51 protein-coding genes (2 of these 51 cut by a window edge) are annotated in these 57,039 nt (G+C 62.3%); 24 read left to right on the top strand and 27 right to left on the bottom strand.

The window, feature by feature from the left end:
* A protein-coding gene (locus AACY42_RS09410; RefSeq protein ID WP_339478827.1) for a 2-hydroxyacid dehydrogenase crosses the window boundary here: on the top strand, window positions 1-119 show its 3' end. The gene continues 835 nt to the left of window position 1, outside the view; 119 of the gene's 954 nt are visible here — the last part of the coding sequence; its start codon lies off the left edge, out of view; its stop codon occupies window positions 117-119.
* Here the strand turns inward: AACY42_RS09410 and tssA are convergent.
* The 5 genes from tssA to AACY42_RS09385 form a co-directional block, all read right to left on the bottom strand.
* Window positions 116-1,198: a type VI secretion system protein TssA gene (gene tssA / locus AACY42_RS09405; RefSeq protein WP_339478825.1), complete on the bottom strand. Its 1,083-nt coding sequence runs from the start codon at window positions 1,196-1,198 to the stop codon at window positions 116-118. The two genes, AACY42_RS09410 and tssA, sit on opposite strands and share 4 nt — an antisense overlap.
* Window positions 1,195-5,019: a type VI secretion system protein gene (locus tag AACY42_RS09400; RefSeq protein ID WP_339478823.1), complete on the bottom strand. Its 3,825-nt coding sequence runs from the start codon at window positions 5,017-5,019 to the stop codon at window positions 1,195-1,197. Before AACY42_RS09400 ends, tssA begins: the two co-directional genes overlap by 4 nt.
* Complete coding sequence (locus AACY42_RS09395; protein ID WP_339478821.1) at window positions 5,016-5,780, bottom strand: DotU family type IV/VI secretion system protein; 765 nt, start codon at window positions 5,778-5,780, stop codon at window positions 5,016-5,018. The genes AACY42_RS09400 and AACY42_RS09395 overlap by 4 nt, the downstream gene beginning before the upstream one ends.
* An 18-nt stretch (window positions 5,781-5,798) precedes the next feature.
* Window positions 5,799-7,130: a type VI secretion system baseplate subunit TssK gene (tssK, locus tag AACY42_RS09390; protein WP_339478819.1), complete on the bottom strand. Its 1,332-nt coding sequence runs from the start codon at window positions 7,128-7,130 to the stop codon at window positions 5,799-5,801.
* Window positions 7,131-7,194: 64 nt separating this feature from the next.
* Window positions 7,195-7,644 carry a type VI secretion protein gene (locus AACY42_RS09385; RefSeq protein ID WP_339478817.1) on the bottom strand — a complete coding sequence of 150 codons (450 nt, stop codon included), beginning with the start codon at window positions 7,642-7,644 and terminating at the stop codon, window positions 7,195-7,197.
* Between the two features lie 224 nt (window positions 7,645-7,868).
* Here AACY42_RS09385 and tssB point away from each other — a divergent pair, with 224 nt between their 5' ends.
* The 10 genes from tssB (at window position 7,869) to AACY42_RS09335 (ending at window position 19,730) form a co-directional block, all read left to right on the top strand.
* Window positions 7,869-8,429 (top strand): type VI secretion system contractile sheath small subunit, encoded by a 561-nt coding sequence (gene tssB / locus AACY42_RS09380; protein WP_339478816.1) that lies wholly within the window; start codon window positions 7,869-7,871, stop codon window positions 8,427-8,429.
* Between the two features lie 29 nt (window positions 8,430-8,458).
* A complete protein-coding gene (tssC, locus tag AACY42_RS09375) occupies window positions 8,459-9,940 on the top strand; it encodes a type VI secretion system contractile sheath large subunit (protein WP_339478815.1) in 1,482 nt (493 codons plus the stop codon).
* A gap of 237 nt (window positions 9,941-10,177) precedes the next feature.
* Window positions 10,178-10,675 (top strand): Hcp family type VI secretion system effector, encoded by a 498-nt coding sequence (locus AACY42_RS09370; RefSeq protein WP_109756006.1) that lies wholly within the window; start codon window positions 10,178-10,180, stop codon window positions 10,673-10,675.
* 13 nt (window positions 10,676-10,688) lie between these two features.
* Complete coding sequence (gene tssE / locus AACY42_RS09365; RefSeq protein WP_014337904.1) at window positions 10,689-11,132, top strand: type VI secretion system baseplate subunit TssE; 444 nt, start codon at window positions 10,689-10,691, stop codon at window positions 11,130-11,132.
* On the top strand, window positions 11,116-12,906 hold the full coding sequence (gene tssF, locus AACY42_RS09360; RefSeq protein WP_339478811.1) for a type VI secretion system baseplate subunit TssF: 1,791 nt from the start codon (window positions 11,116-11,118) through the stop codon (window positions 12,904-12,906). Before tssE ends, tssF begins: the two co-directional genes overlap by 17 nt.
* Window positions 12,870-13,895 (top strand): type VI secretion system baseplate subunit TssG, encoded by a 1,026-nt coding sequence (gene tssG, locus AACY42_RS09355; protein WP_339478809.1) that lies wholly within the window; start codon window positions 12,870-12,872, stop codon window positions 13,893-13,895. Before tssF ends, tssG begins: the two co-directional genes overlap by 37 nt.
* A 1-nt stretch (window position 13,896) precedes the next feature.
* Window positions 13,897-16,440, top strand: coding sequence for a type VI secretion system ATPase TssH (gene tssH, locus AACY42_RS09350; RefSeq protein WP_339478808.1), 2,544 nt, complete (start codon window positions 13,897-13,899; stop codon window positions 16,438-16,440).
* A gap of 55 nt (window positions 16,441-16,495) precedes the next feature.
* On the top strand, window positions 16,496-17,068 hold the full coding sequence (locus AACY42_RS09345; protein WP_339478806.1) for a hypothetical protein: 573 nt from the start codon (window positions 16,496-16,498) through the stop codon (window positions 17,066-17,068).
* Between the two features lie 95 nt (window positions 17,069-17,163).
* Window positions 17,164-19,173, top strand: coding sequence for a type VI secretion system tip protein VgrG (gene tssI, locus AACY42_RS09340; protein WP_339478804.1), 2,010 nt, complete (start codon window positions 17,164-17,166; stop codon window positions 19,171-19,173).
* A 14-nt stretch (window positions 19,174-19,187) separates the two neighbouring features.
* Window positions 19,188-19,730: a toxin-antitoxin system YwqK family antitoxin gene (locus tag AACY42_RS09335; RefSeq protein ID WP_339478802.1), complete on the top strand. Its 543-nt coding sequence runs from the start codon at window positions 19,188-19,190 to the stop codon at window positions 19,728-19,730.
* 58 nt (window positions 19,731-19,788) lie between these two features.
* Here AACY42_RS09335 and AACY42_RS09330 read toward each other — a convergent pair whose 3' ends face one another.
* Entirely contained in the window at window positions 19,789-20,184 is a 396-nt protein-coding gene (locus tag AACY42_RS09330; protein ID WP_003202818.1) for a DUF4280 domain-containing protein, read from the bottom strand.
* Between the two features lie 180 nt (window positions 20,185-20,364).
* On the opposite strand from AACY42_RS09330, the gene AACY42_RS09325 reads away from it, so the two are divergent.
* The 3 genes from AACY42_RS09325 to AACY42_RS09315 all read left to right on the top strand — a co-directional run bounded on the left by AACY42_RS09325 (window position 20,365) and on the right by AACY42_RS09315 (window position 23,571).
* On the top strand, window positions 20,365-21,432 hold the full coding sequence (locus tag AACY42_RS09325; RefSeq protein ID WP_339478800.1) for a phosphotransferase family protein: 1,068 nt from the start codon (window positions 20,365-20,367) through the stop codon (window positions 21,430-21,432).
* Between the two features lie 24 nt (window positions 21,433-21,456).
* The gene (locus AACY42_RS09320; RefSeq protein ID WP_003180553.1) at window positions 21,457-22,224 is read left to right on the top strand and encodes an SDR family oxidoreductase; all 768 of its coding nucleotides are present in this window, start codon (window positions 21,457-21,459) and stop codon (window positions 22,222-22,224) included.
* A 231-nt stretch (window positions 22,225-22,455) separates the two neighbouring features.
* Complete coding sequence (locus tag AACY42_RS09315) at window positions 22,456-23,571, top strand: Gfo/Idh/MocA family protein (RefSeq protein WP_339478798.1); 1,116 nt, start codon at window positions 22,456-22,458, stop codon at window positions 23,569-23,571.
* A gap of 183 nt (window positions 23,572-23,754) precedes the next feature.
* On the opposite strand, the gene AACY42_RS09310 is transcribed toward AACY42_RS09315, so the two are convergent.
* Both AACY42_RS09310 and AACY42_RS09305 read right to left on the bottom strand, forming a co-directional pair.
* Complete coding sequence (locus AACY42_RS09310; protein ID WP_339478796.1) at window positions 23,755-25,197, bottom strand: FAD/NAD(P)-binding protein; 1,443 nt, start codon at window positions 25,195-25,197, stop codon at window positions 23,755-23,757.
* Window positions 25,198-25,214: 17 nt separating this feature from the next.
* The gene (locus AACY42_RS09305) at window positions 25,215-25,778 is read right to left on the bottom strand and encodes a helix-turn-helix domain-containing protein (RefSeq protein ID WP_339478794.1); all 564 of its coding nucleotides are present in this window, start codon (window positions 25,776-25,778) and stop codon (window positions 25,215-25,217) included.
* A gap of 12 nt (window positions 25,779-25,790) precedes the next feature.
* On the opposite strand from AACY42_RS09305, the gene AACY42_RS09300 reads away from it, so the two are divergent.
* Complete coding sequence (locus tag AACY42_RS09300; protein ID WP_339478901.1) at window positions 25,791-26,795, top strand: DMT family transporter; 1,005 nt, start codon at window positions 25,791-25,793, stop codon at window positions 26,793-26,795.
* Between the two features lie 222 nt (window positions 26,796-27,017).
* Here AACY42_RS09300 and AACY42_RS09295 read toward each other — a convergent pair whose 3' ends face one another.
* From AACY42_RS09295 to AACY42_RS09285, 3 genes are all read right to left on the bottom strand, one after another.
* Window positions 27,018-28,517: a bacteriocin immunity protein gene (locus AACY42_RS09295; RefSeq protein ID WP_339478791.1), complete on the bottom strand. Its 1,500-nt coding sequence runs from the start codon at window positions 28,515-28,517 to the stop codon at window positions 27,018-27,020.
* Between the two features lie 81 nt (window positions 28,518-28,598).
* A complete protein-coding gene (locus tag AACY42_RS09290) occupies window positions 28,599-28,877 on the bottom strand; it encodes a bacteriocin immunity protein (RefSeq protein ID WP_339478789.1) in 279 nt (92 codons plus the stop codon).
* Window positions 28,874-31,447, bottom strand: coding sequence for an S-type pyocin domain-containing protein (locus AACY42_RS09285; RefSeq protein ID WP_339478788.1), 2,574 nt, complete (start codon window positions 31,445-31,447; stop codon window positions 28,874-28,876). The genes AACY42_RS09290 and AACY42_RS09285 overlap by 4 nt, the downstream gene beginning before the upstream one ends.
* 256 nt (window positions 31,448-31,703) lie before the next feature.
* Between AACY42_RS09285 and AACY42_RS09280 the strand changes: the two genes are divergently transcribed.
* The 6 genes from AACY42_RS09280 to AACY42_RS09255 are packed head-to-tail and all read left to right on the top strand — an operon-like array spanning window position 31,704 to window position 37,764.
* Window positions 31,704-34,628 carry a monovalent cation/H+ antiporter subunit A gene (locus AACY42_RS09280; protein ID WP_339478787.1) on the top strand — a complete coding sequence of 975 codons (2,925 nt, stop codon included), beginning with the start codon at window positions 31,704-31,706 and terminating at the stop codon, window positions 34,626-34,628.
* Window positions 34,628-34,972, top strand: coding sequence for a Na+/H+ antiporter subunit C (locus AACY42_RS09275; RefSeq protein ID WP_003202835.1), 345 nt, complete (start codon window positions 34,628-34,630; stop codon window positions 34,970-34,972). Before AACY42_RS09280 ends, AACY42_RS09275 begins: the two co-directional genes overlap by 1 nt.
* Window positions 34,969-36,654 (top strand): monovalent cation/H+ antiporter subunit D, encoded by a 1,686-nt coding sequence (locus tag AACY42_RS09270; protein WP_339478786.1) that lies wholly within the window; start codon window positions 34,969-34,971, stop codon window positions 36,652-36,654. The genes AACY42_RS09275 and AACY42_RS09270 overlap by 4 nt, the downstream gene beginning before the upstream one ends.
* Complete coding sequence (locus AACY42_RS09265) at window positions 36,651-37,139, top strand: Na+/H+ antiporter subunit E (protein ID WP_339478785.1); 489 nt, start codon at window positions 36,651-36,653, stop codon at window positions 37,137-37,139. The genes AACY42_RS09270 and AACY42_RS09265 overlap by 4 nt, the downstream gene beginning before the upstream one ends.
* Window positions 37,136-37,414: a K+/H+ antiporter subunit F gene (locus AACY42_RS09260; RefSeq protein WP_339478783.1), complete on the top strand. Its 279-nt coding sequence runs from the start codon at window positions 37,136-37,138 to the stop codon at window positions 37,412-37,414. The genes AACY42_RS09265 and AACY42_RS09260 overlap by 4 nt, the downstream gene beginning before the upstream one ends.
* Window positions 37,411-37,764 carry a Na+/H+ antiporter subunit G gene (locus AACY42_RS09255; RefSeq protein ID WP_339478781.1) on the top strand — a complete coding sequence of 118 codons (354 nt, stop codon included), beginning with the start codon at window positions 37,411-37,413 and terminating at the stop codon, window positions 37,762-37,764. Before AACY42_RS09260 ends, AACY42_RS09255 begins: the two co-directional genes overlap by 4 nt.
* A 231-nt stretch (window positions 37,765-37,995) precedes the next feature.
* Here the strand turns inward: AACY42_RS09255 and AACY42_RS09250 are convergent, their stop codons facing one another.
* The 3 genes from AACY42_RS09250 to AACY42_RS09240 all read right to left on the bottom strand — a co-directional run bounded on the left by AACY42_RS09250 (window position 37,996) and on the right by AACY42_RS09240 (window position 40,217).
* The gene (locus tag AACY42_RS09250; protein WP_339478779.1) at window positions 37,996-38,433 is read right to left on the bottom strand and encodes a DUF3995 domain-containing protein; all 438 of its coding nucleotides are present in this window, start codon (window positions 38,431-38,433) and stop codon (window positions 37,996-37,998) included.
* Between the two features lie 138 nt (window positions 38,434-38,571).
* Entirely contained in the window at window positions 38,572-39,582 is a 1,011-nt protein-coding gene (locus tag AACY42_RS09245) for an ABC transporter substrate-binding protein (RefSeq protein WP_339478778.1), read from the bottom strand.
* A 185-nt stretch (window positions 39,583-39,767) separates the two neighbouring features.
* Window positions 39,768-40,217: a hypothetical protein gene (locus AACY42_RS09240; RefSeq protein ID WP_445261566.1), complete on the bottom strand. Its 450-nt coding sequence runs from the start codon at window positions 40,215-40,217 to the stop codon at window positions 39,768-39,770.
* A gap of 427 nt (window positions 40,218-40,644) precedes the next feature.
* Between AACY42_RS09240 and AACY42_RS28585 the strand changes: the two genes are divergently transcribed.
* From AACY42_RS28585 to AACY42_RS09230, 3 genes are all read left to right on the top strand, one after another.
* Window positions 40,645-40,881, top strand: coding sequence for a hypothetical protein (locus AACY42_RS28585; protein WP_445261564.1), 237 nt, complete (start codon window positions 40,645-40,647; stop codon window positions 40,879-40,881).
* A 131-nt stretch (window positions 40,882-41,012) separates the two neighbouring features.
* Window positions 41,013-41,243 carry a hypothetical protein gene (locus tag AACY42_RS09235; protein WP_339478774.1) on the top strand — a complete coding sequence of 77 codons (231 nt, stop codon included), beginning with the start codon at window positions 41,013-41,015 and terminating at the stop codon, window positions 41,241-41,243.
* 87 nt (window positions 41,244-41,330) lie between these two features.
* A complete protein-coding gene (locus AACY42_RS09230; RefSeq protein WP_339478773.1) occupies window positions 41,331-41,567 on the top strand; it encodes a DUF2789 family protein in 237 nt (78 codons plus the stop codon).
* A gap of 101 nt (window positions 41,568-41,668) precedes the next feature.
* Here the strand turns inward: AACY42_RS09230 and AACY42_RS09225 are convergent, their stop codons facing one another.
* The 13 genes from AACY42_RS09225 to AACY42_RS09165 form a co-directional block, all read right to left on the bottom strand.
* Entirely contained in the window at window positions 41,669-43,273 is a 1,605-nt protein-coding gene (locus tag AACY42_RS09225) for a methyl-accepting chemotaxis protein (RefSeq protein ID WP_339478771.1), read from the bottom strand.
* 178 nt (window positions 43,274-43,451) lie between these two features.
* Window positions 43,452-43,856 (bottom strand): TraR/DksA family transcriptional regulator, encoded by a 405-nt coding sequence (locus AACY42_RS09220; protein ID WP_003202859.1) that lies wholly within the window; start codon window positions 43,854-43,856, stop codon window positions 43,452-43,454.
* 328 nt (window positions 43,857-44,184) lie between these two features.
* Complete coding sequence (locus tag AACY42_RS09215; RefSeq protein WP_339478769.1) at window positions 44,185-45,207, bottom strand: ABC transporter permease; 1,023 nt, start codon at window positions 45,205-45,207, stop codon at window positions 44,185-44,187.
* Window positions 45,208-45,241: 34 nt separating this feature from the next.
* Window positions 45,242-46,795 (bottom strand): sugar ABC transporter ATP-binding protein, encoded by a 1,554-nt coding sequence (locus AACY42_RS09210; RefSeq protein WP_339478767.1) that lies wholly within the window; start codon window positions 46,793-46,795, stop codon window positions 45,242-45,244.
* Window positions 46,796-46,872: 77 nt separating this feature from the next.
* The gene (locus AACY42_RS09205; protein ID WP_339478765.1) at window positions 46,873-47,799 is read right to left on the bottom strand and encodes a sugar ABC transporter substrate-binding protein; all 927 of its coding nucleotides are present in this window, start codon (window positions 47,797-47,799) and stop codon (window positions 46,873-46,875) included.
* 347 nt (window positions 47,800-48,146) lie between these two features.
* Window positions 48,147-49,199 (bottom strand): Gfo/Idh/MocA family protein, encoded by a 1,053-nt coding sequence (locus AACY42_RS09200; protein WP_339478763.1) that lies wholly within the window; start codon window positions 49,197-49,199, stop codon window positions 48,147-48,149.
* Window positions 49,200-49,359: 160 nt separating this feature from the next.
* Window positions 49,360-50,370, bottom strand: coding sequence for a Gfo/Idh/MocA family protein (locus AACY42_RS09195; protein ID WP_339478762.1), 1,011 nt, complete (start codon window positions 50,368-50,370; stop codon window positions 49,360-49,362).
* Between the two features lie 31 nt (window positions 50,371-50,401).
* On the bottom strand, window positions 50,402-52,333 hold the full coding sequence (gene iolD / locus AACY42_RS09190; RefSeq protein WP_339478761.1) for a 3D-(3,5/4)-trihydroxycyclohexane-1,2-dione acylhydrolase (decyclizing): 1,932 nt from the start codon (window positions 52,331-52,333) through the stop codon (window positions 50,402-50,404).
* Window positions 52,334-52,496: 163 nt separating this feature from the next.
* Complete coding sequence (locus AACY42_RS09185; protein WP_339478760.1) at window positions 52,497-53,318, bottom strand: TIM barrel protein; 822 nt, start codon at window positions 53,316-53,318, stop codon at window positions 52,497-52,499.
* Window positions 53,319-53,350: 32 nt separating this feature from the next.
* A complete protein-coding gene (locus AACY42_RS09180; RefSeq protein WP_339478758.1) occupies window positions 53,351-54,853 on the bottom strand; it encodes a CoA-acylating methylmalonate-semialdehyde dehydrogenase in 1,503 nt (500 codons plus the stop codon).
* A 30-nt stretch (window positions 54,854-54,883) separates the two neighbouring features.
* On the bottom strand, window positions 54,884-55,693 hold the full coding sequence (iolB, locus tag AACY42_RS09175; RefSeq protein ID WP_339478757.1) for a 5-deoxy-glucuronate isomerase: 810 nt from the start codon (window positions 55,691-55,693) through the stop codon (window positions 54,884-54,886).
* Window positions 55,690-56,583 (bottom strand): myo-inosose-2 dehydratase, encoded by an 894-nt coding sequence (gene iolE / locus AACY42_RS09170; RefSeq protein ID WP_339478756.1) that lies wholly within the window; start codon window positions 56,581-56,583, stop codon window positions 55,690-55,692. The genes iolB and iolE overlap by 4 nt, the downstream gene beginning before the upstream one ends.
* Before the next feature lie 223 nt (window positions 56,584-56,806).
* On the bottom strand, window positions 56,807-57,039 hold the 3' end of the coding sequence (locus AACY42_RS09165; protein WP_339478754.1) for a bifunctional 5-dehydro-2-deoxygluconokinase/5-dehydro-2-deoxyphosphogluconate aldolase. It continues 1,705 nt past the right edge of the window; 233 of the gene's 1,938 nt are visible here — the last part of the coding sequence; its start codon lies off the right edge, out of view — the gene reads right to left on this strand; the stop codon is at window positions 56,807-56,809.

Here is a 57,039-nt window from a genome sequence, read left to right as displayed (position 1 = left end):
CCGGCCTGTCGCCGGAAGCGACTCGCGCAATGGTAGAGCTGGTGGGCCAGAACCTGACCGCGTTCTTTTCCGGCAAACCGGTGCTGACGCCAGTGCGGTGGCACGACGAGGAGCGTTAGAGAACGCCCAATAACGTCCACAACCGCCGGGATTCGGCATCGGCACTGATCAGTTCCCCCAGCAACTCGCTCAACGGCTTGTTGCCCCACTCCACGCCGCGCCGGATCAGGTAGGGCACCGGGCTGTGGGGTTCGGTGCGAGCCAGGTAACCGGCGATGACCAGTAATTGTCGGTAGGCCTCTTCACGATTGGCCGGCTCCTGGAAGACCTGGGCAGGTGCCGTCTGCGGCTGGGACGTCGACGTCGTGGTCGCCGGGGACGTTTGCACCGGCGCGACGGTGGGTTGCTGTGGGTGCATCGCGATGAACTCCTCTACCAGTGCCAACAAGGCCTGCATCACGTCCTGCAGGGATTTGTAGCCCGGGGCCAGGTTGCCCAGGTAAGCGTCGCTCCAGGCTTCGAGCCGTTGCAGGTGTTGCAGGCTCAACATCAGGCTGCCCTGGCGATGCAACCAGAACGACAAGGGTGTGTTGCGAATCAGTTCGCTGAGCTTCTTTTGATCGTTGCGCGCCGCTTCGGCCGAGGCCTTGGCGTTCTTGCTGTCGTTGACCAACACTTGCTGGCGCTGCAAGCGTTGCCAGTCGTCCAGACAGAAAGCGGCGAAGGCCTGTTCCCGGCCGTCGAACAACGGCACCCGCGTGAGCAGCACTTCGCTGTAGCGACGGGCCAACCACTCCAGCGGGATCACCCGCCATGACTGGTCGCCTTCCTCGGCCTGGGGGTGCAACTGCTCCGGATAGCGCTCACACAGCCCCACCACCAGCGCCAGGCTGCCCGGCAACCCCTCCAGCCCGGCCATATGCAGCCAGGCCTCCCCCAGCCAGGCACTGATCATCAGGTCCTTGCTGCGCTCCAGCAGCAACGTGGTCGCGAGCCGTTCCAGGTCTGGCCACAGGGCGCGCTTGATCGAAGACTGCCACACACCGGTGGGCAGGCTGGTGTCGTCCTCCCGGCGCAATTCGCGCAACTGGTCATACTCCGGTTCGTAGCGCAGGTCCGGGCCACAGGGCGACTCGGCGCTGATCGGCTCGAGCAACTGGTTGACCAGCTCTGGCAAAGGCGATATCGGCAAACTCACAGACCCTCCTCGCGGGTGGCGATGGCGGGGCTCGATGCGGTCGCCATGAACGGTGAACGGGGTGCCCGCGTCGGCAGCGGCGGGATCGACAAGGGCAGCTTGGAGCCCTGGCTCATCAACGACAGGCGCACGAACATCAACGTTTGCTGCGCCGTGCTGGCCTGGGTCTGAGCGGTCACCGGCAGTTGCAGGGCCAGGGGGAAATCGGTGTAGTCGGCATTTGGCTGGCGCTGAACCGACACCAGCGAGCGCATCAGGCGCAGCAACGACCAGGGCCCCTGGTACTCCCAACCGGCCTCCAGGTCGCGCACCACCAGGTTCGGTTGCAGCGGATCGTTGGCCGGCCGCTGATAACCGTTCCGGGCCCAACGCAAGGTCAGGCGCACGGGCTGACCCACCATCCAGCGCAGGTTCTGCTGGCCGCCGCCGGGGTAGCTGATCTGTTGGTTACCGGCATCCAGGCTCCAGGCGATCACCTGATCGGCGCCGCGCTCCTCTTCGCGATCGGTGCGCCAGCGCACGTCCATTTCCACCCCCAGGATGCCACTCTTGTCGCGTACGAACAGCGGCCCGAGCCAAGTGCCGGCCTGCTTCAAACGGTTGAGAAAATCCTCGGCCGCCAGCCGCTCCGGTGTCTGGCTCAACGTCAGCCCGGCCTGGGCCAGGGGCAGGCGTGTATCGATCAACTCCAGCAGGTGCTGGACTCGCGCGGGGTCGGCATCGCTGGCTCGCACATCCTGGGCAAATGGAAAACGCCCGGCCAGGTACTGATTGAAATAGTTGGCCAGGTCATTCCAGGCGGTCGCGGCCTGGTTCTGTTGCAGGTACAGGCACCGTTGCAGGGCGCCCTGCTGCAACGCGATCGTGCGCAAGGCCAGGTCACCGCGCCCACTGGGCAGGCTGGAGGTCTGCAAGATCTGCGCGCAGGAGGTGGTGTCCATGACGATAAAGTCCCGGCTCACCAATTGTTCCAGTTGGGCCGCCGAACTGGCCGGGTTCTGGTTCTTGTACTTGAGCAATTCGTCGTTGAGGGCCATGAAGCGTGCCACCTGGTCATGTTCCAGGGCCGACAGGTTGTCCTGCTGGACGATCAGCCATTCCAACGCAGGCATTCGCTGCTCGGCGATCTGCAGCATCGCGCCGAATTGCTGGGCCAGGTTCAGCTTCAGGTCTTGTGGATCGCTGGCACCGTAGAGTTGCAAGCCGAAGTTTTTCGAACCATCCCAACGCTGGACATCGGTCCGCTGGCTGAACAGCGGCTGGGCCTCGATTTCGTCCAGGCCACGCTTGATCTGCGCCAATGCCCGGCGATTGAGCAGACGCTGGAAACGGATCGCCAGATCGCCACGGTGTACGTCCATGAAGGCTTTTTGCAGCGCAACGGCCTGGGTCGTTTGCACGTTGAAGCCCATGCCGGGCAAGGGCTCGCTGTTTTCATCCAGGCTCGACCACATGGCCCTCGCCGCGGCGCCCTCAGCGGCCTGCATCAGTGCGTCACGGTAATCCGGCGGGATGCGCGGCAGCTCTTCATGGGCATAGCTCTTGTAGCTGGCGAAGTAGTTCAGGGCGACGCTGAAATCATCGCTGCCATGACCCTGGCCGATCGAATCGGGGTTGCTGCCCGACGGATCCTTCCGCATGGCCAACGCCACGAAATCACGCTTGAACAGTGCCTGCACCGCACCGTTCAGCGCCGTGACATGGTCTTGCAAGACCAGCAAGCCACTGCCCTGTTGCACCAGCAGATTGTCCCGGGAACCGGCCTGGACGATCCACTGGTCACGAAAGCTCTGCTGCAACTTCGCCGCCTGGCTCTCCAGGTCCTGCTCAATATCCGGCCCCAGCAGGGTGCTGTGGCTGACTTTGTCCAGCATCTGGCTGTAGCCGGGGACCAGGTCCGGGCCCTTGCCCCGCCCCCAGGCCGAATTGGTCAGGCTGACCAGCGCCTGCAAATCATCGATCAGCGCCATCAGGTCTTCGAGTTCGCTCAACGAATTGCCACTGCCGGCCTCCAACCGCTGCAGGTGCAGCTTGAGATAGCCGGCCTGGCGCACAAAGTTGTCCGCCAGGAAGTAATGGTCCAGCCAGCGCTGCATCAGGCCGGTGAAGTTATCGGCGATCACCGGGCGCGCGACGTTCAGGTCCAGCCCTTTCAGATCGCTGTTCTGGGCATCGAACAGCACCCGGTTATAGAACCGTGGCCGGCTCAAAGTGCCGGTGTTGAGCCCCAGGGACAGGGCGGTGTTACTCAGTTGCACCAGTTCGTCCAGCGGTGCCTTGGGATCGTTCACCACCTGATTGAACATTTGGTTGTGCTGCTCAAGGCGTACCGCGAGTTCCACCAGCCCCTTGGCCTTCACGTAGCTCTGCCATTGCGCCGGGTCTTCGCTCTCCACATTGCCCCGCCGCTCGGTGTTGCGGATGGATTTGAGCTGCTCCAGGTCTGAATTGAGCAGGTCGCGCAAGGGCAATATCCAATGGTGCCGAGCCGTCAGGCGCAACCCATTCTCCAGTTGCGTGTCCACGGAAGAGAACCACGAGGTGGGAAAGACCACCGAGACGAAGCGCCAGCTCGGGGCCTTCTCCAGCACGTTCCAGTAGTTCTGCACGTTGTGCCGGGTCGGTTCCAGTTGCGGTTCGTCAGGGTCGACCACCAGGTGGTTCTTATGGGCGCTGAGGATCAGCCGCGACAGCCCCTCGGCTTGTTCCACCGAATCGTGCCAGACCCAGACCATGCCTCCCAACCAGACCAGGCCCACCACCAACGCCACCGCTCCGGCCAGCCGATGCCCGCGCTGGCGCAAGCGCAACAGCCGTGGCACAGGCTGGGCCAGGCCACGTTCGGCCACCAGACGCCGCGACCATAATTGCCGGGCGAACACGGTTTGCCGCTGGGCACTGTCGAGGGCAGTCAAACCGTCGCCGCTGATGGCCGGTGCCTGGCTGGCGGTGAAATACACCCCGCGAAAACGCGGTGCTTCGCCTTGGGCATTGCCCTGGAACACCGGTTCCAGCAGGATCTGCAAGGCTCGCCGCAAGCCTTCGAAACGCTCCGGCAATCCATAAAGATCGGTGCCCAACTGCCCCGACAGCGCACCGATCTCGATGATCGACTGCGACACCGCCGCGTTGACCTGGTCCAAGGCCTGGTCACTCCACTGCGACTGCCAGGCCGCATCCGGCAAATAGGGCGAGGACCAGCCCAGCATCGATTCACGTGCCTCGGCGGGCAACGCACTGACCAGTTCCTGGATGCCGGGCAGCTCTTGCATCCCGGTAATCACCACATACACCGGCAGGCTGAGGCCGAACCGTTGCAACAGGTCGATAAAGCACCGCCGGACCTTGAGGCTCAGTTCGGTGGTGTGTTCGATGTCGTCGAGGGTGCTGAACGGCACCGTCCAGATCACCGCATCCAATGGTCGCTTGCTGCGCAAGCGCAACATCAGCCCCAATAGGCGCCACCAATTACCCCGTTGCCGGTTCATGCCAACATCGGGCAGGAACAACGCCTGGGGCACCACCAGCACCGCACCTTCGAGATCGGAAAACCAGCGCCCGAACCAGGCCGCCTTGTCGGTCGGTTGCAAGCGCCACTGGGCACACAGTTGGGCACCGTCGGCCTCGTTGCCGAGCATCATCAGCCAGGGCATCTGATAGCGGTCCCGAGTGCCCTGCTCCTGTTCCATGCGGCGCACCGCGCCATAGAAACTGCGGATCGCCGCCCCGCCTTGGGTCCGCAGCCACCAGATCAGGGCCGCGATCAACAACACCACAACGATGGCGAGCACCACCAGGGCAACGATGCTCAGGGGGCTCATGAATCCACCTCCTGAACCACCGCCGACTCGTTCAGTTGCAACACCGGTTCGAGTTCCGAGCGAATGTCATGCCAGAACACCTGCCCCAGCCCGGTCAGTAACACCACCATCGCCAGGATAGCCAGCCCCAGGCGAACACCGTCCGGCAGTGATTGCTGCACCGGCATGCGCACTGGCGGCGTCGCCGAAGACTGTGCCAGGCGTTGGCTGACGTCGACATAATCGGGATCGTGTTGCCAGGCGAATGTGAACAGTGCCACGCGCCATTTGGCATGCTGGACCTGGCCGGGCTCGCCACGCAATCGCCCCTGGAACCCGAGGATCAGGCATTGCAGGTAGACATTCGCCAGGTCCCGGGTGCCGGGCATCTGCTCGTCCAGCAATTTCTTGATCGCCGCCGGCAAGCGCTCGCCGGCCTGGCGACTGGCATACATGCGTGACTCGAGGGGGTGCTGCTGCCAGGCCAGTTGCCCGGGCCAAGGGCTGAACAGCAAGGTTTCGTCCACCAGCGCCACGAAGGCATAGACCAGCGACTTGACCTGCTCGGTAGCGGCATCGCCAACGGTGGCGAAGGCCACCCGCCACAGACGCTGGGCGCTGCGCCCGGAGAACTCCACCACCCGATTGACCAAAACCGCAGGGTCGCTGTCCTTGGGCAGGTCTTGCCATTGCTGGGACCACTTCAGCCAGGCCTGGCGAAAAGCGCTGCTCAGTGGTGCCTCATGCAGACTCCGAACCGCCCCGCCACTTCCATCAGGCATACCACTCCCCTTTTGCGATCAGGCACTTTCACTGACTTGCGCCACGAACAACACCACTTGCCACGGGCTACTGGCCTGGGCCGATGCCGGCGCCACGATGTGCAGCGGTAATTGCGCGTCGAACCATTGCCCGCTGGCGGCCACCACAAACAAACGGGTGTCGTCGCCCACGCTGTAGGCCACCTGTTCGTTGCGGCTCATGACTTGGTGGGGCAGACCGCTCATGCGTTGTCGGCTCAGCAGCGGGACGTGCGGTGCCGACGCGATGATCGCCCCGCGCAACCACTCGACCGCCGCCTGCTCGCTGGCGCCGTTGGGCATGCGCAGGCCGATCACCAGGCGTTGGTCCGGTTGGTCGTCAGGCAACTGGATCGAGAAGACCTGCGCATTGCGCTCGAAGGCCAGGCCACGATAGCCGGCGCGAACCAGTTCCAGGGTGGTTTCCAGCCAGTCGAGCAACGGCTCGTAGCCGCGCTGCAATTCGAGGAAGTCCAGCGGTGCGAAGGCCGGGACGCCCGCCAGCGGATCGAGGGCCGACCAGCTCCCGGCCAGCCCCAGCAGCAAACCGTGGAGCGCCTGGGGCGTCGCCACCCGGGTGTTCAGCGCGCCCTCGACTTCCGGCAAGCGCGCCCACAAAGCGGTCAATTGCCGGCGAATCTCCATGGCATCATCCTGGTTGCCCGCCGCCTGGGCCTGACGCAAGCGACCCGCGAGAAACATGCACTTTTCCCGGGCCCGGGCACACATCCCGGCGACCCGCCGACCAAGGGCCGACTCCGGCAACAGGATCGGCGTTGGCGGGGTGTAGGGCACACGCCAGAAGCCGCCGCCCTCCTTGCGGATGCGCAACAGCGGCAGGCAGATCGAATCAGCCTTGCTCAGTTGGGTGCACAGCCTCGGGTTGGGTCGCCAGACGGTGATCGACTCGGGAAATGCACCGCTGGTGAGGTCCGGCAACGCCTCGCCGACCACCGATTGCAGGCGCCCCTTGAGCGGCACCAATTGCCCGGCGCGCCACAGTGGGCTAACGGCCAGGTACACCGTCACGGTGGCGTCGTCGGTCTTGTCGATCGCCTCGCCGATGTCCAACTCCAGGGTCGGCCCGACACCGGCCTGCAGGTTGACCGGCAGGCCGTCTGGCAAGGTGCCTTGCAGTTGCAGCAGCCGCACCTGGCCGGCGCTGAGGGCCGAAGGATCGACTTCCAATTGGCCGACACCCCAGAACCAAGGGTTGCAGGCCCCGGCAAAATATGCGGCCAGCGCCTCGGCACGCAGCCCTTGCAATTGAAAATGCTGGGGCAGCAATTGCATGCCCTCATGCCAGCACACCGCGTCAGGTAACAGACTCATACGACTCCCTTCGACATTCCAATGTCACCGCGCATGGCGGCCCGCGGTCACTCGAGGCTGGCTGTCATCGAACCCCATCATTCACGAGGGTCATCTCGCGACTGTCGAACTTCAGCCAGGCCTGGCGCTGATCGTCCAGCCGAAGCCGGTGGGCTCCGGGAGTGTTATAGCTGGCGAAGACCAAAAGTCCAGCGGCACGCCGGCCCTCCAACGGAAAGGGTTGCCGGTCGATGAATTGCCCCGGAACCAGCTCCAGCCCCCACACCGACATGAGTTGACGATAGTCGCGCTGGAACTGTTCGCGCTCGGCGAACCACTGGCTGGCGGTGATACCCGACAGCTGCTTGAGCAGGTCCGGGTCGTTCACCGCAATGAAATCCACCGCGATCGGCGTGTCGTCATTGGCACGCGGCGCCACGTCCAGGGTCAGGCTGTCCAGGTCGACACTGGGCGCAAAAAGCGAGCAACCGGTGAGCGCCAGGCTCAAAATAAATCCGAAAAAAAAACCACGCAAAATGAATCTTCCTTTTCTCAGCGGTCAAAAATTGTTTTTGCTTGCTTTTTTATAGACCTGTTCTAGCGTCTTGGATAGTTCGGCCAGAGCGGTCGAATGCACCAGGTTCGTCAAGGGAATGACAGGTTTTCTGCCGTCCATTTGTAACCTGCGGATCAGCAAGGGAATGCGATGAGCGGGACTCCCGATGCATTGCGCCCACATATGCATCGGAGTCGGCCGCCATGGCAGAAAGTACCCAGCACAAGCTCGACAGAGTCCGCCCTCCCCGCGTCCAGATCACCTATGACGTGGAAATCGGCAACGCCATCGAGAAAAAAGAATTGCCACTGGTTGTCGGCATTCTGGCCGACCTCTCAGGCAAGCCACTGGACCCGCTGCCCAAGCTCAATGAGCGGCGCTTTACCGAAATCGATCGGGATAATTTCAACGAGGTGCTCGCCTCCATCTCCCCCCGCGCCACGCTCCAGGTGAACAACACCCTCAGCGGCGACGACAGCAAGCTCAACATCGAACTCAACTTCCGTCATATCGACGACTTCGACCCGGTCAAGGTCGTGGAGCAGGTCACGCCGCTGCGGCGGTTGTTCGAAGCGCGCCAACGCCTGCGGGACCTTTTGACCAAGCTCGATGGCAACGACGACCTGGACAAGCTGCTGCGCGACGTGATCGCCAACACCGAAGGTCTGCAGGAAATCAAGTCGGCCCGGCCCCAGGACGTACCGCCAGAGCTGCCCGCCGTGGCCGCCACCGATGACCCTGCCCCGGCCGAACCACAGGCCTGATCGCGCGCATCATTAAGGGAGATAACGCCATGCCTGCTTCATCCAGCGCTCAAACCAGCGAGAGCACGACCCAGACCCTGTCCCTGCTGGACAAGATCATCGCCGAAGGCCGCATGGCCCACGACGACAGCCAGCAAGACTACGCCCGCGACATGCTGGCCGAATTCGCCACCCAGGTCCTCGACGAAGGCATGACCATCGACAAGGACACTGTGGCGATGATCAACGACCGCATCAGCCAGATCGACCAGTTGATCAGCGCCCAGCTCAACGAAGTGTTGCACCACCCCGAGCTGCAAAAACTCGAAGCCTCCTGGCGCGGCCTGCACCTGCTGGTGCAGAACACCGAAACCAGCACCCGGCTCAAATTGCGCCTGCTCAACGTGACCCAGAAAGAACTGCAGAACGATCTGGAAAAAGCCGTCGAATTCGACCAGAGCGCGCTGTTCAAGAAGATCTACGAGGAAGAATACGGCACCTTCGGCGGACACCCGTTCAGCCTGCTGGTGGGCGACTACACCTTTGGCCGGCATCCGCAAGACATCGGCCTGCTGGAAAAACTCTCGAACGTTGCCGCCGCCGCGCACGCCCCGTTCATTGCCGCCGCCAGCCCGCGGCTGTTCGACATGACCAGCTTCACCGAACTGGCGATCCCCAGGGACCTGTCGAAGATTTTCGAGAGCCAGGAGCTGATCAAGTGGCGCGCCTTGCGTGAAAGCGAGGACTCGCGCTACGTGTCCCTGGTGCTGCCGCACTTCCTGCTGCGCCTGCCATACGGCCCGGACACGCTGCCGGTGGAAGGCATGAACTACGTCGAAGACGTCAACGGCACCGACCACAGCAAATACCTGTGGGGCAACGCCGCCTGGACCCTGGCGCAACGCATCACCGAAGCCTTCGCCAAATATGGCTGGTGTGCCGCCATTCGCGGCGCCGAGGGCGGTGGCGCAGTCGAAGGCCTGCCGGCCCATACGTTCCGCACCAGTTCCGGGGATCTGTCGCTCAAATGCCCGACCGAAGTGGCGATCACTGACCGTCGTGAAAAAGAACTCAACGACCTGGGTTTCATCTCCCTGTGCCACAAGAAAAACAGCGACGTGGCGGTGTTCTTCGGCGGCCAGACCACCAACAAGGCCAAGGTCTACAACACCAACGAGGCCAACGCCAACGCGCGAATCTCGGCGATGTTGCCGTATGTGCTGGCGGCCTCGCGCTTCGCCCACTACCTGAAGGTGATCATGCGCGACAAGGTCGGCAGTTTCATGACCCGCGACAACGTACAGACCTACCTCAACAACTGGATCGCCGACTACGTGCTGATCAACGACAACGCGCCGCAAGAAATCAAGGCGCAGTATCCGTTGCGCGAAGCACGGGTGGACGTGACGGAAGTGGCCGGCAAGCCAGGTGCCTACAAGGCCACGGTTTTCCTGCGGCCACACTTCCAGCTGGAGGAGCTGACCGCCTCGATCCGCCTGGTGGCGACCCTGCCGCCACCGGTAGCTGCCTGACCGCCCTTGGCGAGGGAGCAAGCTCCCACGGGGCTATGTGTAGGAGCTGCCGAAGGCTGCGATCTTTGATCTTGATCTGATCTTTCGCTTTCGACTCAATAGGTAGGGGAAAGATCGCAGCCTCGTTTCACTCGACAGCTCCTACAGCGCGGTCCGCCGGGACCAGGCTTTATCGCCACAGGTTGATTCATCGGTACCAGGCACTACCTCATTCGTCTTCTTCAGGAGTTCCACACAATGGATGCAATCATTCTCGACCTCGGCGGCGACATCAAGGGCGACAGCCTGCTGGAGGGTTTCACGGACAAGATCGAGGTCATGTCCTATAGCCATAACGTGGCGATGCAGGTCACCAACGACGTCAGCAACTCGGAGCGAACCTCTGGCCGGCCCCACATCGGCGAATTCACCCTGACTAAATTCATCGACAGCTCCACCCCCTCGCTCAACGAATATTGCTGCGCCGGCAAGCCAATCCCGCAAGCCGTCATCACCATTGGCCGCAATGCCGCCGAGGGCAGCGGCAAACTCATGCCGTTCATCATCTACACCCTGACCAACGTCGTGCTGTCCAACGTCAGTGTCAGCGGCGGCACCGGCGGCAAACCGGTGGAAACCCTGTCGCTGAACTTCACCAAGATCAAATGGGAGCTCACCGCGCAGAAAGACGACGGCACCAAGGAAGGCACGGCGGGCACGACCTGGGACCTGGCCGCCAACAAAATGACCAAGTAAGGAAACCGCGCCCATGGCTGGCTTCGGGCTGCGCCCGCCCCTGTTCGAACGCCTGGCCAGCCCGGCGGATGATACCGGTCGGGTGTTCGATCGACAGGCGTTGCAAGACTCGGTGCATGCCGAACTGTCGCGCCTGTTCAATACCCGACGCGGCCCCCGGGCGCTGACCGAACCGCCGAGCATCCTGGACTACGGCATCGCCGACTGGACCGCGCTGCAACAGCAGCGCAGCGATGACCGGCGCCAACTGACCCGGGAAATCCGTCAGGCCATCACCCACTTCGAACCTCGCCTGCGCCTGGGTGAGGTCGAGGTCTGCCCGGTGCCAGGTCATCCGCAACAACTGTGCATACGGCTGCTGGGCGAGCTGCGCGGCGACCTGCATGCCTGGCCCGTGGCCTTTGTCATCGAGCACGCCGGCGACGGCCTTGAGGTACGACATGAGCGACTCGATTGACCCGCAACTGTTGGACTATTACCAACGCGAGCTGACCTGGTTGCGGCATGCCGGGAGCCTGTTCGCCGAACGCTACCCCAAGGTCGCCCGGCGCCTGGAGTTGTCTCCCGGCGAATGCCCCGACCCGCATGTCGAGCGCCTGTTGGAAGGTTTCGCCCTGTTGGCCGCCCGCTTGCAACGCCGACTGGATGACGACTACGCCGAATTCAGCGATGCCCTGCTCGAACAGCTTTACCCGTTGGCCATGCGGCCCTTGCCGTCGTGCGCCATCGTGCAGTTCCAACCCGACCCCAGCAAAGGCAACTTGAACGAGGGCTACCCGCTGCCCCGCGACACACCGTTGTTCGTCACCACGGACAAAGGCCAGAGCATTCATTTTCGGACCACCGCCGCCGTGCATTTGTGGCCGGTGGAAATCAGCGAGGCATTGCTGCTGGGCAGCGATGAAGCCCAGGCGCTGACCGGAGTGGTCCGCGCCCGCTCGGCCTTGCGCCTGGAGCTGCGGTGCCTGGGCGAAAGCCAGTGGTCGACGCTGGGAATCAACACGCTGCGGGTGCACCTGGCAGCATCACCGATCATCAACGCCGGGCTTTACGACCTGCTGGGCGCGCACGCCATCGAGGTCCTGGCCGGTGCGCCCGGCAGCGTGCCGGAACCGCTGAAGGGCTTGCCACAGATCGTCGGCTTCGCCAGTGACCAGGTCTTGCTGCCGGACGAAGACGGCGTGCACCCCAGCATGCGCCTGCTGGCCGAGTACTTTGCCTTCCCGGATAAATTCGGCTTCTTCGACCTGCCACTGGCCGGCGCCACCAGCGATGGCCCGTCGTTGTACCTGTACATCGTTTTCGACCGTCCTCCCACCAGCCGCCTGCCGCTCCAGGCCAGTGACATCGCCCTGGGCTGCACGCCAGTGATCAACCTGTTCCCCAGGACATCCGAGCCGCTGCGCCCGGATGGCACCCGCAGCGAGTATCGGTTGGTGGCCGACAGTCATCGGGAAAACAGCGTCGAGATCCACAGCATCCGTGGCATGCGCGCCATGTCCAGCCAGGGCGTGCGCAAAGTGCCGGCCTATTACGGCAACCAGCATGGCAGCGACCAAACCTGTTATTGGCATGCGCGACGGGTCAGTGGCATGAGCCCGAACCGATTGGGTACCGACTTGATGGTCAGCCTGGTGGACACCCAGTTCGACCCGTTGGCCGACACCCGTGACTACAGCCTCACCGCCGAACTGCTGTGCACCAACCGCCACCTGGCCCAGAGCCTGCCGGCCGGCACCCCGATGGGTTTCGAGCGCCCGGGGCCAGTGGCCTGGGCGCGCCTGCGCAACCCACCCAGCCCGCAAAGCCTGCCGCGCCTGGACGGCGAATCGCGCTGGCGGCTGGTGTCGCAATTGACCCTCAACCATCTGTCGCTGGTCGAAGGCCCCCAGGCGTTGGACGCACTGCGCGAAATTCTCGAATTGCACAACCTGCGGGACGAGGCCAGCGCCCATCGCCAGATCGAAGGGGTATCGGGGCTGAGTTGCGACCGGGTCATCGCCCATGTCGGCGAAGACGCCTGGCGCGGCTGGCGCAACGGCCTGGAGGTGCGCCTGCAACTGGACCCGCAACACTTCGTCGGTAGCAGCGCCGTGCTGTTCTCCGGGGTGCTGGCGCAATTCTTTTCCCTTTATGCCACCGCCAATCGCTTCGTGCGCACCGTGCTGGTCCAGTCCGACAAGGAGGTGAAGACATGGCAACCCCAAGCCGGCAAACCCCTGGTGCTCTGAACCTGAGCCAGCGCCTGCGGCGCGACCCACAACGCTTCGAATGGCTCCAGGCCTTGCTGTTGCTCGAACGTGAACATCCCCAGGCCGAGCCCCTGGGCAGCGGCACCGCGCCGCACGCCGAAGCCTTGCGTCTGCGCGGGCCGTTGACGCCGCTGTTCGCCGCCAGCGAAGTGGAAAGCCTGGGCCAGGAACCCGGCCTGCCGCCAACCCTGACCACACCGATCTTCGGCCTCGGCGGTCCGGACGGCCCGTTGCCCTACGCCTACCAGGAATGGCTGCAACAACGGGCACGGGCGAAGGATCATGCCCCGGCGCAGTTCCTCGACCTGTTCCAGCATCGCCTGCTCAGCCTGCTTTACAAGGTGATGCGCAAGCATCGCATCGCCCTGGGTTTCACGGCCCCAGGCGCGTCCGCCGTACACGCGCAACTGCGGGCGTTGACCGGCCTGCTGCCCAAGGCCTTGCAGGAGCGACAGGCCGCCCCCGACTCGGCGGCACTGGCCTGCACCGCGCTGTACGCCGATGGCCGGCGCTCTCTGGACGGGTTCGCGGCGATTGTCCGCGAACAGTTCGGGCTGCCCGTGGAGCTGACCGCCTACGAAGGTGGCTGGCGTGAAGTCCCGCCGGCCAGCCGCAGCCGCTTGCAACCGGGCGGGCGCAACCTGTGCCTGGGCCGCAACGCGGTGGCCGGCTCCCACGTCTGGGACGAACATGCCGGCGTGCGCCTGACCCTCGGCCCGCTGAACACGGGCCAGGCCAGCGGATTGCTGCCCAACGGCGAAACCCATCCGCTGCTCGCCAGCCTTTATGCCCTGTACTTCGGCCCTGACCTGGATTGCACCCTGGTGTTGCTGATCCGTGGCGCCGGCCCGCTGCAACTGGACCGCCAGGCAGCGCCACGGCTGAACTGGAACGGTGGCCTGCAACGCCAGCCAACCCTCGCCGTGCAACGGATCGAAACCCGCCTTCGTCAGCCGGAGATTGCCTGAAATGGAACTGGCCAGCCTGATCGGACGCCTCAACCCGGACAACCGCCGCGCCTTGGAACGGGCCGCACAACGCTGCATGCAGCGCAGCCACCACTATGTGGAAATCGAACACCTGCTGCTGGAATTGCTCGACATCGAGGGCGGTGACTTTGCCTGTCTGCTACCACGCTTCGGCCTGGAGCGTGACGCAGTGGCAGCAGAAACCAACAAGGCCCTGGACCTGTTCAAATCCGGCAGCACCCGCACGCCCGCCTTGTCGGCACAAACCATCGGTCTGTTGGAAGACGCCGTGGTCCAGGCCAGCGTGCTGGGCCTGGACAGCATCCGCTCCGGGCTGTTGCTGCTGGCGCTGCTGGACCGTGATGAGCGCCGCAGCCTGCTGCTCAACAGCGCCTCGTCGTTGCTGCGCATTCCCCGCGATGCCCTGCGCGCCCACCTATTGGAATGGACCGAAAGCTCCCGTGAGCATGTCGGTGGCGTGCGCCCGGCCAAACCCGGCGCGCCACCCCAGAAACAAGACCCGGTGCTGGACCAGTACACCCAGGACCTGACCGCCGACGCCCGGGCCGGGCGCATCGACCCCATCGTTGGCCGCGACGGCGAAATCCGCCAGTGCATCGACATCCTGCTCCGGCGCCGGCAGAACAACCCGATCCTGGTGGGCGCACCGGGCGTCGGCAAGACCGCGGTGGTGGAAGGCCTGGCCCTGCGTATCGCCGCCGGCGATGTGCCGCCATCGTTGCAGGAAGTCACCCTGCGCGTCCTCGACCTGGGCCTGTTGCAGGCCGGTGCGGGCGTCAAAGGTGAGTTCGAACAACGCCTCAAAGGCGTGATCGACGCGGTAGGCAGCGCCGAAAAACCGATCATCCTGTTCATCGACGAAGCCCATACACTGATCGGTGCCGGTGGTGCGGAAGGCGGCAGCGACGCGGCCAACCTGCTCAAGCCGGCCCTGGCCCGGGGGGAACTGCGCACCCTGGCCGCCACCACCTGGCTGGAATACAAAAAATATTTTGAGAAAGACCCGGCCCTGGCCCGCCGCTTCCAACTGGTGCAGGTCGAAGAACCGGACGAACTCACCGCCGTGGAAATGCTCCGGGGCGTGGCGAGCAAACTGGAACAGCACCACGGCGTGCAGGTGCTGGACGCGGCCATCCACGAGGCAGTGAAGCTGTCCCACCGCTACATCTCCGGGCGACAGTTGCCGGACAAGGCCATCAGCGTGCTCGACACCGCCTGCGCCCGGGTCGCCCTCGGCCAGCACGACGTACCGCCGCCGCTGGAAAGCCTGCGCCATCGGCAGAACAGCCTCAAGGACGAGGTCGAACGCCTGCGCCGGGAACAGGCCACCGGGCTCGATCACCGCGAGCGCATCACCCTGCTCGAAGGCGAATCGACCAGCAACGTGCACGCCATCCGCGAGCTGGAAACCCGCTGGGGCGAAGAGCGCGAAGCCGTGCGCGAACTGCTCGACACCCGGCGCGAACTGCTTGCCCTGAGCGAACGCGCCGACAGTGAAAAAACCGACACCGAGATCGATAACCGCATCGACCACCTGGCCGCCGAACTGCTGCGCCTGGAGGCGGGCCTGGATGCCATTCGCCAGGACGATCCGCTGGTGCCCGAACAGGTGGACAGCAAGACCGTCGCCGCCGTGATTGCCGGCTGGACCGGCATCCCGGTCGGCAAGATGCTCGCCGACGAAGCCCACGCCGTGCGCACCCTCGGCCAGCGCATGGGCCAGCGGGTCATGGGCCAGAGCACGGCGCTGAACACCATCGCCCAACGCCTGCAAGCCTACCGCGCCGGCCTCACCGACCCACAGAAACCGGTCGGGGTGTTCCTGCTGGTGGGCCCCACCGGCGTGGGCAAGACCGAAACCGCCTACGCCCTGGCCGACGCTTTGTACGGCGGTGAACGCAACCTGATCAGCATCAACCTCTCGGAATACCAGGAAGCCCACACCGTCAGCCAACTCAAAGGCGCCCCGCCCGGCTATGTCGGCTACGGCAGCGGTGGTGTGCTCACCGAAGCGGTGCGGCGCAAACCCTATTCGGTGGTGTTGCTGGATGAAATCGAAAAGGCCCACCCGGATGTGCTCGAGGCCTTCTATAACGTCTTCGACAAAGGGCTGATGGAAGACGGCACCGGCCTGGTGGTGGACTTCAAGAACACCGTAATGCTCGCCACCAGCAACGTCGGCGCCGAATTGCTACTGGACACGCCGGCCGCGCAGTTGGGCAGCGACGCCTTCAACGAAGCCTTGCACAAGGTGCTGCTGCAAGCGTTCCGTCCGGCATTTTTGGCACGCCTGACCGTGGTGGCGTACCGGCCGCTGGATGAGGCAACGCTGGAGGCCATTGTGCTGGCCAAACTGGAGAAATTGCGTGGGCGCTACAAGGCCGCGACCGGCAAGCAATTCGAGTTCGACGCTGGGATCGTCAAGGCCGTGTTGGCCAAGTGCAGCGCGGCGGGAGCAAGGGATGTGGAGAATGTATTGATGACGCAAGTGACGGGGAAGTTGGCGGAGTGGGTGTTGGAGTAATACCGCTGGACTGGCCGACTTTTTCAGCAGTTTTTACATAACGGAGATCGGCATCATGACGGAAGGAGACTTTTTGAATGTTGTATTACAAGCGGCCGGTGCCCATCCGCAGGACTTCTCCGGCACCCCCAGCCAATACAGTAAAAGCTGGACCTCGGACGGCCCTTGGGAACATGCCGCCCAGGTCGAGATTGCCTATCATCTGAAACGTGGCTACGGCATCACAGCCAAAGTAAGAGAGATCGCCTATCCCTCGCCCTACCATTCAGAGAAGGTCGATTTCTATTTCAACCTTGCCGGGAAGACGTATGCCGTGGAAATCAAGGTAGAGAGCACCAATGGAAACTTTGGCGGCGCCAATCTCCAGGAGGCGATCACTCGCGATGTCAACAAGCTCCACGGTTTCAACGCCGACAATCGCTGGGTCGTGGTCATCGCAACCAGTCAGAAGAATCGTGACCTGCTGGACAAAACATTGAACCGTGGTGACTCCTGGGTGTTCGATGTTGAGGGCGCTTTCACCGCCTACCTTTGCAACATTGACACTTACCCCCATGGCCTGCCCATGAGTCGCTCGGAAGATTTGAGTGCGCCCTACAACTTCATCACCACCCACTACAGTTCATGATTGCCACCCTGCGGCGCCAGCGGGGCCGCGCACTGAAGCCTGCGATGTTGCCGGTCCGTCTGGCGCGTACTGTTTGACGTCTTGAGGTCTTCCGAATGCCCCGCCCCACCGACAGCAACACCACTCTCTCCCTCACCGCCGCCACGCTGTCGGCGCTGTACCCTGAATCGCTGTCCGGCGAAGAGAGCCTCAATGCCTTGGGCTCGCACATCCTCAACGGCATCAACGACGGCCCAGCGCTGACGCTCACCAGCGCCGTCGCCAGCCATGTCACCATGACCCTGCACAAGGATGCGTTGTTGCGCCCGCTGGACTGTCTGGTCGCGGAAATCCGTCAGCTCCCCGCCGACGCTACCGCCGAACGCTATCAACTTTTGCTGCGCCCATGGCTTTGGTGGCTGACCCTGGCGAGCAACAACCGGGTGTTCCAGAACCTTGCCACCGCGGACATTGTCACCACGATTTTCAAGGCCCATGGCTTCACCGACTTTCAGCTCAAGCTGACTGGCAGCTACACCCCACGCGAATACTGTGTGCAATACGGTGAAACCGATCTGGCCTTTGTTTCGCGGTTGATGGAAGAAGACGGGATTTTCTGGTTCTTCAGCCACGAGCAGGGCAAGCACACGCTGGTATTGGGCGACAGCAACGATGCGTTCTTGCCGATCCCCAATGGCCCGACGGTGAATTATCTCGGGCAGAAAATGGGGGATCGGGAACTGCACGGCGTCCGCTCAGGCCAGCTGTGCCTGCAAGCGGTGGCCGGGGTCTATCAGGCGACCGATTACCAATTCACCACGCCAACGACGTCGCTCTACAGCCAGGCCGAAGCCGTGGCTGGGCCGAGTTCGATATACGAGCATCCGGGCGGCTATGACGCCAAGGGCCAGGGCGATGCGTTGACCAAACAGCGGGTGGATGGCCTGCGCAGCCAGGAGAAGCGTTTTGTCGGCGAAAGCGACTGCCGCTGGCTGGTGCCGGGGTATTGGTTCACCCTCGCCGGCCATGAAGACCCGACGCTGAATATCGATTGGGTGGTGACCTCAGTCAGCCACGAAGCCAGCCACGATAGCTACCGCAACCGCTTCGAGGCGATTCCCAAGGCCACGACTTATCGACCGGCCCGCACCACGCAAAAACCGCGCATGCACACCCAGACCGCGCTGGTGGTGGGCAAGGCCGGCGAAGAAATCTGGACCGACGAATACGGGCGGATCAAGTTGCAGTTCCCTTGGGACCGCACCGGCAAGAACGACGAGACCTCATCCTGCTGGGTTCGTGTGGTATTGCCCTGGAGCGGCAAGGGTTTTGGCATGCAGTTCGTGCCGCGTATCGGCCAGGAAGTCATCGTCACCTTCATCGACGGCGACCCCGACCGGCCACTGGTGACCGGCTGTGTCTACAACGGTGACAACGCCCTGCCCTACGCGCTGCCGGCCAACCAGACCCAGTCCGGGATCAAGACCCACTCGTCCAAGGGCGGCGGCGGTTTCAACGAATTGCGCTTCGAGGACAAGAAGGACGCCGAGGAGGTTTTTCTCCAGGCCCAGAAAGACTTCAACATCAACGTGCTCAACGACACCACTGCCACGGTCGGTCACGATGAAACCCTCACGGTGCAGAACGCTCGCACTCGCACGGTCAAGGAAGGCGACGAAACCGTCACCCTGGAAAAAGGCAAACGCAGCGTGACCATCCAGACCGGCAGCGACAGCCTTGATGTCAAGGACACCCGCACCGTCACCGTGGGTTCGGACCAGAACCACAGCACCGGCGGCGACTACGCGCACAAGGTCAGCGGTAACTATGAGCTGACGGTGGACGGCAACCTGACCATCAAGGTGAGCGGCACCTTGACCCTGCAAAGCGGCGGTAGCTTCGCGATCAAGAGCGGTGCGGACCTGGCGGCCCAGGCCAGCACGTCCATCAGCCAGAAGGCTGGAACCGCCCTGAGCAACCAGGCCGGTACGTCATTGGAAAACAAGGCCGGCACAACCTTGACCAATGATGCCGGCATCAGCCTGGTGAACAAGGCCGCCGCCGAACAGACCGTGGACGGCGGCGGCATGCTGACCATCAAGGGCGGCCTGGTGAAGGTCAACTGACGGGAGCCGTGCCAATGACCTCGAAAAAACTCGACGTGGAGCGTGACGACAGCCACCTGAGCGGGCAACTGGTTGACGGCCACCTCGACGGCCCACTGCAGATTGATGAGGCCCAGCGCCCGCAAGCGAAACTCAACTATCAACGGGGTGAACTGCAAGGCACCAGCACGCTGTATCACCCCAACGGCAAGGTCTCGGCGGTGTTGCCGTTCGTCAGAGGTAAACTGCAGGGCGTGGCGAGCTTCTATGGGGCCGAAGGTGGGTTGCAACGCCAGGCCACGTATCGCCGCGGGTTGCTGCACGGTGAGGCGAACAACTACTTTCCCGACGGGCAACTGGCCGAAGCCGAAGTCTATCGCGACGGCGTGCGCGACGGCCGCTATCGCCGCCTGCACCCCAATGGCAAACCGGCGGTCGAAGCCCGCTACCTCAATGGCCAACTGCTGGAACCGGCACACGCCTACGCTGAAGACGGTCGACCACTGGACGCCGACGGCAAGCCTATCTCCAGGGTGCGCTGGTGGTTCAGGCGCTGGAATGATCCGGCGCAAGCCTGAACACACCACTCCCAGAGGGGATTGAAGGTGGGCAGCTAGCCTGCGTCCACCACAACCATCAGGGAATCAACATCTGCACCTGCCCCGGCACAACGATCTTGATCACCCCGGCCCAAGTGCACATCAAGGTGCTGTTGGCATCGATGGCCGGCATGTTGCCCAGCAACAGGGTCGGGGCGCCGCCGGGGATCCAGGGGGCGGCGGTGGCCGGGATGCAGGGCATGGGGGTCAGCACACCGAGTGCCGCAGCGGTGGCGGCGGCCACTGTCGGGTTCGCCAGGCTCATGCACATGCCAAACGTGGTGATGTTCACCAAAGGAATGTGATCCATGATATTCGCCGCCGGCATCCCGCCGGTCAGCAGCCGATTGACCGGCAGCACATTGAGCACCGCCGGGGCCGCGCCGAAACTGCATTGCAAGGTTGCGGTACCACAGACTTGCGGGCATCCCATCACGATGGCTCCCTGAAAAGCGACAGACGCTCAAACCATAGCTCATCCACCCGGCATCAGGCCCGCTGATTATCCTGCAACACGCTAACCTATAAGACCTTGGCGTGCTTGTGACGCCTGTCACCTGCCATTAGATTAGCCAATGATCGATGGCCTCCAAAATAAGCAGAAGGGATAAGCATGGCGTTTACTGATCAGTCCACCCGTGTCCGCGACGGTGAAGAACTCGATGCCAGTCTGATCGACCCGTACCTCAAGGCCCATATTCCAGGCCTCACCGGTACGCCGCAGATCAGCCAGTTTCCCGGTGGCGCTTCGAACCTGACTTACCTGCTGGAATACCCTGAACAGGAATTCGTCCTGCGGCGTCCGCCGTTCGGCCATAAAGCCAAGTCCGCCCACGACATGGGGCGTGAGTTCCGCATACTCAATCAGTTGCGCGAAGGTTTTCCGTATTGCCCGAAAGCCTACGTGCACTGCACCGACGAGTCGGTGATGGGGACCGAGTTCTACGTGATGGAACGGGTCAAGGGCATCATCCTGCGCTCCGACCTGCCGCCGGAACTGGGTTTCGACGCTGCCCGTACCGAAGCCCTGTGCAAGAGCTTCATCGACCGGCTCGTCGAACTGCACCAGGTCGACTACAAGGCCTGCGGCCTGGCCGACCTGGGAAAACCCGAAGGCTACGTGGCCCGGCAGATCCGTGGCTGGAGCGACCGTTACGAAAAAGCCCTGACCCCGGACGCGCCGAAATGGGAGGCGGTCAAGGCCTGGCTCAACGACAAAATGCCGGCCGACCACCCCACCTCCAGCATCGTGCACAACGACTACCGCTTCGACAACGTGATTCTGGACCCTGACAACCCGATGCAAATCATCGGCGTGCTGGACTGGGAACTGACCACCATTGGCGATCCGCTGATGGACCTGGGCAACAGCCTCGCCTACTGGATCGAATCCGGCGACCCGGCACCGGTGCAACTGATGCGCCGCCAACCGAGCCATGCACCGGGCATGCTGACCCGTCGCGAGTTCGTCGATTACTACGCCGAACGCGCCGGAATGCGCATCGACAACTTCGACTTCTATTACACCTACGGCCTGTTCCGCCTGGCCGGCATCGTCCAGCAGATCTACTACCGCTTCTTCCACGGCCAGACCCAGGACAAACGCTTCGCGCAGTTCGTTCAAATGAACAAACTGCTGGAGCAGATGAGCCTGCAGGTCATCAGCAAATCCACGCTCTGAGCGCACCTATAACAAGGAAACAGCATGTCCAAGACCCAGTTGTTCGACCTCGACGGTAAAATCGCTTTCGTTTCCGGCGCCAGCCGCGGCATCGGCGAGGCCATCGCCAAACTGCTGGCCCAGCAAGGCGCCCATGTGATCGTTTCCAGCCGCAAGCTCGACGGTTGCCAGCACGTGGCCGACGCCATCATCGCCGCCGGCGGCAAGGCCACCGCCATTGCGTGCCACATCGGTGAAATGGAGCAGATCAGCCAGGTGTTCGCCGGCATCCGCGAACAGTTCGGACGCCTGGACATCCTGGTCAACAACGCCGCCACCAACCCGCAATTCTGCAACGTCCTGGACACCGACCTGGGTGCGTTCCAGAAAACCGTGGACGTGAACATCCGCGGCTACTTCTTCATGTCGGTGGAAGCCGGCAAGCTGATGCGCGAGAACGGCGGCGGCAGCATCATCAACGTAGCGTCGATCAACGGCATCTCGCCGGGGATCTTCCAGGGCATCTACTCGGTGACCAAGGCTGCGGTGATCAACATGACCAAAGTCTTCGCCAAGGAGTGCGCGCAGTTCGGCATCCGCTGCAACGCCCTGCTGCCGGGCCTGACCGACACCAAGTTCGCCTCGGCACTGGTCAAGAACGACGCCATCCTGAAGACCGCCCTGGCGCAGATCCCCCTCAAGCGCGTGGCCGACCCGAGCGAAATGGCCGGCGCGGTGCTGTACCTGGCCAGCGACGCGTCGAGCTATACCACGGGTGTGGCGTTGAATGTGGATGGTGGGTTCCTGTCCTGACAGTGAGCGCCATGGCAGACCGGTGAGAAACCCTGTGGGAGCGAGCCTGCTCGCGATAGCGTTGTATCAGTCAGACACGTACTGCTGACCCACCGCTATCGCGAGCAGGCTCGCTCCCACAAGGGATCTCTGCAATCGCGAAAATGAATATTTATTCCAGTATTTTCAATTAACGAATATTTATTCCATAAAGAACCCTTCTAAAAATAACAATTCAAAGGGCTCTTTCTCATGCGTGAACTCGGCATCGGTCTGATTGGCACCGGCTTCATGGGCCGTGCCCATGCCTTGGCGTTCCACAATGCCAAGGCGGTGTTCGACCTCCCCCTGAACCTGGCACTGGCGGCCCTGGCCGACGCCGATCCGCAACGTGCCCGGCAATGCGCCCACAGCTGGGGGTTCGAGACGGCCCACAGCGACTGGCAACAACTGATCGACGACCCGAAGGTCAACCTGATCGCCATCACCACACCCAACCACCTGCACTTCCCCATGGCCATGGCGGCGTTGGCGGCGGGCAAGCCGGTCTATTGTGAAAAGCCCCTGGCGGTGTCCCTGGAACAGGCCGAGCAGATGCGCCAGGCGGCCAAGGCAGCCGGGGTGGTGACGCGGGTCGGCTACAACTACCAGCACAACCCGATCATTCAACGGGCGCGGGACATGATCCAGCGCGGCGAACTGGGACAGATCATCAGTTTCCAGGGCGAATTCAGCGAAGACTTCATGGCCGACCCCGCCTCGCCGTGGTCATGGCGCTGCGAAACGGCCCACGCCGGCGGCGCACTGGCGGACCTGGGCAGCCACTTGCTGGCCATGGCCCGGCACTTGTTGGGCGATGTCGAGGCCGTGTGCGCTGACAGCCAGACCGTGCACAGCCAACGCCCTGCCAGCGTGGGCAATGCCGAACAACGCGCCATTGCGGTCGATGACCAGGTCCACGCGCTGCTGCGTTTCGCCAACGGCGCCCGGGGCACGGTGAGCAGCAGTTGGCTCAAGCACGGCTACAAGAACCACCTGAGTTTCGAGATCAGCGGCACCCTCGGCACCCTGGCGTTCGATCAGGAACGGCTGAATGAACTGTGCTTGTGTCGCGTCGGCCAGGCAGGTTTCCAGCGCCTGCTGGCCGGCCCGGATTTGCCCGGTTACGCCGCGTTCAGCCCAGCCGCCGGTCACCAGTTGGGGTACAACGAATTGAAGACCCTGGAAGTCCAGGAACTGGTGATGACCCTCGCAGGCGAAGGCGGCAGCGGGACCGACTTCGAAGAGGCCTGGGAAGTGGAGCGGCTGGCGGCGGCGATTCGTGTGGCGGCGCGGGAGGAGCGTTGGGTCAAGATCAGCGAGCTATAAGCGCTCATTTATGCCCATTTTGTGAATCCCTGTAGAAAGGGGATTTATCCCCATCTGTGGGAGCAAGGCTTGCCCGCGATGAAGATGACGCGGTCTCCCTGGGAACCGAGGCGCCTGCATCGCGAGCAAGCTTTGCTCCCACGCAGCGGGGATAAATCCCCTCGCCACAGGGGGTGTTCAATTTCAATCTTGGGTTTGCAGTTCAACCAACCGCCCAGCCAGCGCCTTAGCCTGGCTCGCCACATCAGTCACAGCAGTACTTTCCCACCACATCCCCCGCAACGGCGGGCCCATGGCAAACAGGCGGCTGGCGGGCTCGCCTCGAGCGTCCAGCACCGCGCCATCGGCACGCGCGGCGATGCCCAGGGCCAGCGGTCCGGGCTGGATCAACCCACGGGCCAACAGCTGTTGCGGCAACGGTCGTGCAACCCGGCGCCAGTCATATTCAATGCCACTGGAGTTGATCAGCGCCGCGCCCTGCACCACTGCCAGTCCGGCCTCGCCCCGGCGGCGGATGCTAATACCCAGCGTGCCCTCGGCAGAGGACGCCAGCCCCTTGAACGACGCCGCCTGAATCCGCAACCGCCCTTCCCCATGCAAACGCGCCACCAGCTCCGCGCTCAGCGGTGGCGAACGATGGTGATGGCTCTCCCACCATGGCCGTACATGGCGGACGAACTGCCGGCGTTGCACATCGCTGGCCTGGTTCCACAACCGCCCGATGTGCGCGCGCACCGTGTCCAACGGGGCCTGCCAATCGATGCCTTGGGCCTGGGCCTGACGGCATTGCTCGCGCAGGGCCCGCATCAACTGGCGTGGCGACCGCAGGCTGTGATCGTCGGCGAGGAAATCCACCCAGGCGGGGGGCTGGCGGCGCACATGGGGCAGCAGGCCATGGCGGGAAAACACTTCGATCGGCCCGCGATGCCCGGCCTGTTCCAGGGACACGACGGCATCGACCATGGTCAGACCCGAGCCGATGATCAGCACCGTGGACTGCGGATCAAGCTGGCGCATCGCAGCCACATCCCAAGGATCCAGGGCCGTGGCATTCAGGCCGCTGGACTCGGTCTGCGGGGTGCGTGCCGCCGCGAACATGCCGGTGGCCAGTACCACGAAACGGCCGCGCAAGACCCGGCCGTCATCCAGCGTGAGCATCACGGCATCTTCAGCAACCCGCAGGTCCACGGCCTCCCCGCGCACGTGCTCGGCGGTTGAGCCGTTCCGTGCGCCCACCTCGCGAGCCTCGGCCAGCCGTTGTTGCACATAGAGGCCAAACATCCCTCGGGGTGGGAACAACTCGCTGATCGGTACATGCTGCTGATCCGACTCGGGCCAACCGCCGGCCTCGATGAACGCGGTGAGCCATTGGGTCAGGTCATCGGCGTTGTCCGGGTCGACGCTCATGCGCGCCGCGTTGCCGTTCAAAGTGTGGCCCAGCTCCACGGCACTGTAGGCCTCGCCCCGACCCAGTTCACTGCGCGGCTCGACGATCAGCACCTCGCGCCGGCCCGGCAGGCGCAGCAACTGCGCGGCCAGCATGGCACCGCTCAAACCGCCACCGATGATCAGGATATCGGCTTCGCGGATGAGGCCGCTGCCCTGTTGCTCCAGCGCTGTGTCCATACGGCTCTCCCCAAATATCAAATCACCACGTTGCGTACGAATCTCGCCGCCACCGAGCCATCGTTGCGATAGGCATGGGGCTGGTTGCTGGCGAACATGAAGAACTCACCGACGCCTATGCGGCGCTCTTCGCTGCCCAGCAGCAACGTCAGGCAGCCTTCGAATACATAAAGTTGTTCGCTCCATCCCTCTGCGTCGCACTCGGAATGGTAATGCTCGCCCGGCTCCAGCCGCCATTCCCAGAGTTCTACCTCACGGCTGGCGGTGGCCTTGGCGAGCAACACAGCTTTGCTGCCCGGGATCACACCGGCCCAGACCAGCTCGTTGATGCGGCTCGTGTCGCGGGCGTCGGGGGCCTGGATCAAGTCGCTGAAGGCCACGTCCAGGGCTTCGGCGACCCGGTCCAGGGTGGTCAGGCTGACGTTCTTTTCGCCGGCCTCGATGGCCACCAGCATTCGCCGGCTGACCCCCGACAACTCGGCCAGCGCCGTCTGGCTGAGCTCGGCGGCATGCCGCAGACGACGGACGTTCTGGCTGACGTGTTGGAGGACGGAGGCCCGCTGGCCGGATTCTTTGTGCACTATATTGCTCACATGGTTGGGTTGCGCATTATACTGCCCAACTTCGGACGCATTGTGCGTCCGCCTCAAGTGGCGCGCAAGGTCATGGCATCGGTGAACTCCCCGCAAGCTTCCCCCCGTTTCTCAAGATTCAGCAAGGCCGAATGCGTGCTGGTGCTGATTACCATGATCTGGGGTGGGACTTTCCTGCTGGTGCAACACGCCATGACGGTCAGCGGGCCGATGTTTTTCGTCGGCCTGCGCTTCGCTGCCGCGGCCGCGTTTGTCGCGCTGTTCTCCTGGCGGCACCTGCGGGACCTGACGCTGTTCGAACTCAAGGCTGGCTGTTTTATCGGCGTGGCGATCATGCTCGGCTACGGCTTGCAAACCGTCGGCCTGCAAACCATCCCCAGCAGCCAATCGGCGTTTATCACCGCGCTCTACGTGCCATTCGTGCCCTTGCTGCAATGGCTGGTGCTGGGCCGTCGACCGGGCTTGATGCCCAGCCTCGGCATCATGCTGGCGTTCACCGGGCTGATGCTGGTGTCGGGCCCGGCCGGGGCCTCGCTGAACTTCAGCCCCGGCGAAATCGCCACGTTGATCAGCGCCATCGCAATCGCCGCCGAGATCATCCTGATCAGCGCCTATGCCGGCCAGGTCGATGTGCGCCGGGTGACCGTGGTGCAACTGGCGAGCACGGCGGTGCTGGCGTTCCTGATGGTGGTGCCGACCCAGGAAGCGATCCCGGATTTCTCCATGTTGCTGCTGGTCAGCGCCGTGGGCCTGGGCGCCGCCAGCGCAGCGATCCAGGTGGCGATGAACTGGGCACAGAAAAGCGTCTCGCCGACCCGTGCCACGCTGATCTATGCCGGCGAACCCGTGTGGGCCGGCATCGCCGGGCGCCTGGCCGGTGAGCGGCTGCCAGCGATCGCATTGTTTGGCGCGGCGCTGATCGTGGCGGCGGTGATTGTCAGTGAGTTGAAGACCCGGAGCAAAGGTAGCGTCGAGGTAGATGAGGCGCTTGAGCACGAGCAGTGAGGCCGGTCACCTGCAAGGGTGATTGAACCTGTGACTCTGTGTAGGAGCTGTCGAGTGCAACGAGGCTGCGATCTTTCCCCAGACACTTGAGTCTCAAGCGAAAGATCAAAAGATCGCAGCCTTCGGCAGCTCCTACACGAGCCCAGCGGGAGCAAGCTCCCTCGCCACGGGTTATAGGTATGGCGTGCTATCTCCTGACTGGCATTACCCAAGCGCTTTCAATCACGCGCTTCGGCGGTCGTTGAACACGACATAGAGCGGCTCCAATCCCGAATCCAGGGGAAACACCACGACGTAATCATCGAATCGAACGCCTTCGATGGAATCAAAGGCTGCCAATGTCGGCACCGGTGAAGAGTGAATAAAACCGGCAGAATCGAGTCGATTTCGCTCGGACGCAACCGGAGCCTCCAAGCTGTCCGCACGGGTCCATTCAATCACTCGGGGCTGCGGGCCGTCCGTGGTCAAGCGAAAGACTTCTCCAGCTGCATCCCAAACCGCCGGCCTTATGCGCACCTTGGACGGCAACACACCCGTGGCGGGCGTGATGTATATCTGAAAAAGCTCACGTATTTCTTTCAGGCCTCTGAAATGGCTGCCGGGTTTTGTCGCGACCGTTGCAGTGCTCATTCGCAACGGCAACGCCACCTCACCCTGCTGTGCGGCTAGGGTCTGCCAGTCCTGTTCAATTGCAGAGATCTCGGCCAGCGCCACACACAGGCCAAAACGCACCTCTTTGGTTCGACTGACAAGATCAAAACCCAGGACCTCGGCATATTGCCCGGTGTGGCCCTGCTCTGGATGCGTCATCAACCAATTGAACTCGGCGACGGCTGAGCGAATGGATTTTTGCAAATCCACCCGTTGATGGGTCCTGAGTGGCGGCGCATCGCTCAGCAACAGGTTCGGGTGCCTCGTACCGTTTGCAGCGGACATGCGAAACACTACTGGGCTGCTGTCCTGCCCACGCAAGCGCATCAATTGCTGCGAGGAACGCTCCAGTACGGCTTCAGCGGCGGCGTGAAGAACGGCATGACGCTGGGCGATCGAGGTCAGTCGCGCAAGATAACGACCATGATTGGCAGTGGCCTGTCGTGAATTCGCTTGCCAGAGCGCCTGGTCGGCTTTGTTATAGGTGAGATCACGCTGGGCGCCGTTCAGGGCAGACTCGACACGCATTTTACGCCGCTCGAACGCGCCAACGGCCATGACCACTTCGTGTTGTGCGTGCTCCAGTCGCCGCATCCCCTGCTTGAGTGCATCCAGCGTCTGCTCTGCATCGTGTTGGTTTTGTCGTTGCCGGGTCGCAAGCTCCAGCTGGGTAAAGGCTTTTTCAACCGCCTGTTCTGCGGCGGTGATGTCCGAGGCCAACTGCTGTGCATTGGCAAGCTCGCGCTGGGCTCTTGCCGTCGCGTGTTGCGCCATGCTCAAGCGGGGCGCGGGCTTGGCTGGGGCGGGCAGTACCCCACCCTTGAAGGGGATAACGTTCTTTTTGAAATGCCACTGTTTTACGAAGTGGACAATCGTTTCCGGAGCATTGGTATACCCGGTGTCTTCGGGGTAAAACAGCAGGTCCGCGCCTTTGGGGTGCCCGACGATTCGATCGAAATGGTTGATCAGTCGATCATGCTCTTCTTTGCCCATGTCGACATTCCAGATTCTCCCTACGAACACCTGAAACTCGGCCTCGGTGTAATCCTGGAGTTTGGGTTTAAGTTCCATCTATGGTTTTCCTTGTTTAAACATGCATGCTCGGTAACGCACCTGCTCGATTGGTCGAGCAGATGCGTACACGGGGCTGGTCTATTCTGGTTTGAAGCCGGGTTTGTTATTGCGGGCGCGCCATTCCTTGACTTCTTTCAAGATGCCTTCGGGGCTGTCTTCCTGGCCTTCCTTGGGATAGAAAATTACGTCTGAGCGATCAGGGTGTTCAGTGATCAACTCAAAATGGTCCACCAGCCTATTCGTATATTGGCTCAACGCATCCCCCTCCAAAGCAACGGAGTCATCAAAGAATTCTCGAAGAAATGTCAGAAACTCAGCCTCCGTATAATCTTCCAGCCGCTCTTTGAACATACTCATGGCTTCTCTCCTTTGTGTAATTCAATATGCCGCTTTGCAGTCATAACCAGAAGATTCTCCAGGTCATAAACTGCACCGCCTTTCGCAACTTCGTGCTTATGATGGATTTCAAATTTCCTTCTCCCACCGACCTGATCCAATCGACTAGAAAACGGCGGTGCTCCCTTAGACATCTCTCGTAGATTTGAGTCATTGAACTGCTTACGTAACTCGCGATCCGCCGCCACAGCCCTCCAAAACGCCTCCCTGAACCGGTGAAAGTTCGCAAACTCCCTCCCCCTCAACTGATCCGCAATCCGATCAGGAATAGGTGCGCCAGTCGTCCTCGCCGCCTCCCCCAACCAAATGCCCGACACTGGCTGCCCAAACCCGAGCGCCACACCCCGATCATCCCGCCGGTCATAAAACAGCGCATCCGGCGAAGGCAACTCCATATCCCCCGGATACCCCGGAATATTGGCACCGGTTTGCCCCGGATCAACAGCCGGAAACGTCTCGTTTTCCGGTAGGACCGGGATGACAGGATTGCCGGGATAGACCGACGAGAGTGGCGGTGCAATCGGTGAGGTGGTCGGGCCAAGCTGTTCGATGCCCGGTGGGACCAGGGGTGTTCGGGTGCCGTTGCCGATTGGAGGCGCCGGCCAGGGGATGACGGCCGGTACGATGCCCGGCCTGCCCAACAGGCTGTTTGGCGTGGTGATGCTGATGCGGTCAAGGTTGAATGGGTTCTCACCCAGTTCTGCCCGTTCCTGGTAACGCAGTTCGAATTCGCGACGCTCACCGACCCATGTACTTTTCGGCGCGTAGGGCGCAAAACCTCGTTCGATGCGTTTTTGGTTGATTTCATCTGCGTTGCCCGACACCGACAGCGCTGGGTGCTCGGAGAGGGTACGCCACAGTGCCTGGTCGAAGGCACTGAAGGACTTTATCGTCTGCGCCCGCATCTGATGGCCGACTTGCTCGGGAATGGCCGCGCCTTGGGGCTGACTGGCCGTGCTCCACCAATCATTCGCAGCCGGCTTGCCGGCGCCCGTGACGATGCCCGAACCGAGGGGTGGCAAATTGAATGAGAAATAGGTCGGCGGCAGCCCGGGCACGCAGACGATGCAATCTTGAATGCGCAAGTCCGCGCCCGCCGGCAGGGTCTCGACTTGTGGCGCCATGAGCATCAGCACTGGCGGGCTTGTCGGGGCAGTGTGTGGGACCGCGTCAGTGGCGAACTGTAGTTGCCGGGTGACAACACCAGGAACTTCGGCGTTATAGAGGCCGGTCAGAGGGTCCAGGACTGCATTGATGACCGGAACCTGAGCGCTGATTGCCCCGCCAGTATTGGCGACGTGAATCGTGGTGCCTTCGGATACGGTTTCAGGTTTGAGCCGGTGAGGCATTTCCACCGAGCCACCCGCATCGGCAACTGACCTCAGCCGCTGCTCGTCCGCCAGCCCCAGTGCCTGGGCCGGTACGCCAACGCCTTGAAACAGTCGCCGACGTTGCTCGACAGTGAGTTCTCCGTTGCCCAGAGGGGTGGTGTGTGTCGCCAGCGAGATAAATAAACCTGGCCCCTTCAAGGCAATGTTCTTTAACTCACCGAGCATCTCCACGGCCGACTGGACAGCCTTGTCCAATACCGCCGTGTCTTGCCGGGGCACAAACACGGTCCCCTGGCTCAACACCATCCCGCTCGCTGTCAACGAAGCGGCGGGCACACTCACGGTATGGACTTGCCTGAGCCTCTCCAACCGAACGTTTTCATCAACCTGCTGCTTGAAGCGAATGCGCGCCGCACGTTGTTCGGCGTATTGACGCTGGCGCTCCCAGCCGGCTTCCCGTTCACGCCAGGCCACCGTCTGTTCAGCATGACGCCGGGCCAGCGCGTTGGATTTTTCGCTCAGGGCCTTGATCTGTTCGGACAGCAGTCGCGCCTCTTGGGCTGCTGTGTAAGCCTGCTCCCAGAGTCGGTGACCGTCTTCGAGGGCGGTACCGAATTGATCCAGTCGCGTGCGATAGTCGTTCGCCGAACGGGTGAGTGGGTCCTGTCCGTCGAAGACGCGGGCGGCGATGCTTTTGGCGTTGAGTTCCGTGGTTTTGCGGGCGATCAGCCCGTCGATTTCGCTTTTCTCCTTGGTGATGAGGTAAAGCTGCCAGCGTTCGGTCGAGTTCGAGACGGGCGGCCGTTTTGCGGCGGAAATTTCCTTTTGAAGAGACGCGTCGAGTTGTTGCTTTTTGCCCGCGAAGCTCCGATCCACCTCAGCCCGGGTGCTGGTGTGGCGTTGCACCATAGTCGCCAGCGCTTGTTGACGTGCCTGGGCGCGCGCTCGCTCCTGGGCCATGGCCGCAGCCTGGGCCTTTTCCGCGTCTACCTTTGCCTGGGCTTCTTGCTGGGCCTTGAGCTGCTCGTATCTGGCTCTCGCCCTGGCTTTACGCCGTCGCCTGCTGCGCCTGCTGCCCGAACCGCCGAATCCGCCTGAAAAACCGCCGCTTCCAATCTGAAAACCGCCACCTGAAGCCGTCGGCCCAGGCCTGATGACTACCGTTCCATCCGATCCATCGTTAAGTGTTTGCTTTGCCATACAGTTCTCCTTTTCTGTATGGCACACAGTGGCGATGGAACCGTGTTCGGGTGCGGTACATATGTATAGCGCCCGGTTTTTTTTACTGGCGCGGCTCCAGCGCTCGTGGCGGATTCGGACGCGGCGTTCCCTCCCCCAAAACAACGCACAGTCAGAAAACTCCCCCTACCTTGTAGGATTCTGCGACACCCTCGCGGTTGGTGATCGGGAATACGCCACGTATGATCCTTCACAACCTCCCGCCGAATAGAAGCCTATGTCACTGATAGTTCTATTGCTTTTGCCCTTCATCGGCAGCTGTGTCGCGGCGCTGCTGCCGCATAACGCCCGTAACGCCGAATCACTGCTGGCCGGCCTCGTCGCCCTGGCCGGCACGGTTCAGGTGGCCTTGCTGTACCCGCAGATCGCCGACGGCGGCGTGATCCGTGAGCACTACACCTGGTTGCCCAGCCTGGGCCTGGATTTCGTACTGCGCCTGGACGGTTTCGCCTGGCTGTTTTCGTTGCTGGTGCTGGGCATCGGCACGCTGGTGTCGCTGTACGCTCGCTACTACATGTCGCCGGACGATCCGGTGCCGCGCTTCTTCGCCTTTTTCCTGGCGTTCATGGGCGCCATGCTCGGGTTGGTGATCTCAGGCAATCTGATCCAGATGGTGTTTTTCTGGGAACTGACCAGCTTGTTCTCGTTCCTGCTGATCGGCTACTGGTACCACCGTGCCGACGCTCGACGTGGTGCCTATATGGCGTTGATGGTGACCGGGGCCGGCGGGCTTTGCCTGTTGGCCGGGGTGATGCTGCTCGGCCATGTGGTGGGCAGCTATGAGCTGGACAAGGTTCTGGCCGCCGGCGACCTGATCCGTGCCCATGCCCTCTACCCCATCCTGTTGCCGCTGATCCTGATCGGCGCCTTGAGCAAAAGCGCTCAGTTTCCATTCCACTTCTGGCTGCCCCATGCCATGGCCGCACCCACGCCGGTGTCGGCGTATCTGCACTCGGCGACCATGGTCAAGGCCGGGGTGTTCCTGTTGGCGCGGTTATGGCCGTCGCTGTCGGGCAGCGAAGAATGGTTCTACATCGTCGGCGGCGCGGGGGCTTGTACGTTGCTGCTGGGCGCCTACTGCGCGATGTTCCAGAATGACCTCAAGGGCCTGCTGGCCTACTCCACCATCAGCCACCTTGGGCTCATCACCTTACTCCTGGGCCTGAACAGCCCGCTGGCGGCCGTGGCGGCGGTGTTTCATATTCTCAACCACGCCACGTTCAAGGCGTCTCTGTTCATGGCCGCCGGGATCATCGACCATGAAAGCGGCACCCGCGACATTCGCAAGCTCAGCGGCCTGGTGCGGCTGATTCCGTTCACCGCGACCCTGGCCATGGTCGCCAGCGCGGCGATGGCCGGGGTGCCGTTGCTCAATGGTTTCCTGTCCAAGGAAATGTTCTTCGCCGAGACCGTGTTCATTTCCGCCACGGCCTGGGTCGAGCTGGCGTTGCCGATCATCGCCACCATCGCCGGGACCTTCAGCGTCGCCTATTCCCTGCGCTTCACCGTGGATGTGTTTTTCGGCCCCACCGCCACCGACCTGCCCCACACCCCCCACGAACCACCGCGCTGGATGCGTGCACCGGTAGAGTTGCTGGTGTTCACCTGCCTGTTGGTGGGGATCTTTCCGGCCCAGGTGGTCGGCTCGTTGCTCGCCGCGGCCGCATTGCCGGTGGTCGGCGGCACGCTGCCGGAGTACAGCCTGGCGATCTGGCACGGCCTGAACGCACCGATGATCATGAGCCTGGTGGCCATGTCCGGCGGCATCGTCCTGTACCTGCTGCTGCGCAATCAGCTCCGGCAAGGGCACATCAAGCAATCGCCGTTCATTGGCCGGCTCAGCGGCAAGCGCCTGTTCGAACGTTGCCTGGTAATGATGATGCGCCAAGGTCGGCGCCTGGAACGACGGATCAGTACCCGCCGCCTGCAGGCCCAGTTGTTCTGGCTGATCCTGGCCGCCGTGCTCGCTGGGCTGGTCCCGATGCTGCACAGCACGCTGGTCTGGGGCGAACGGCCGAAGATCCCCGGCTCCATCGTCTTCGTCACCCTGTGGCTGCTGGCAATCGCCTGTGCCCTGGGCGCGGCCTGGCAAGCCAAGTACCACCGGCTCGCGGCCCTGACCATGGTCAGCGTCTGCGGCCTGATGACCTGCGTGACCTTCGTCTGGTTCTCCGCCCCCGACCTGGCCTTGACGCAACTGGCGGTGGAAGTGGTCACCACCGTGCTGATCCTGCTGGGCTTGCGCTGGCTGCCACGGCGGATCGAGGACGCCTTGCCCCGGCCCAACAGCGAGCGTCGTGCGCGCATCCGCCGCCTGCGCGACTTGCTGCTGTCCATCGCCGTCGGCGGCGGCATGGCGCTGTTGTCCTATGCGATGCTGACGCGCCAGACGCCCAACGACATTTCTTCGTTCTACTTGCGCCGTGCCCTGCCCGAAGGCGGCGGCAGCAATGTGGTGAACGTGATGCTGGTGGACTTCCGGGGCTTCGACACCCTCGGGGAAATCACCGTGCTGGTGGCGGTGGCCCTGGCGGTGTTCGCCCTGCTGCGGCGTTTCCGCCCACCGAAGGAAAGCATGCAGCTGCCGGCGCAACAGCGCCTGCTGGCGCCGGACGTGGTCACCGATCTGGTCAACCCGCGCCATGCCAGCGACACCGCATTGGGCTTCATGATGGTGCCGGCGGTGCTGGTGCGCCTGCTGCTACCGGTTGCCCTGGTGGTGTCGTTCTACCTGTTCATGCGCGGCCATAACCAACCCGGGGGCGGCTTCGTGGCCGGGTTGGTGATGTCCGTGGCGTTCATCCTGCAATACATGGTCGCCGGCACCCAGTGGGTCGAGGCGCAAATGAGCTTGCGACCGCTGCGCTGGATGGGCACCGGGCTGTTGTTTGCCACCGCCACGGGCCTGGGATCGATGGCCGTGGGTTATCCGTTCCTGACCACCCACACCTGGCATTTCGAATTGCCGCTGCTGGGGGATATCCATCTGGCCAGCGCGCTGTTCTTCGACATCGGTGTGTACGCCGTGGTGGTCGGTTCCACCCTGTTGATCCTCACCGCCCTGGCTCACCAGTCGGTACGGGCCCATAAGCCGGGCCTGCATGCCAAACCCGTCGCCCCCGTCAAAGGAACCACCGCCTGATGGAAGAAGTCATCGCAATCGCAATCGGCGTACTAGCCGCCTCCGGTGTCTGGCTGGTGCTGCGACCACGGACCTTCCAGGTGGTCATGGGCCTGTGCCTGCTGTCCTACGGCGTCAACCTGTTCATCTTCAGCATGGGCAGCCTGTTCATCGGCAAGGAACCGATCATCAAGGACGGCGTGCCCCAGGACCTGCTGCACTACACCGACCCGCTGCCCCAGGCACTGGTGCTGACCGCCATCGTGATCAGCTTTGCCATGACTGCGCTGTTCCTGGTGGTGCTGCTGGCGTCGCGGGGACTGACCGGTACCGACCACGTGGACGGTCGGGAGCCCAAGGAATGACCTTGACGCCTCATTTGATCGCTGCGCCCATCCTGCTGCCACTGCTGACCGCCGCGTTGATGCTGATGCTCGGCGAGAAACACCGCCCGCTCAAGGCACGGATCAACCTGCTCTCCAGCCTGTTGGGCCTGGGCATCGCCATGCTGTTGCTGTACTGGACCCAGGACCAGGCCCTGCCCGCGTCCATTGGCGTGTATCTGCCGGGCAACTGGCAGGCGCCGTTCGGCATTGTGCTGGTGGTCGATCGCCTGTCGGCGCTGATGCTGGTGCTGACCGGCATCATCGGCGTCAGCGCGCTGCTGTTCGCCATGGCCCGCTGGGACCGCGCGGGGGCGAGTTTCCATGCGCTGTTCCAGATCCAGTTGATGGGCCTCTACGGCGCCTTCCTGACGGCGGACCTGTTCAACCTGTTCGTGTTCTTCGAGGTATTGCTGGCAGCCTCCTACGGCTTGATGTTGCACGGTTCGGGCCGGGCGCGGGTGTCGTCGGGGCTGCATTACATCTCCATCAACCTGCTGGCCTCGTCGTTGTTCCTGATCGGCGCAGCGCTGATCTATGGCGTCACCGGTACGTTGAACATGGCCGACCTGGCGTTGAAGGTGCCCCTGGTGCCGGAGGCTGACCGGGGTTTGCTGCACGCCGGGGCTGGCATCCTGGCGGTGGCGTTCCTGGCCAAGGCCGGCATGTGGCCACTGAACTTCTGGCTGGTACCGGCCTACAGCGCCGCCAGTGCGCCGGTGGCGGCACTGTTCGCGATCATGACCAAGGTCGGTGTCTACACGATCCTGCGCTTGTGGACGTTGCTGTTCTCCGGCCAGGCCGGCGCCTCGGCGTATTTCGGCGCCGACTGGCTGATTTACGGCGGCATGGCGACGATTGTCTGCGCAGCCATCGCCATTCTGGCCGCCCAACGCCTGGAGCGCATGGCCAGCCTGAGCATCCTGGTCTCGGCCGGGATCCTGTTGTCGGCCATCGGCTTCGCCCAACCGAACCTGGTGGGCGCGGCGCTGTTTTACCTGGTGAGCTCGACCCTGGCACTCTGCGCGTTGTTCTTGCTGGCCGAGCTGATCGAACGCTCACGCTCGGCCAATGAACCGTCCCTGGATGACGACCTCGACACGTTGCCGCGACCGCTGGAGTCCTTGCAACTGCCCAAGGGCATCAACCTCGATGACGAACAGAAAGCCGTGGTCGGACACGTGATCCCCTGGACCATGGCCTTCCTTGGCTTGAGCTTTATCTTCTGTGCGCTGCTGATTATCGGCATGCCACCGTTGTCAGGGTTTATCGGCAAGCTGAGCCTGCTCAGCGCCCTGCTCAATCCCCAGGGGCTCGGGGCCAGCACCGAGGCACTGGTGTCGAACCAGGCGTGGGGCCTGTTGGCGTTGCTGATCCTGTCGGGGCTGGCCTCCTTGATTGCCTTCTCACGGCTGGGCATCCAACGCTTCTGGACGCCCCGGGAACGCCCGTCACCGTTGTTGCGTCCGTTCGAATGCCTGCCGATCGTCTTGCTGCTGGGCCTGGGCATCGCCCTGACTTTCAAGGCCGAGGCATTGCTGCGCTATACCCAATCCGCTGCTGATGCGTTGAACAACCCGGAACATTATGTGATGTCGGTACTCGCCACCCGCGCCGTCCCCAATCCTGCAGCCAGGGCCGCCTTGCAGGAGCTACAGCCATGAAACGCCTGCTTCCTGCTCCGTGGTTGTCCCTGGCGCTGTGGTTGCTGTGGCTGGTGTTGAATCAGTCGCTCAGCGTCGGCCACCTGCTGCTGGGCGCTGTGTTGGGCTTCCTGACGCCGCTGATGATGCGCCGGTTGCGACCGCGGCCCATCCGTATCCGGCGACCGAGTATGGTGTTGCGCTTGTTCCTGCGGGTGGGCCGCGAGGTACTGGTGTCCAACCTGGCGGTGGCCTGGGGTGTGCTGAACGCTGGACGCCGCCCGCCTCGCTCGCGGTTCATCAAGGTGCCGCTGGACCTGCACGACGCCAACGGCCTGGCCGCGCTGTCGATGATCACCACGGTGATTCCGGGGACGGTCTGGTCGGAGCTGGCCCTGGATCGCAGCATCCTGTTGGTACATGTGTTCGATCTGGAGGACGAGGCGTCATTCATCGCGCATTTCAAGGCCACCTACGAGCGACCGTTGATGGAGATTTTCCAATGACCCCCTTGTTGTCCAATGCGATTCTGTTGAGCCTGCTTCTATTCTCCCTGGCGATGGTGTTGACCCTGTGGCGGCTGTTCAAGGGACCTTCGGCGCAGGACCGGGTATTGGCCCTGGACTATCTGTACATCGTGGCGATGCTGATGATGCTGGTATTGGGCATCCGTTACGCCAGTGACACCTATTTCGAGGCGGCCCTGCTGATCGCTCTGTTCGGCTTTGTCGGCTCGTTTGCCCTGGCCAAGTTCCTGTTGCGTGGCGAGGTGATCGAATGAATGGTGAACTGTCGATGTGGGTCGAAATCCCGGTGGCGATCCTGCTGGTGCTCAGCAGCCTCTTCGCCCTGATCGGGGCAATCGGCCTGGTGCGGTTGAAGGATTATTTCCAGCGCATGCACCCACCGGCCCTGGCCTCCACACTGGGGGCCTGGTGCGTGGCACTGGCTTCGATCGTGTATTTTTCGGCACTCAAGTCCGGACCGGTGTTACATGCCTGGCTGATACCGATCCTGTTGTCCATCACCGTCCCGGTGACCACCCTGCTGCTGGCCCGGGCGGCCTTGTTCCGCAAACGCATGGCCGGGGATGATGTGCCGGCGCAAGTGAGCAGTCACCGAACCGACTGACAGACATCTCGAGCCGGTACAGCTTTGTGGCGAGGGCGATTGCCCCCACTGGGCCGCGCCCTGTAAAACTGCGTAGGAGCTGTGTAGGAGCTGACGAGTGCAACGAGGTTGCGATCCTCCCCAACCACTTGAGTCCCAAGCGAAAGATCAAAAGATCAAAAGATCGCAGCCTTCGGCAGCTCCTACACAAGCCCAGCGGGAGCAAGCTTGCTCGCCACAGTTCGGAGTGGCTCAGGCCCAGGCCACCGTCAGCAACCCGGCCCCAAGCACCACGCACAACGGCGAATAGACCCAGGTGTCGAGCCTGGCGAATGTCGAGCCCTTGACCTCCTTGAAGAAGCCCACCAGGTTCGACTCGCCGATGGCTCGGGCGAACATCAGCAAGGCAATCGCGCTGATCAGCCACTGCAATGCCCGATGGGTGACCGGCTGCGCCAGCAGGCCGACCCGCAGGCAAACCAGCAGCGCCACCATCAGCAGTGCCAGGGCCACCAGCAAGGTCAGCCAGCCCGAGGGATCGAACGCCGGTCGCAGCGCATCCCCCTGTTTCACCGGCACCTGAGGTACCACTGCCTTGGCCGCCCACCGCCCACCCAGGGCCCAATACATATGAATCAAGCTGATGGTCGCAAACACTGCGACCAGCGACCGAGCCAATAAAAGCGTCATTCGCCAGCCTCCTGAAAAAAGGTTGAACAATCATCCTAGCTCGAATTTGGCATTTCGCTGGACGGGCGTAGATTGCCAGTTTCCAGCGAATGACTCATTGCCCAGGATCAAGAGTTCAACCTGCTAGCACGCAGGACACTAAAGGCCGGCAGATACCTTGTCCGCCACCTCCTTGGGCAACCAGGCCTGCCAGACCTGCGGATGCGCCTTGAGGAACGCCTCGGCGGCTTCACGGGGTGGGGTGCGCTTCTCGCTCATGTCGGCCAAGGCCTTGTTCAACGGTTCGATGGGCAAATCGACCTTACTGAAGAACTCGGTAATGTCCGGGTATTGCTTCTGGAACGGGGCAGAGACGCCAATCGACAGTTTCGAGGCCAGTGAGCGGGTCGGTTTCGGGTTGGGGTTATCGGCGTCGGTCAGGGTTTTCCAGGCCTCGGCATCGAACGGTGGCTCTTGCAACTGCACCAACTTGAAGCGCCCGAGCAGTGGCGTGGGCGACCAGTAATAAAACAGGATCGGCTTGCCCCGGCGGATCGTCGAACTGATTTCCGCATCGAGCGCCGCCCCCGAGCCGCTGCGAAAATTCACGTAGCTGTCAGACAGGCCATACGCCTTGAGCTTCTGTTTGTTGACCACCTCGGAGGTCCAACCAATGGGGCTGTTGAGGAAGCGACCCTTGTCGGGGCTCTCCGGGTCCTTGAACACATGCTTGTAGCGCGCCAGGTCCTCAACGCTGCGCAGGTCCGGCGCCAGGGGCTTGATGCCCTTGGCCGGGTCGCCCTTGATGACGTATTCGGGCACCCACCAACCTTCCGTCGCGCCTTTGACTGTATCGCCCAAGGCGATCACCTTGCCTTCGGCCTCGGCCTTGACCCACACCGGGCTGCGGCCGGCCCATTCCTCGCCGATCACCTGGATGTCGTTATTGGCCAGGGCCGTTTCCAGGGTAATGGTGGTGCCCGGCAATGTGTCGGTCTGCAACCCGTAGCCTTTTTCGACGATGATCCGCAGGATATCGGTGATCAGGCTGCCACTTTCCCAGTTCAAGTCGGCAAAGTGGATCGGCGCCGTGGCAGCCGACGCCGGAAGGGGTGAAACCAACACCGCGAAGGTGGCCCAGGCAGCCAGCCACTGTCGAACTCGTTTCATGCTTTGCACCTCATGCCAGATACAGCAATAGCTGAACGGCCCTGCGTCAGCGAACGCAAGCCCTGAATAATTCAGTCAATTGACTGTAGCCGAGGTTCCAGCGATATCTTGCGAAACTGTCAGCGGTTTGGGCACACAGCCCTCACAAGCCCGATGCCTACACGCTTTTGAGCGGTCTGACGCGATCACTCGCTGGCCTTGAAGGTCACCAGTTCGCCCTTGCGCCACTTGGCGGCCTTGGCGGTGACCGCCTTCAGGGTCTTGGTCAAGCCTTCCTGCAACTGTTCGGTGGCCGCAAACACGGTCACCACGCTGTGGCCTTCCTTGAACAGGATTGCCTGACCACCGGGGGTCGTGACGAAGGCGTAATCGCCAAGGCCATAGACCGTCAGCTTGATTTCGCGAAAGCGGATTTCAAACTTGCCACCTTCGCGGCTGGGCAACACCGCTGCGCGAAAATGATCACCGACCTTGAGTTCTAGCCTGGGCTTGTCATCGACCACCAGGGCCGACTCGGTGTCGATTTCGGCGACATAAATACCTTCGGCGGTCTGCTCGGTGATGTAGACGAAACGTGACTGGAAGAGTTTGACCAGTTTTGCCCGCAGGTCACCAAGTACGAATAACGCATGCATGTCGAGATTACTTACTGCCAAGGAAACATCCCCATCTTTGAAAAAGGCCCGCCCCCCGGAAAGGACGGAGCACGAGAACCCGTACCGACTGTAGTGTCGTAATGGACCTGTAACTGAACTTCGAAGTGAACGGCGCGCCCTGTCCCGGGCCGAGAGCAGACTAAAGGTTGCCGCTCTCGCCGTCTTTCCCGGAGGGTCGCCAGAGGTTGAAGGAAAAAGCCACTCTGAGCATCGGAAAAGATGGGACTACTAACTTTAGGGAAATTTCTCACTTAAAAAAGCATTTTTCTGACATCGAGCGCAAAAAAAATTGCTTTAGATAGCCGCAGCCGTCCACACGACACTGCCGATTCTAGAGCAGCCGAAGGCGTGGAGACTACTCGAAGTACCCGACAATTCGTCGGTAAACCATAGAAAAGGAATTCACATGGCCTCTTTCACAACCCTATCCCCCCCCTTTCCACCTTGCATCGTTGATACAGCCGACACCTTTGACGGGGTCGATTGCCTGCCCATTTCGTTAACACAGCCACGCTATCGGGTCGTTTTGGCGGGCAAGTGTTTTTTTCACATTGAGGAAACATCGACTGGACGTGTAAGAGGATTCCGAACCGACCATAACGAAGCCTGCTACCTGGCCAGGCGTCTCGAACGCAGCGCCTGAGCTCAAATACGACCGTCGATGACTTAACTCAGCCATCGACGGGCAACTGCTGCCATACTGCCCGCCCAGCGAAACCGTCGCCCATCGGCGGATCGCGCACCCATAGTATGACTTCGAGGAGAAGGCGCGACGTGACGGAATTTGATATCGGCGAATTTTTTATCCGGGGCGAAGCCAGAGAAGTCGAAGGCGAGTTCCAGGCCGTCATTGTGATGCGCGCCAAGCCACCCTTGACCACCGTCAGTTGCCACCAGGTGGAGAAGGATCGCTGGTTCAAGACCGCGGAGATCGCTGCCGAGGCTGCCAGGGAAGCGGCCAAGACGTTGAAGGCCGCCGTGGACGAAGGGGCCCTGAAAGCCTGAGTCCGATCGAACTCCTGATGAGCGCTTGCCTCAGATAAAGGGAAGCACCGAGGCGCCACGACGGCGCCCCGCCCAAAGGAGACTCCCATGGAACAACCTTCCCACGAACTCAAGACCCTGTTCGACCAACTGGGCCTGACCTGCGACGGCACGGCCATTGACGACTTCATCATCGCCCACCCGCTGGCCCCGGAGATCAAGCTGGTGGAGGCCAATTTCTGGTCGGACCAGCAAAAAGACCTGCTCCGGGAATGGCTGCTCGCCGACGGCGAAGAAGCAGTGCTGGTGGATCAGCTGAACGTGCGTCTGCACGGCGGCAAGTAGCGGCAAGGGCCATTGGCCGAGTGCGTCACCGCTACTGTGGCGAGGGGATTTATCTGTGGGAGCAAGGCTTGCCCCCACAGCCATATCAGTGGCGTTGAGGGCTAACGCGGTTTCTCCGGTTTGTAGCCCAACCGCAAGCCACCCCAGTGACGCCCCTTGAGCATGATCGGTACGGAAAGGTCGTGCATTAACTCGCCCGTGTCGCGTGTGTAGGTCTGGAGCAGTACAGGTTGCTGGTGGCTGCCACAGCGGATTCCGGTGCGATCGGAGAACTTGCGCTTGGTGCGGCTATTCAGCGTGTCCACCTGGGGATCGCCGGTCAGCGGCTGGCTGAAGACTTTGTTATGGGTCGGCACGTAGCCCTGTTGGGTGCAGGCAATCGCAAACACCAGGCCCTCATGTCGGGCAAGCAAGGGCTCTTGAATCGCCGGCAGGACCTGGTCGGTGTAGCGGTCGAAGCGGGTCTGGTATTTGGCCGGCTGGGTATTGGGGATGGGCTGGTAGTTACGGTCGAACAGGTCCTCCAGGCTGACACGGCCCTGGTCGATATCGGCTTCGAACTGCGCGGCGATCTGGCTCGCGCCTTCCCGGGCCAGGTCGTAGACCCGTTGGTGATAATCGTCGAGGCCCACCTCCGCCAGGCGTTCGCTGATGGTTTCGGCCTGGCCCTCCATTTGCACGGCCGCCTCGGCCAGGCGCTGGGTCTGCTGGTCGCTGATGGACAGGTCGCCGCGCATCTGCTCAATGGCGTGGAACAGGCTGTCGAGTTGTTCGCGATTGGTGTCGGTGCCTTGGGCGATGGCACTGACCTGGGTTTCGACGCCGGCGGCGAGCCGAGCGATGTTTTCCAGATGCTCGCCGGTGTGCTCGACCTGCTGCACGCCAATGTCCAGGTCAGCGGCCAGTTGACGGATCTGCTCCACCACCTGGGCGGTGCGTTGCTGGATGTCGGCCACCATCACCCCGACTTCGCCAGTTGCCGCAGCCGTGCGCCCGGCCAGGCCACGAACTTCATCGGCCACCACCGCGAACCCACGGCCATGCTCACCGGCCCGTGCCGCCTCGATGGCCGCGTTCAGCGCCAGCAGGTTGGTCTGGCTGGCGATCGACTGGATCACCAGGCTGACCCGCTGGATTTCATCGCTGCGTACGCTCAAGGCCTCGATCAACTCGCGACTGTCGTTTGCGCGCTGGCTGAGCTGGTGCATGCGGCTGATCGATTCCACCAGCTCGCTGCGCCCGGCCACACTGCTGCGATGGGCCTCGCTGGCGGCGCCCAGGGCTTGCTGGCTGAGTTGCGAAGTGGCCTGTTCGGTGGCGATCATCGACTCGGCATTGCCGACGATCTGCGCCGCCGCGTCGAGTTGGGACTGGACCTTGCCGGCCAGTTGCTTGACCGAATAGGCGACGCCGGCCGCTGACAGCGCGTTATGGCTGGTGGTATAGGACAGGTCGCGGGTCAGCTCGGCCAGCGTGTCCGTCGCGGGTGCAGGCACCGCGGCCACGCGCGAACGCAGGCGCGGCAACCAGACGATGAGCATGACCAGTGGCAGGCCCAGGTACAGCGACCAGCCGCCCAGGGCCATGCCGCACAGCAGCAATGCCAGGGCGAGACTCTGCAAGGTCGGCGTCAGCCAGCGCGCCGTGCGTTTTGTCTCAGGTACCGAGGCCGGCACTGCACCTGTCAGCGTTCCGTCTGTCGCCATGTTCGTCACCCACACTCTCGTTGTTATGACTGCATTAAACGCCACTACAGAGCCATTATCCATGGTCCATTAGTCGCGTTCTTGCAGCAGATCAACGGGAGTAGACGAACGAGCACGGGCTAAAGCAAAAGATCGCGGCCTTCGTCAAAAGGTCGCGATCTTTTTGGGAAAACCCGAATCAGGCCTGACGCTGGTGCTTGTCGATCTGTTCGTGACGTTCCTGGGCTTCAATGCAGTACTTGGTGGTCGGGCTGATCAGCAGGCGCTTGAGGCCGATCGGCTCGCCGCTGTCGTCGCACCAGCCGAAGCTGTCGTCGTTGATGCGGTCCAGAGCCTGCTCCAACTGAGGCAGCATGCGCTGGTCGCGATCGATGGCGTTGACCAGCCAGGTACGCTCTTCTTCTACGGAAGCAGCGTCCGCCGGGTCAGCCGGGGTGTCCAGGCTCTCAATGGCGATTCGGTTCTGTTCGATGCGCTCGTGGGTTTCGACTTTCATGTTCTGCAACAGCTTGGTGAAGAAAGCCAGCTGCTCGGCATTCATGTAGTCATCCGCCGGCATGGCCAGCAACTTTTCCTTTGTCATTGATATCTCTATAAAAAAACGTGCATTAAGGCGAATTATGGAGCGTCCCGCAGCGTAGCTGCCACGCTCATCAGGAAGGCGCCGTCTATTCCAAGCGCCACCTGGCACTCAATTTACGAGGGGCGGCAGTCTAAGGCCGAGTCGAGGCCTCAGCAACTGAAAACATAGGGAAAATGTCCGACAACCCCTTCAAATGTTCCCTGACAGGCTTTTGGCAGTCATCGGAGTGCGTTTATAACAAGAAATTCGGTGCAATTGCTGTATTAAGAAGACAAATGGCAACGCCACGCGGGTCAGGCGTGGCGCTCTGTCGCAACTTTCTTGGGCATCAGCGCTTGAGTTTGCGCTTGTTGCGGTACTGGTCGATGACCACCGCCACCACGATGATCAGGCCTTTGATGATGTCCTGGATGTAGGCATCGACACCGACGAAGGTAAAACCGCTGGCCATCACCCCAAGGATCAGTGCCCCGATCACGGTCCCGGTGATGCGCCCCACCCCACCCGCCAGGCTGGTGCCGCCAATCACGGCCGCGGCAATCGCGTCCAGTTCATAGGACATGCCCATGCCCGCCTGCCCGGTCGCCGCCCGCGCCGAGGCCACCACGCCGGCTAACCCCGCCAGCAACCCGGCAATACTGTAGACGATCACCAGGTGGCGCTTGACGTTGATGCCTGATGTGCGCGCCGCCTGCATGTTGCCGCCAATGGCGTAGGTGTACTTGCCATACTTGGTGTAGCGCAGGGCGATGTGGAAGATCACCGCCACCACCAGGAAGATGATCACTGGCATCGCGCCATGCCCAATGGCCGTATAGGAGTCGGACAACATGCTCACCGGTTGGCCTTCGGTGTAGTAGCGCGCCAGGCCACGGGCCGAGACCATCATGCCGAGAGTGGCAATGAACGGCGGAATACCGGTAATGGCGATGATACTGCCGTTGATCGCCCCGGCCAGCAGCCCTACGCCGAGCCCCACCACCACCGGTATCCACACCGGCAAGTCCGTCAAGGAGGGAAACACCGCCCGGGAGAAGTCAGAAGTCTGGGCCAGGCTGGCGGCAATCATGGCCGACAGCGCCAGCACCGAGCCGGACGACAAGTCGATACCCGTGGTGATGATCACCTGGGTCACACCGATGGCCAGCAGGCCGATGATCGACACTTGCAGGATCATCAGCACCAGGCGCTGGGAGTTCATCAGGAAACTCTGGTCGCGCACGATCCAGCCGAACATCTCGAAGACCAGGCCGATGCCGATCAGCACCAGGAAGATACTCAGTTCCGTCGGCAGTCGCCGGCGCGCCCTGGCCGGTGCTGCCGCGGGTTTGTTTTCCAGTATCGCGTTCATAACCATTCACCTTTTTTATCTGGACTGACGGGCATCAGGACAGGCCCGAGGCCAATTGCATGACGCGTTCCTGGGTCGCTTCGCTGCGGTCGAGGGTGCCCATCAGGTCACCTTCGTGCATCACCATGACCCGGTCGCTCATGCCCAGTACTTCCGGCAGTTCCGAGGAAATCATGATCACCGCCATGCCTTCGCTGGCGAGGTAGGAAATCAGCCGGTAGATCTCGGCCTTGGCACCGACATCGATGCCACGGGTCGGTTCGTCGAGGATCAGGATGCGCGGGTTGGTCATCAGCCAGCGGGCCAGCAGCGCTTTCTGCTGGTTGCCGCCAGACAAAGTGTCGATGCACTGTTCCAGCGACGGGGTCTTGACCCGCAGCTTCTTGCACATGTCTTCACACAAGGCGCGCAGGGCTTTCTGCTGGATGAAGCCGTTGCCGACGTAATGGGGCAGCACGGCCATCTCCATGTTTTCCAGCACCGACAGGCACGGGAACAGGCCACTGAGCTTGCGGTCCTCGGTCAACAGCGCGAAGCCTTTCTCGATGGCCATGTGCGGGTCGCTGATACGCACCGGTTGGCCGTCCAGCAGGATTTCGCCACCGGTACTCGGGGTCACGCCGAAAATCGCCTCGGCCACGTTGGTCCGGCCCGAGCCCATCAGCCCGGCGATGCCCAGTATCTCCCCGGCATGCAGGTCGAAGGACACGCCCTGGAAGATGCCGTCCAGGCTCAGGTCGCGCACCGACAGCATCAAGTCGCCGATGGGTTGCTCCCGCACCGGGAACAACTGGCTCAATTCACGCCCGACCATCATCGAAATCAGGCTGTCGCCGTCCATGCTGTCGGCCCGTTGCAGGCCGATATAGGCGCCGTCGCGAAACACTGCCACTTCGTCAGCGATGGCGAACACTTCGTTCATTTTATGGGTGATGTAGATGATGCCCTTCCCCTGGGACTTGAGGTCGGCAATGATCGAGAACAGGTGGGCGACTTCAGTCTCGGTAATAGCCGAGGTCGGCTCGTCCATGATCAGGATGTCGGAGTCGTAGGACACGGCCTTGGCAATCTCCACCATCTGCCGCTCGGCGATGCTCAGGTTGCCCACCTGCTCCTCAGGGTCGAGGTTGATGCGCAGGCGCTCCAGCAGCCGGGCGGTGCAGCGATGCATCTCACCATGGTCGACCATGTGCAGACCGTTGAGCTGCTCGCGACCGATCCAGATGTTTTCGGCGATGCTCATATGGGGCATCAGGTTCAGTTCCTGATGGATCATCGCGATACCGGCCTGCAACGCCGCCAGCGGCGTGTCGAACGTCACCGGCTTGCCGCGCAGGCGCAGTTCGCCGGCGTCCGGCTGGTAGATACCGGCGATGATCTTCATCAAGGTGGATTTGCCCGCGCCATTCTCGCCCATCAGGGCCAGCACGGAACCGGGGCGTACCCGCAGTTGTACATCGGTCAGGGCCACCACGCCGGGAAAGCCTTTGCTGACATCGACGACTTCCAGCAGGTACGGTTCATCAGGTATTACGTCCGGCCGGAAAGTCATCGCCGGGGCGCTCGAAGCAGTCGCTGAAGCGAACATGATCAGGTACTCCCTCGGCAAGGTCGGCGTTACAACCTTGCCTGTTTATTGTTGTGGTGGGACCGGTGCGTCAAACGTCACTTGAACTGATCGACGTTTTCCGGCGTGATCAGGCGATACGGCACCCAGACGGACTGTTCGACCGGTTGGTTCTTGACCATTTTCACGGCCGTATCGATCGAGCCGTCGGCCTGGCCCTTGGCGTCCTGGAACACCGAGACGGTCATGTCGCCTTTCTTGATGGCGTTCAAGCCGTCCGGTGTGCCATCGACCCCGGCAATCAATACGCTGCCCTTCTTGGTGCCCGCTTGTTTGAGGGCCATGGCGGCGCCGATGGCCATCTCGTCGTTGTTGGACACCACGGCATTGAAATCGCGGCCCTGGGTCAGCCAGTCGTTGACCAGGGTCATGCCCCTGTCCCGGGACCAGGTGCCCGTCTGCTCCTGCTCGATCTTGATGTCAGGGTATTTGGCCAGCACCTCCTTGACACCCTTGGTGCGGTTGGTGGTGGAGTTATTGGCGAGGTCGCCCAGCAGGATCACGATGTCGCCCTTGCCGCCCATCTTGTCGGCCAGGTATTGCATCTGCATGCGGCCCGCTTCCAGGTCATCGGATGCCACGGTAACCACACCTTCTGGCAACGTCGGATCATCCGGACGGCGGTTGACGTACACCAGAGGGATACCAGCGGCCACGGCGGCCTTGGTGATGCGCTGGGTCGCGGCGGTGTCCACCGGGTTGACGATGAGCGCATCGACCTTCTGGCTGATGAAGCTTTCCACCTGGCTCAGTTGCTTGACCACGTCACTGCGCGCGTCTTCGAACTGGAGGGTGACGCCATCCGGCAGGGATTTGGCTTTCTTGTCCATGGATTCGCGCAGGTAAGTCAGCCAGGTGTCATCGAACTGGGACATGCTGACGCCGATCCTCAGGTCCGCCAGGGCAGCGCCGCTGGTGAGCATCAACGACAGGGCCAGCGAGGCGATACGGGTCTTGGTCTTCATGAACGGTCTTTCTCCACTTTTTTGTTGGTTTTATGGATAAGGCGTGACGGATCAGGAACGGGGCAAGCGCACGATGGGCGCGCCGGGCATGCAACACACCACGGTGCCCTTACGCTGGATACACAGGGATTCGAACAGGGGAAGGACTGCGGACAGGCGCAGCAGATGTGGCAGGTGAAACGCAGAGCAGCTGAAGGTTTTCATCGACGGTACCTAGCTGTGTTTCTTGTTTTTGTTTCGTCAGTCATCCGGTCAAGGCTGGCTTGGCGGGGAGACAGACAGGATTGTCGGTAACCTGGAATCGACTTTATTGGAAAATATTTTCTATATCAACAAATTTTAGAATTTTATTCGTTTTTCATTCCATGGCCAACCGGCGTGGACAATCGCACCACTTCGCCCTGCTCGGCACTCAGCCTGGCAGCATCAAGGATGCGCGTGGTCGCCAGTGCATCACGGGCCTCCACCGGCAGCGGGCCAGCGCCCTGCAACGCGGTTTGCAGGTGTTGGTAGAACGCCAGCCAGCAGCCACGCTCCGAGGTCACCCGCTCGCGCTCGGTGCCGTGTTCGAACCAGCCCCAGCGCCGATGCTCTTCAGCCCCCCAGCGTTCACCCTCGGTCGCCGGGCTCAAGCCTGCCAGCGCCTGGGCCTCTTGCCCGTCCAGGCCTTCGACGGTATAGCAGCCCAGGGTGCCGTTGACCCGAAAGCGCGGGCGTGCTGCGTGCTGCATACAGTTGCCGCTCAAGTGAGAAATCACACCACTGGCATGGGTCAAGGACATGAAGAAGCCGTTGTCGAACACCTGGTCAGGCTGCCGGTAGTCCAGCTCGGCGTAGACCTGTTCCACCGGCCCGAACAGTTGCAGCGCCTGGTCTACCAAGTGGCTGCCCAAGTCGCGCAGGAACCCACCACCACTGCCTTTGCCGACCGAAGTCGGCGAATAGCGCTCGACGCTGGATTCAAAACGAATGACCTGCCCCAGGGCGCCGGACGCCAGCAGCTTGCGCAGCGTCAGGAAATCCGAATCCCAACGGCGGTTCTGGTACACGCTCAATGGCACCTTGTGTTGTTCTGCGGCCACCACTATCGCCTCGGCCTGCGCTGCATCCCAGGCAAAAGGCTTGTCGCTGACCACCGCCACGCCGAGGTCAATGGCTTGCATCACCACCTCCGGACGACCTTCCAGCGGCGTGGACACCACCACCGCATCAACGCCCGCAGCGACCAGTTGTTCGAGAGAGTCGAAGGCGTGGACGCGCGGATAATCACTCGCCAGTTGCTGGCGCCGCTCGGCAGACCGGGTCACCACCCCGACGAACGTAGCCCCGGGCAGACTGCTGATCAGCGGCGCATGAAAAAAACGCCCCCCTTTGCCGTAGCCGACTAGTCCGATTCGCATGAAAGCTCCTTGAAAGTCATTGAATACACACCACTACCCTGTGGGAGCGAGCCTGCTCGCGATAGCGTCGGATCGGCTTGCATCGGTGTTGACTGGCCCACCGCTATCGCGAGCAGGCTCGCTCCCACAATTTGACCGCATCCCCAAAGGAGAAATGTGGTCAGCCGTAGAAGCGCGGGCGCTCGGGCAGGTCGACCTTGACGATCTGCCCGCTCTGCTGCGCTGCCACACAGGCATCCGCCGCCACGGCGGCGGCAAAACCATCCCAGGCCGACGGCCCACCCACTTGCCCGGCGCGCACGCCGTCGATGAAGGCCTGCAATTCGACGTCGTAGGCCGCGATGAAGCGGTCCTTCCAGTCCATCAGGATCGCATTGGACAACTTGGCGCCACTGCGCAATTGCACCTGGGAGGGCTCCGGGAGCCTGGCGATGCCGGTCTCCCCCACCACTTCGCACTGGATATCGTAGCCGTACTGGCAGTTGACGAACACTTCGACGTCGATGCGCGTGCCCCTGGCGGTTTCCAGCAAGACGATCTGCGGGTCACGCAAGTGGGCCAGGGCCTTGCTGGTCTTGCGTGGAAACACCACTTGCACCGAGACGTAGTCATCGGCCAGCAGCCAGCGCAACACATCCAGCTCATGGATCAAGGTGTCGGTGATCGCCATGTCGGTCTTGTAGTTCTCGCCCACGCTCGGGTTGCGGTGGGCGCAATGCAGCATCAGCGGTTCACCGATCTGGCCGCTGTCGAGCACCGCCTTGAGCGCGCGATAGCCTTCATCGTAAGGGCGCATGAAGCCGACCTGCACCAGGCGCTTGCCGTGGGCCACTTCGGCCTCGACGATCTTGCGGCAGCCTTCGGCTGTGACCGCCAGGGGTTTTTCACAGAACACCGGTTTGCCCGCCGCAATCGCCGCCAGCACGAATTCTTCGTGGCTCGGGCCCCAGGAGGTGACTAGGATTGCCTCCACGTCCGGCGCCTTGATCAACGCGTGACCGTCGGGGTAAACCTCAGCGGTCAGCTTGAGATCGGCAACGACCTTGGCCGCTTGTGGCAAGTTGATATCGGTCACCGCCACCACCTGACTGTTGAGCAAGGTCTGGCTGCAACGACGGATATGGTCCTGGCCGATGGCCCCGGTGCCGATGACGCCCAGCTTCAAAGACATGTAGAGAACTCCTTTCGTATTGTTGGGGCAATCAGTACTGACGGGCCTTGGCCAGTCGTTCATTGAGGGTCTTGGCGACTGCATCGGTGCGGGCGCTGGTGGAGACTTGCGCCACGCCGACTCGCCACCACGACAGGTACTTGTGGATCATGGTCTTGGGCAGGACCTTGATGTCGATCAGCGTCGAGACGCTCTGGCGCCGCGCATCGGCCAGGGCCGCGCGCAGCTCGTCGAGGGTCTTGACCTTGTAGGTCTTGCAGCCGTAGGCCGCGGCGCTCATGGCGAAGTCCACCGGCACGAAACCGCCGTCGAGCTTGCCGGTGTCCGGGTTGCGAAAGCGGAACTCGGTGCCGAAGCTGTCCATGCCGTGTTCCATTTGCAGGTTGTTGATGCAACCGAACGTCATGTTGTCCAGCAGCACCACATTGATCTTGCGGCGTTCCTGAATCGAGGTCGCCAGCTCCGAGTGCAACATCATGTAGGAACCATCGCCCACCAACGCATAGACCTCTTTGTCGGGCTCGGCGAGTTTCACCCCCAGCGCCGCATTCACCTCGTAGCCCATGCACGAATAACCGTACTCGACGTGATAGGTGTTCTCCCCCTTGCTGCGCCAACTGCGCTGCAAGTCGCCGGGCAGGCTGCCAGCCGCGGCGACGATGATGGCGTCATCCGCCAGGTTTTGGTTGAGGGTGCCGAGCACGCGGCTCTGGGTCAGGCAGGAACCGGTGAGCTCGATGAATTCGCGAAACACCGCCGGGTCCATGTGGTCGTTGATTTGCGGGACAAAATCCTCGGTCTGGAAGTCCGCCTGATAGATCCGGTCCACTTCCGCGTCGAGCTGGGCCTTGGCATCGGCGATCTGTGCGCCCCATTCGGCGCGATAGTCGCCCATCGCGGCAGACAGTGCCTCCAGCCCCGAACGGGCGTCGGCCAGCAGTTGCACGCCGTCGAGCTTCAAGGCATCGCAGGGGCTGATGTTGAGATTGAGGAACTGCACATCGGGGTGCTGAAACAGCCATTTCGATGCCGTGGTGAAATCACTGTAGCGGGTGCCAATGCCGATGATCAGGTCGGCTTTCTTGGCCAGCAGGTTTGCCGCCAGACAACCGGTTTCACCGACGCCGCCGACGTTCAGCGGATGACTGGACACCACCGCGCTCTTGCCCGCCTGGGTCTCGGCGAACGGAATATCGAAGCGCTCGGCAAAGGCCTGCAACGCGGCGTTGGCCCCGGCGTAGCGCACGCCGCCGCCACAAATAATCAACGGCTGGCGCTTGCCCTTGAGCAGCGTCAGGGCATCACCGAGCATCGCCTCGGTGGCCGGACGACGGTCGATGCGATGGACACGCTTTTGCAGGAAGTAATCCGGGTAATCGTAGGCTTCGGCCTGTACGTCCTGGGGCAAAGCCAGGGTCACCGCGCCGGTTTCGGCCGGGTCGGTCAGTACGCGCATCGCATGGATCGCAGCGGTCATCAGTTGCTCGGGGCGGTTGATGCGATCCCAGTACTTGCTCACAGCCTTGAAGGCATCGTTGGTGCTGATGCTCAGGTCGTGGAACTGCTCGATCTGTTGCAGCACCGGGTCCGGCTGACGACTGGCGTAGACGTCGCCGGGCAACAACAGCAATGGGATACGGTTGGCCGTCGCGGTGGCTGCGGCGGTCAGCATGTTCGCCGCACCGGGCCCCACCGACGAGCTGCAGGCGTAGATCTTGCGCCGCAGATGCTGCTTGGCAAAACCGATGGCGGCATGGGCCATGCCTTGCTCGTTACGACCCTGGTGAACCACCAGGTCGCCGCTGTCCTGCTCCAGCGCCTGGCCCAGGCCCAGCACATTGCCGTGGCCGAAAATGGTAAAGACCCCGGCGACGAACTTGCTCTGGACGCCATCGACCTCGATGTACTGGTTATCGAGGAATTTCACCAGGGCCTGGGCCATGGTCAGTCGTGTTGTGGTCATGCTTGCACCTTGTCTGGAATGCAAATTTGCGGCTGACTCAGTCCACTGTGGGAGCGAGCCTGCTCGCGATAGCGGTGTGTCAGGCGCCTATGCGTTGAATGTGCTACCGCCATCGCGAGCAGGCTCGCTCCCACAGGAGGGCTTCATCATTTTGATAACGGTGTCATGCCTGTGAGCTTTGCAGATGGTTCATGCTCGCCCCCAACGCCTGGCGGATGTCGACTAGGTCATGGACGCTCTCGGCGAACGGTTCGAAAGACAGGTAGCCCTCGTAGCCTCCGGCCCGCAACGCCTGGATCTGTACGGCGTTGCCGAGGATGTCGGCCTCGCCCACCAGCACCCGGTGGCCGTCGCGGATCGTCGCCAGCGGCGCCTGGGCATCCTCGACGCCGGAGATGTGCACCAGCCCGGTCAGCTCGGGGAAGAACGCCTGCTCGCCCGCTAAATGATGGTGAAAGGTGTCATGCACCAGGCGGAACACATCCAGCCCGCCAATGCTCTTGATCGCTTCCACCGCCGTGCGCTTGCGGCGCAACGAGCACTCTTCGAAACCCAGGGGTTCAATGAACCCGTAGATGCCGAAGGCGCGCAGGATCGGGGCCAGCTCACTAAGGGCCGTACGCAGCCCCGCCGCGCGTTCAGCCTCGCTGCGCAGGTCGGCGCGATCATTGAGCGGGCACATCACCAGCCCCTCGGCGCCGCATTCACGGGCGTAATCGGCCAACCGCACGGCCTGGACACGCCGCTCTTCGTTCCACACGTCAAAGGGGTACAGGGCGTTGATCGACAGCACCTTGATGCCGCGCGCCTCGCACAACTCGCGCACCCGGGCCGGCGGCATGCCGTCTTCGATCTCGACGCCCTTCAGATCGTTGCGGATCTCGATGGCGTCGGTTTTCAATGCCAGGGCCAGGTCGATGAATGCGGGCAGTGACAAGCGTGGCGCAACCATTCGGTTCAAGGCAAAACGCAGGGGTTTGTTCATTGTTGTTCTCCCTCCGGCACTCATAAAAAAGGTTATTGGGCCGTCGGCATGCTGAACTCAGGCCCCTTGGCGATGCTGTCGGGCCAGCGCTGCATCACGCTTTTGTAGCGGCTGTAAAAGCGTAGGCCTTCTTCACCGTAGGCATGGTGATCGCCAAACAACGAACGCTTCCAACCACCAAAGGAGTGCCAGGCCATGGGCACCGGAATCGGCACGTTGATGCCCACCATGCCGACCTTGATGCTGCGGGCGAACGCCCGGGCAATGCCGCCGTCACGGGTGAAGCACGACACACCGTTGCCGAACTCATGGGCGTTGATCAGCGCCACCGCCGTGGCGAAATCCGGTACGCGAACGATCCCCAGCACCGGGCCGAAAATTTCTTGCTGGTAGATGCTCATCTCGGTGGTGACCTGGTCGAACAGCGTCGCGCCGACAAAGAAGCCCTGCTCGGCCCCGGGCACCTTGAAACCACGGCCATCGACGATCAGCCGAGCGCCCTCGGCCACGCCGGCGTCGATGAAGCCTTCGACCTTGGCCTTGTGCTCGGCGGTGACCAGCGGCCCCATGTCGGTGCCGGGCTGCTGACCGTTGCCGATCTTCAGTTGGTCTATTCGGGGCAACAGTTTGGCAATCAATTCATCGCCCACATCACCCACTGCCACGGCAATGGAAATCGCCATGCAGCGCTCACCGGCCGAGCCGTAGGCGGCACCGATCAAGGCATCCGCCGCTTGGTCGAGGTCGGCGTCTGGCATGACGATCATGTGGTTCTTGGCCCCGCCCAAAGCCTGCACACGCTTGCCGTGCGCCGTGCCCTGCTGGTGGATGTACTCGGCAATTGGCGTTGAGCCGACAAAGGAAATCGCTTCGATGTCCGGGTGCTGCAACAGTGCATCCACCGCCACCTTGTTGCCCTGGACCACGTTGAACACACCGTCCGGCAAGCCGGCTTCGGTCAGCAAACGGGCCATCAGCAAACTGGCGGACGGATCGCGTTCCGAAGGCTTGAGGATGAAGCAGTTGCCGGCGACCAGCGCCAGGGGAATCATCCACAACGGCACCATCACCGGGAAGTTGAACGGCGTGACGCCGGCGCAAACGCCCAGGGGTTGGCGCAGGTTCCAGTTGTCGATGCCGCCACCGATGTTGTCGCTGAAATCGGTCTTGAGCAGGTTCGGCGCACCGCAGGCGTATTCGACAATCTCGATGCCACGGGTGACTTCGCCGTGGGCATCGGACAGCACCTTGCCGTGTTCACGGCTGATGATCTGCGCCAGTTCGTCGTGGTGACGGTCCAGCAGCTCCTTGAACTTGAACATCACCCGCGAGCGACGCAATGACGACTGCTCGGACCAGGCCGGGAACGCCGCCAGCGCCGAGGCCACTGCCGCGTCGACGGTGCCCCGCTCGGCCAGGGCCACCCGGGCCTGCACCGCGCCGGTGGCCGGGTTGAAGACATTGCTAAACCGCGTGCTGTCGCGGTCCTGCACGTGGCCGTTGAGGTAATGGCCTACTACCGGGGCGTCACTCATTGTTCTTGTTCTCCGTGCGAATGTTGGAAATCAGAGGTCCAGCAGCCAGCTGTGCTGCGGATCGTTATGGAACTGCCAGACCCGCTTCGGTCCGGCCATGACGTTCAGGTAATACGACTCGTAACCGTAGGGCACGCTGACCGGGTGATAGCCCTTGGGCACGACCACCAGGTCGCTGTTCTCCACGGCCATGGCCTGGTCGATGCAGCGGTCGTCGGTGTAGACCCGCTGGAACACGAAGCCTTGGGACGGGTTGACCTGGTGGTAATAGGTTTCCTCCAGGAAGCTCTGGTGCGGCAGGTCGTCGGTGTCGTGCTTGTGCGGCGGGTAGCTCGACGAGTGCCCCGACGGCGTACGCACTTCCACCACCAGCAGTGAATGGGCCGGTTCGCTGTCCGGCAGGATGTCGCAGACATAACGGGTGTTGGCGCCCTTGCCGCGCACGCTGCGCTTGATGCTGTCCGGGCGGATCAACCGTGGGCCATAACTGTTCTGCGCAGACCCCGGCGCGGCGCACACGGCAATCTGTACATCGCTCAACGCGGTGACCTGGGCCTGGCTGCCGGGCGGCAGGTAAGCGGCATACGGTGACTTGTCCTCGAACACCGACTGGCGATCACCGAGGTTGTCCCAATCGAAGGCCCCCTGCCCCGGTGCTTCGCCCTTGAGGCCGATGCGACCACTGAGCAGCACCAGGCACAGCTCCTTGTCACCGGCGGCCACCGGCAGGGTTTCGCCGAGGCTCAGGCGGTAGGCGGCGAACCCGACGTATTGCAGCTCACCTGCCGGCAACTGGACCATGGTTCGGCCGCTGGAATGGCTCTTGATCAACAGGCTCATGACGGGCTCCTTTCTTGCAGCAAGGCACGCAGGGTGTCGTAGCCCTTCTTGGCGTAGGCATAACTCGGTGCTACCGCCGGGTCCTGCTCGGCCTCCACCACCAACCAGCCTTGATAGTCGCCGGCCAGCAGCACATCGAGCAACGCAGCGAAGTCGATGTCGCCATCCCCCGGCACGGTGAAGGTGCCGTTGATGATGCAGTCGGGAAAGCTCCAGAGGTTATTGCGCGCCAGTTGCACCACCGGTTTGCGCACGTCCTTGAAGTGCACATGGCAGACCCGCTCAATGTGTTTGCGCAGCACCTGCAACGGTTCGCCACCGCCCATGTAGCAGTGGCCCGAGTCGAACAGCAGGCCCACTTCGCTGCCGGTCAGGGCCATCAGCTTGTCGATGTCCGAGGGCGACTCGACGTAGGCGCCCATGTGGTGGTGATAGGCCAGGCGCACGCCTTGGGACAAAGTGAAGCGCGCCAGTTCGGTGAGTTTGTCGGCATAGGCTTGCCAGGCACCATCGGTATGGAAACGCGGCCGCTCGATCAGCGCAATCCGCTGGCCCTGGATCGAATCGGCGACTTCACCATAGACCAGCACCTTGGCGCCGTTCTGTGCCAGCAGTTCGACGTGACTGGCGATCGCGTCGATTTCTTCGGCCGCCGAACGCCGGGCCAAGCGACTGGAATACCAACCGGAGACCAGCGCCAGGTCATAGGGGCGCAGCACATCGCCGACACCCTTGGCATCCTTGGGGAACTTGCCGTTGAGCTCAAAACCTTCGTAACCGATTTCCTTGCCTTCACTCAGCGCCGTGCTCAACGGCGTCTCGCCGCCCAACGACGGCAAGTCATCGTTGCTCCAGGAAATCGGGTTGATGCCAATTCGAATAGCGGGCATGGCTGCACCTTTTATTGTTGTCTCTAATGTTCAACCGATCACCTGTGGCCAGAGATTGCTCCCGCTCGGCTGCGCCCTGTAGGAGCTGTCGAGTGCAACGAGGCTGCGATCTTTCCAATACCAATTGAGTCGAGAGCGAACGATCAAGATCAAAAGATCGCAGGCTTCGCCAGCTCCTACAGCGTCCAGCGCAAGCAATCGCTGAGCACAAAAGCCCTGTACATCAAGCACGGGCACTGCGCCACGCCTCGATCAACTCCACAAACCTGCCCTGCACCTGCCGGATCAGCGTTTCATCATCGATTTCCCCGGCCAGCCAGGCCCGGCTCGGTTCCTGGAAGATCGTGCGACCCACGGCAAAACCGCGGCAGGTGGTGCTCTGGCTGGCCTGACGGAAGCCTTCGGCCAGGACGGCGGCCGGGGCATTGAGGCCCAGCAAGACCACGCCGCGGCAAT

Source organism: Pseudomonas sp. RL_5y_Pfl2_73 (assembly GCF_963970515.1).
Lineage (GTDB): Bacteria > Pseudomonadota > Gammaproteobacteria > Pseudomonadales > Pseudomonadaceae > Aquipseudomonas.
This window is presented reverse-complemented; position numbering and strand designations above follow the sequence as displayed.

What these genes read in the sequence shown, in the direction of transcription:
- AACY42_RS09330 (WP_003202818.1), bottom strand. Translation starts at nt 20,184, where the DNA reads ATGGGATGCCCGCAAGTCTGTGGTACCGCAACCTTGCAATGCAGTTTC.
- iolE (WP_339478756.1), bottom strand. Translation starts at nt 56,583, where the DNA reads ATGCCCGCTATTCGAATTGGCATCAACCCGATTTCCTGGAGCAACGAT.
- AACY42_RS09280 (WP_339478787.1), top strand. Translation starts at nt 31,704, where the DNA reads ATGTCACTGATAGTTCTATTGCTTTTGCCCTTCATCGGCAGCTGTGTC.
- tssE (WP_014337904.1), top strand. Translation starts at nt 10,689, where the DNA reads ATGGCTGGCTTCGGGCTGCGCCCGCCCCTGTTCGAACGCCTGGCCAGC.
- AACY42_RS09215 (WP_339478769.1), bottom strand. Translation starts at nt 45,207, where the DNA reads ATGAACGCGATACTGGAAAACAAACCCGCGGCAGCACCGGCCAGGGCG.
- AACY42_RS09200 (WP_339478763.1), bottom strand. Translation starts at nt 49,199, where the DNA reads ATGCGAATCGGACTAGTCGGCTACGGCAAAGGGGGGCGTTTTTTTCAT.
- AACY42_RS28585 (WP_445261564.1), top strand. Translation starts at nt 40,645, where the DNA reads ATGGCCTCTTTCACAACCCTATCCCCCCCCTTTCCACCTTGCATCGTT.
- iolD (WP_339478761.1), bottom strand. Translation starts at nt 52,333, where the DNA reads ATGACCACAACACGACTGACCATGGCCCAGGCCCTGGTGAAATTCCTC.
- AACY42_RS09400 (WP_339478823.1), bottom strand. Translation starts at nt 5,019, where the DNA reads ATGAGCCCCCTGAGCATCGTTGCCCTGGTGGTGCTCGCCATCGTTGTG.
- AACY42_RS09325 (WP_339478800.1), top strand. Translation starts at nt 20,365, where the DNA reads ATGGCGTTTACTGATCAGTCCACCCGTGTCCGCGACGGTGAAGAACTC.
- AACY42_RS09395 (WP_339478821.1), bottom strand. Translation starts at nt 5,780, where the DNA reads ATGCCTGATGGAAGTGGCGGGGCGGTTCGGAGTCTGCATGAGGCACCA.
- tssF (WP_339478811.1), top strand. Translation starts at nt 11,116, where the DNA reads ATGAGCGACTCGATTGACCCGCAACTGTTGGACTATTACCAACGCGAG.
- AACY42_RS09230 (WP_339478773.1), top strand. Translation starts at nt 41,331, where the DNA reads ATGGAACAACCTTCCCACGAACTCAAGACCCTGTTCGACCAACTGGGC.
- tssH (WP_339478808.1), top strand. Translation starts at nt 13,897, where the DNA reads ATGGAACTGGCCAGCCTGATCGGACGCCTCAACCCGGACAACCGCCGC.
- AACY42_RS09370 (WP_109756006.1), top strand. Translation starts at nt 10,178, where the DNA reads ATGGATGCAATCATTCTCGACCTCGGCGGCGACATCAAGGGCGACAGC.
- AACY42_RS09295 (WP_339478791.1), bottom strand. Translation starts at nt 28,517, where the DNA reads ATGGAACTTAAACCCAAACTCCAGGATTACACCGAGGCCGAGTTTCAG.
- tssK (WP_339478819.1), bottom strand. Translation starts at nt 7,130, where the DNA reads ATGAGTCTGTTACCTGACGCGGTGTGCTGGCATGAGGGCATGCAATTG.
- AACY42_RS09245 (WP_339478778.1), bottom strand. Translation starts at nt 39,582, where the DNA reads ATGAAACGAGTTCGACAGTGGCTGGCTGCCTGGGCCACCTTCGCGGTG.
- tssG (WP_339478809.1), top strand. Translation starts at nt 12,870, where the DNA reads ATGGCAACCCCAAGCCGGCAAACCCCTGGTGCTCTGAACCTGAGCCAG.
- AACY42_RS09315 (WP_339478798.1), top strand. Translation starts at nt 22,456, where the DNA reads ATGCGTGAACTCGGCATCGGTCTGATTGGCACCGGCTTCATGGGCCGT.
- AACY42_RS09275 (WP_003202835.1), top strand. Translation starts at nt 34,628, where the DNA reads ATGGAAGAAGTCATCGCAATCGCAATCGGCGTACTAGCCGCCTCCGGT.
- AACY42_RS09265 (WP_339478785.1), top strand. Translation starts at nt 36,651, where the DNA reads ATGAAACGCCTGCTTCCTGCTCCGTGGTTGTCCCTGGCGCTGTGGTTG.
- AACY42_RS09180 (WP_339478758.1), bottom strand. Translation starts at nt 54,853, where the DNA reads ATGAGTGACGCCCCGGTAGTAGGCCATTACCTCAACGGCCACGTGCAG.
- AACY42_RS09225 (WP_339478771.1), bottom strand. Translation starts at nt 43,273, where the DNA reads ATGGCGACAGACGGAACGCTGACAGGTGCAGTGCCGGCCTCGGTACCT.
- tssB (WP_339478816.1), top strand. Translation starts at nt 7,869, where the DNA reads ATGGCAGAAAGTACCCAGCACAAGCTCGACAGAGTCCGCCCTCCCCGC.
- AACY42_RS09205 (WP_339478765.1), bottom strand. Translation starts at nt 47,799, where the DNA reads ATGAAGACCAAGACCCGTATCGCCTCGCTGGCCCTGTCGTTGATGCTC.
- AACY42_RS09185 (WP_339478760.1), bottom strand. Translation starts at nt 53,318, where the DNA reads ATGAACAAACCCCTGCGTTTTGCCTTGAACCGAATGGTTGCGCCACGC.
- AACY42_RS09300 (WP_339478901.1), top strand. Translation starts at nt 25,791, where the DNA reads ATGGTTGGGTTGCGCATTATACTGCCCAACTTCGGACGCATTGTGCGT.
- AACY42_RS09250 (WP_339478779.1), bottom strand. Translation starts at nt 38,433, where the DNA reads ATGACGCTTTTATTGGCTCGGTCGCTGGTCGCAGTGTTTGCGACCATC.
- AACY42_RS09320 (WP_003180553.1), top strand. Translation starts at nt 21,457, where the DNA reads ATGTCCAAGACCCAGTTGTTCGACCTCGACGGTAAAATCGCTTTCGTT.
- AACY42_RS09210 (WP_339478767.1), bottom strand. Translation starts at nt 46,795, where the DNA reads ATGTTCGCTTCAGCGACTGCTTCGAGCGCCCCGGCGATGACTTTCCGG.
- AACY42_RS09345 (WP_339478806.1), top strand. Translation starts at nt 16,496, where the DNA reads ATGACGGAAGGAGACTTTTTGAATGTTGTATTACAAGCGGCCGGTGCC.
- AACY42_RS09260 (WP_339478783.1), top strand. Translation starts at nt 37,136, where the DNA reads ATGACCCCCTTGTTGTCCAATGCGATTCTGTTGAGCCTGCTTCTATTC.
- AACY42_RS09240 (WP_445261566.1), bottom strand. Translation starts at nt 40,217, where the DNA reads ATGCATGCGTTATTCGTACTTGGTGACCTGCGGGCAAAACTGGTCAAA.
- AACY42_RS09290 (WP_339478789.1), bottom strand. Translation starts at nt 28,877, where the DNA reads ATGAGTATGTTCAAAGAGCGGCTGGAAGATTATACGGAGGCTGAGTTT.
- AACY42_RS09220 (WP_003202859.1), bottom strand. Translation starts at nt 43,856, where the DNA reads ATGACAAAGGAAAAGTTGCTGGCCATGCCGGCGGATGACTACATGAAT.
- tssI (WP_339478804.1), top strand. Translation starts at nt 17,164, where the DNA reads ATGCCCCGCCCCACCGACAGCAACACCACTCTCTCCCTCACCGCCGCC.
- tssC (WP_339478815.1), top strand. Translation starts at nt 8,459, where the DNA reads ATGCCTGCTTCATCCAGCGCTCAAACCAGCGAGAGCACGACCCAGACC.
- AACY42_RS09255 (WP_339478781.1), top strand. Translation starts at nt 37,411, where the DNA reads ATGAATGGTGAACTGTCGATGTGGGTCGAAATCCCGGTGGCGATCCTG.
- AACY42_RS09285 (WP_339478788.1), bottom strand. Translation starts at nt 31,447, where the DNA reads ATGGCAAAGCAAACACTTAACGATGGATCGGATGGAACGGTAGTCATC.
- AACY42_RS09310 (WP_339478796.1), bottom strand. Translation starts at nt 25,197, where the DNA reads ATGGACACAGCGCTGGAGCAACAGGGCAGCGGCCTCATCCGCGAAGCC.
- AACY42_RS09195 (WP_339478762.1), bottom strand. Translation starts at nt 50,370, where the DNA reads ATGTCTTTGAAGCTGGGCGTCATCGGCACCGGGGCCATCGGCCAGGAC.
- iolB (WP_339478757.1), bottom strand. Translation starts at nt 55,693, where the DNA reads ATGAGCCTGTTGATCAAGAGCCATTCCAGCGGCCGAACCATGGTCCAG.
- AACY42_RS09270 (WP_339478786.1), top strand. Translation starts at nt 34,969, where the DNA reads ATGACCTTGACGCCTCATTTGATCGCTGCGCCCATCCTGCTGCCACTG.
- AACY42_RS09335 (WP_339478802.1), top strand. Translation starts at nt 19,188, where the DNA reads ATGACCTCGAAAAAACTCGACGTGGAGCGTGACGACAGCCACCTGAGC.